Below are 53661 nucleotides of genomic sequence, written 5' to 3' on the forward strand. Positions count from 1 at the left end.
GTATTTATATTTAATTAATCAGTATTTACATCGATATAATAAATGACATATCTTTGTGGTATATAAGAATAGTTCTCTGCGACAGGAAGCAGATTCCTACAACTGTAAGACTAAAAGCGGCTTTGCGATAATAACTACAGTTGTAAGATAACCCTTTCAAAATGACCGTTGCTCTCTGATTTCTCATTTCATGCTCACCCAATATGATGGCGGCGTTTTCTAAAACTGTTAAAGAATGAGGTAAGTATGAAACGTTTAATTATGGCTACGATGGTCACAGCAATTCTGGCATCTTCAACTGTATGGGCTGCTGATAATGCACCGGTAGCGGCACAACAGCAAACTCAGCAAGTTAAGCAAACCCAGAAAACGGCAGCAGCAGAGCGTATCTCTGAACAAGGTTTATATGCGATGCGTGACGTGCAGGTAGCGCGCCTGGCTCTGTTTCATGGCGATCCAGAAAAGGCAAAAGAACTGACCAATGAAGCTTCCGCTTTGCTGTCAGATGATAGTACCGAATGGGCAAAGTTCGCTAAGCCAGGTAAAAAGACCAACGTCAATGATGACCAATATATTGTCATTAATGCATCTGTCGGAATTTCTGAGAGTTATGTAGCGACACCCGAAAAAGAAGCCGCGATAAAAATTGCCAACGAAAAAATGGCGAAAGGGGATAAAAAGGGCGCAATGGAAGAGCTGCGCCTGGCCGGTGTTGGCGTAATGGAAAACCAATATCTGATGCCGCTCAAACAGACTCGTAATGCACTTGCTGATGCGCAGAAACTGCTTGATAAAAAGCAATACTACGAGGCAAACCTGGCGCTTAAAGGTGCGGAAGATGGAATCATCGTTGATAGCGAAGCACTGTTTGTGAACTAAACCTGACAGGCAATATATTGAGGTAAAGGATTTAACTCCCTCCAGCCGACAATTTTTTATGACCACAATACGACAGGTTGTGGTCATAAAATTATTTGGCGCTCGCGGTTCTATATACTCGCATTTTATCTTCCTCAAAGTAAACCGCAATAATCCCATATTATCACAAATCATTTATTATGTTATATTTTATGGTACGCTTTAAATAGTGTAATCATAACCTTACTTGTAAATCACTGACACTTCTTACAGTTGTAAGAATAACATCACAAATGTCGCGGCTCTCTCTGATTACCGCGAACCAATATTTATTATATTCTTCTTTTCGTCCTCACTACTTACCATGCAGAAAGGAATTGGAAGTAGCGATGAAATGATTTTCAGCACTTGATACAGGAATTTAAAAATATCGAGTGCAGCTACGACGATATTTTGCAGATTATTTATAGAGGCGTTATGCCTTAAATAAACGCTAAATTAACACATATTTAATTAACTAATAGGTATTGCTATGTCAACTCCACTTCAAGGAATTAAAGTTCTCGATTTCACCGGTGTGCAATCTGGCCCATCTTGTACTCAAATGCTGGCCTGGTTTGGCGCTGACGTCATTAAAATTGAACGTCCCGGCGTTGGTGACGTAACGCGCCACCAGCTGCGAGATATTCCTGATATCGATGCGCTTTACTTCACCATGCTTAACAGTAACAAACGTTCTATTGAATTAAATACCAAAACAGCGGAAGGCAAAGAGGTAATGGAAAAGCTGATCCGCGAAGCTGATATCTTAGTCGAGAACTTTCATCCAGGGGCCATTGATCATATGGGCTTCACCTGGGAGCATATTCAAGAAATCAATCCACGTCTGATTTTTGGTTCGATCAAAGGGTTTGATGAGTGTTCGCCTTATGTGAATGTAAAAGCCTATGAAAACGTTGCTCAGGCAGCGGGTGGCGCGGCATCTACTACAGGTTTTTGGGACGGTCCGCCGCTGGTAAGCGCTGCAGCGTTGGGTGACAGCAACACCGGAATGCATTTGCTGATCGGTTTACTTGCTGCTTTGCTGCATCGCGAAAAAACGGGGCGTGGGCAACGAGTGACCATGTCAATGCAGGATGCCGTGTTGAACCTTTGCCGCGTGAAATTACGCGACCAGCAGCGTCTCGATAAATTGGGTTATCTGGAAGAATACCCGCAGTATCCGAATGGCACATTTGGTGATGCAGTTCCCCGCGGTGGTAATGCGGGTGGTGGTGGTCAGCCTGGCTGGATCCTGAAATGTAAAGGCTGGGAAACCGATCCTAACGCCTATATTTATTTCACTATTCAGGAGCAAAACTGGGAAAACACCTGTAAAGCCATCGGCAAACCAGAATGGATTACCGATCCGGCATACAGTACAGCCCATGCCCGACAGCCACATATTTTCGATATTTTTGCTGAAATCGAAAAATACACTGTCACTATTGATAAACATGAAGCTGTGGCCTATTTGACTCAGTTTGATATTCCTTGCGCACCGGTTTTAAGTATGAAAGAAATTTCACTTGATCCCTCTTTGCGCCAAAGTGGCAGTGTTGTCGAAGTGGAACAACCGTTGCGTGGAAAATATCTGACAGTTGGTTGTCCAATGAAATTCTCTGCCTTTACGCCGGATATTAAAGCTGCGCCGCTATTAGGTGAACATACCGCTGCTGTATTGCAGGAGCTGGGTTATAGCGACGATGAAATTGCTGCAATGAAGCAAAACCACGCCATCTGATATTAACGGGGGCTTCTGGCTCCCAATTTATAAAAATTTCGAGGTTATTAATCATGTCAGATCAACTTCAAATGACAGATGGTATGCATATCATCGTTGAAGCATTAAAACAGAATAATATTGACACTATTTATGGTGTTGTAGGTATTCCTGTGACGGATATGGCGCGCCATGCCCAGGCGGAAGGCATTCGTTATATTGGTTTTCGTCATGAGCAGTCGGCAGGTTATGCCGCTGCAGCAAGCGGTTTTCTTACCCAAAAACCAGGGATCTGCCTGACAGTGTCTGCGCCAGGATTCCTCAACGGTTTGACCGCATTGGCCAATGCAACGGTAAATGGTTTTCCGATGATCATGATTAGCGGCTCCAGCGACCGCGCGATCGTCGATCTCCAGCAAGGTGATTATGAAGAGCTGGACCAAATGAATGCGGCAAAACCGTATGCCAAAGCAGCATTTCGCGTTAATCAGCCGCAGGATCTTGGCATTGCATTGGCACGCGCTATCCGGGTCTCAGTATCGGGTCGTCCTGGCGGTGTTTATCTTGATTTGCCAGCAAATGTCCTGGCCGCGACGATGGAAAAAGACGAAGCGTTAACCACGATTGTTAAAGTTGAAAATCCGTCGCCAGCATTATTGCCATGCCCGAAGTCAGTCACTAGCGCAATTTCGCTTTTAGCAAAAGCTGAACGACCATTAATTATTCTTGGCAAAGGCGCGGCGTATTCACAATCTGATGAACAGCTTCGTGAATTTATTGAAAGTGCCCAGATTCCATTCCTGCCAATGTCTATGGCGAAAGGGATCCTCGAAGATACGCATCCACTCTCTGCGGCAGCTGCGCGTTCGTTTGCCCTGGCAAATGCTGACGTTGTCATGCTTGTTGGTGCACGACTGAATTGGTTACTGGCACACGGTAAAAAAGGATGGGCGGCAGATACACAGTTTATTCAACTGGATATTGAACCGCAGGAAATTGACAGCAACCGCCCCATTGCTGTGCCAGTCGTTGGCGATATTGCATCCAGTATGCAAGGTATGCTGGCAGAATTGAAACAAAACACATTTACGACTCCACTGGTGTGGCGTGATATTTTAAATATCCACAAGCAGCAAAATGCACAAAAAATGCATGAAAAGTTAAGTACAGATACCCAACCATTAAATTACTTTAATGCATTGAGTGCCGTGCGCGATGTTTTGCGCGAGAACCAGGATATTTATTTAGTTAATGAAGGGGCAAATACCCTGGATAATGCACGAAATATTATTGATATGTATAAACCACGTCGTCGTCTGGATTGTGGCACCTGGGGTGTCATGGGCATCGGTATGGGCTATGCCATCGGTGCTAGCGTGACCTCTGGTTCTCCGGTTGTCGCTATTGAAGGTGATAGTGCTTTTGGTTTCAGTGGGATGGAGATTGAAACGATTTGTCGATATAACCTGCCGGTGACGATCGTTATTTTTAATAATGGCGGCATCTACAGAGGAGACGGTGTTGACCTCAGCGGCGCTGGTGCACCATCGCCAACGGATCTGTTGCACCATGCAAGGTATGACAAATTAATGGATGCGTTTCGTGGCGTTGGCTATAACGTCACCACGACAGATGAACTTCGTCATGCTTTAACCACCGGAATTCAGTCGCGCAAACCGACCATTATTAATGTGGTCATCGACCCAGCAGCAGGAACTGAAAGTGGCCATATTACCAAACTTAACCCAAAACAAGTCGCTGGTAATTAAATACTGACATCGTCTCCTCTTGCCAACTTATTATGCGATGGTGAGGGGACCCTTATCGGAAATACTATTATGCTAACATTTTTTATTGGCGATTTATTGCCTATTATCGTAATCATGCTGTTGGGTTATTTTAGCGGCAGACGAGAAACTTTTTCAGAAGATCAAGCCCGGGCATTTAATAAACTGGTATTAAACTACGCTCTTCCTGCGGCTCTATTTGTTTCTATTACCAGGGCAAACAGGGAAATGATTTTTGCGGACACTCGCCTGACCCTTGTATCACTTGTGGTTATTGTCGGATGTTTCTTTTTCTCCTGGTTCGGTTGCTACAAATTTTTTAAACGTACCCATGCAGAAGCAGCAGTATGTGCATTAATTGCAGGTTCACCTACCATTGGATTCCTGGGGTTTGCAGTTCTCGATCCTATTTATGGTGATTCCGTATCAACAGGTTTAGTGGTAGCAATTATTTCTATTATTGTTAACGCAATTACTATTCCTATTGGTCTGTATTTGCTGAATCCTTCCTCAGGAGCGGATGGTAAGAAGAATAGTAATCTGAGCGCATTAATTTCTGCGGCAAAGGAGCCAGTAGTATGGGCACCTGTTCTGGCAACGATCCTGGTGCTGGTTGGGGTAAAAATTCCGGCAGCATGGGACCCAACCTTTAATCTGATTGCGAAGGCTAACTCAGGGGTAGCGGTATTCGCTGCGGGGTTGACTCTGGCTGCACATAAATTCGAGTTCAGTGCCGAAATTGCTTATAACACTTTCCTGAAGCTGATTCTGATGCCACTGGCGCTGCTTCTCGTCGGTATGGCATGTCATTTGAATAGCGAACATTTGCAGATGATGGTACTGGCAGGCGCATTACCGCCGGCATTCTCCGGAATCATTATTGCCAGCCGGTTTAATGTCTACACCCGTACTGGTACAGCGTCATTGGCTGTGAGCGTACTGGGTTTTGTCGTCACGGCTCCTTTGTGGATTTATGTCAGTCGACTGGTTTCATAATTTATCATGTTATTGATTTTACATAAATGCCGAAGTGTCTTTTCACCTTCGGCTTTTTTCAAGGCATAAGCAAATGACAAATAATGAATGCAAAGGGCCGTTTGAAGGCTTATTAGTTATCGATATGACGCATGTCCTTAATGGGCCTTTCGGAACTCAACTTCTTTGTAATATGGGCGCAAGGGTAATTAAAGTTGAGCCACCGGGTCATGGTGATGATACCCGCACATTTGGTCCCTATGTGGATGGACAGTCACTCTATTACAGTTTTATTAATCATGGCAAAGAGAGTGTGGTTCTTGATTTAAAGAATGATCACGATAAAAGTATATTTATAAATATGCTTAAACAAGCTGATGTATTAGCTGAGAATTTTCGCCCAGGTACAATGGAAAAACTCGGGTTTTCATGGGAAAGGTTACAAGAAATCAACCCGCGCCTTATATATGCTTCATCGTCAGGTTTCGGACATACCGGTCCGCTAAAAGATGCTCCTGCCTACGATACCATCATTCAGGCAATGAGCGGGATAATGATGGAAACAGGATACCCTGATGCTCCGCCAGTGCGCGTTGGTACCTCTCTTGCGGATCTCTGTGGCGGTGTTTATTTATTCAGTGGAATAGTGAGTGCACTTTATGGCCGCGAAAAGAGCCAGAGAGGGGCGCATGTCGATATAGCGATGTTTGATGCCACTCTGAGTTTTCTGGAGCATGGACTGATGGCATATATCGCGACTGGGAAGTCACCACAACGCCTGGGAAATCGCCATCCCTACATGGCACCTTTTGATGTTTTCGATACTCAGGATAAGCCGATTACGATTTGTTGTGGTAATGACAAGCTTTTTTCTGCGTTATGCCAGGCACTGGAGCTTACGGAACTGGTTAATGATCCCCGATTTAGCAGCAATATTTTACGCGTACATAACCAGGCTATTCTTAAAGAATATATTGAGCGGACGTTAAAAACGCAGGTAGCTGAAGTTTGGTTAGCCAGAATACATGAAGTTGGTGTGCCCGTCGCGCCGTTATTAAGTGTGGCTGAGGCCATTAATTTACCACAAACTCAGGCGAGAAATATGTTGATTGAAGCCGGGGGAATAATGATGCCGGGTAATCCGATAAAAATCAGCGGCTGCGCGGACCCGCATGTTATGCCGGGAGCGGCAACGCTCGACCAGCATGGGGAACAAATTCGCCAGGAGTTCTCATCATAAATGTAAGATGTGCTGGTAAATAGCTCCCACATTTGAACATTGTGGGAGCCGCTATTTAGTCATTTTGCTGACAGAAAACAGTAATCTCCTGGTCCAGCTCTGCAATGTGTTCTTTTACAGAGTTCAGCAACTGAAGAATTTCAGGCTTACTGTCATCTGAAACAGGTGTTATTTCTAACTGGTGGCTAATATTAATCAACTTTTGCAAATTCAGGATGTTAGCCGCACCGTGGATGCGATGAATACACTGATGGAAAGTTCTGTTATCGCCAGCTTCTAGTGCATGAAACGCAGCGGGTAGATCTTTATGCGTTTCATGCTGGAAAGTCATGAGAATCTCCTGCATCAGTTGTAGATCATTCGCCGTATTATTCTTCAGGGCCTCGATATCAAGGTGGCGATACTGAGGTGCAATATGCGCAACCTGGTGTAACTGACTTAAATGTGTTTTCAGTACATCCAGAGTCAACGGTTTGAACAAACATAAGTTCATGCCGCAATTTAACCCTTTTTCACGTTCGTTAGCCTGTGCGTTGGCTGTAAGCCCCCAGATGGGTAAGGAAGAATTTTGCTCACGGAGTTTGCGAGTCAACTCAAAACCATCCATATTCGGCATATTAACGTCAGTAATAAGCAGATCATAATGTTGCATACTGATTTTGTGTAGCGCTTGCACACCATCAGTGGCTTCATCAACATCATATCCTAATAGATTTAGCTGGCGTTTGAGTAATAGCCTGTTGGTCGGATGATCATCCGCGATTAATATGCTCAACTTTTCAGGTAGTGTTATAGGTTGTTCTGCTTTTGCCTCGACAGCCGCCACTTGTTGGGTAATTTCTACCGGGATTGTGATCGTAAATATCGTTCCTATGCCTGGATGACTTTCTAATGACAAATCGCCCTGCATGTTTTTAATTAATTCTTTGCAGATCATTAAGCCTAAACCAGAACCTGTTTGCTGACGACCTGCACTTGTTTGGCTATAGCGTTTAAACAGTTGTTGTTGTTCTTCCTGCGATAATCCACTTCCAGAATCCATAATCGTCATTTTGATAACAGCGTGGTTGTCATCAATGTGACCCAGGGAGGTCGTAATTTTTACTGCCCCCTCGGTAGTAAATTTGAGAGCATTACTCAGTAAATTAGATAAGACCTGCTTAAACGCCTGAGGGTCGATCTTAACCAGGTAGCGTTCAGGAAGCGTACTGCTGCAACTTAATGCGATCGATTTGCTTGCAGCAATCGCAGCGAAAGAGTGACAAGTGTTCTGGACTAAAGTAGGGATATCGACCCATTGTGGTTGAAGTTGATAGTTACCCGATTCAATTTTGTCGACATCAAGGATTTCACCAATTAAGCCGAGGAGTGATTGTCCGGTGGCGTAGGCAAGTGAAATCGCCTCCACCCGTTGTTCCTTGCTAAGACCAGAACCCGACAGAAGTTCCAGGAAGCCCATAATGGAGCTTATTGGTGTTCTTATTTCGTGACTCATTGTTGCCAGAAACTGGCTTTTTGCGACAGTTGCATTGATCGCTTTATTTCTCTCTACTTCGAGTGCATGAATTAAATCACGCGTCTCGGTAATATCTTGCCAACCACAAATATAAACAGCATGTTCGCTTGCTGGCAGATTACATAAGGTATGCCAGTGATTAATGCATCTTTTCTCGATGCCATTATCAATTTCAAATACCTGTGTGTATATTTTTCGGTTTTCTTTCGTTTCTGCTGTGACTTCATGCGTATTAGAAAAAACATCTTTAAAGGGGGATTCACTGTTTTCTAATGGTAACATTGCATTTTTATAGTAATCAGCAGTGAAATAATGTTCAAATGCACTATTGTGACTAATGACATTACCTTGCCAGTTTACAACATAAGTTGGATTAGGTAAGGAATCCGAGAGCGCTTTCCGGAATGATATTTGGTTTTCTAAATCACCCTGAATAACTTTACGACGACGAACTGAGCGTAACAGGTAGAATCCCCATAAAAGGCTACTGCCAACTAATAAAACGGATAATGTCGTAACAATATAAAATTGCTCGCTATAGAGGTCCCATGTGTCAATGGTCACATTGGGCATTTTAATCCATTTTTCGGTCAGGCGCAGAACTTCGCTTGGGGGAATTGCATTCAGTGCTTTATTAATAATATCCTTAAGTTCCGGTTCTCCGCGAGGAAAAGCGAACGAAAGTGATGCATTCTGAACGCCGGGAATAAGAAAATGATAAAGTTCATTAGGATAGTAATGGTCGATCATGTAACGCGAATTTAACTGTGTCGCGACCAGAGCATCAAGTTCACCTTCCTTGACCTTGTGAAATGCAGCGCTGGCGTTATCGACTTTTATCCACTCTACCTCCGGATACATCTCTTTTAATTGCGAATGAAGCTCATAATAATATGGAATGGCAACTTTCATTCCTTTTTTTAATGTTTGTTCACTGTCAGGCGCTTTTTGCATGACAAAAACGTAAGGCGTTGTTATGAAGACTTCAGCAAATGAAACATTATTTTCTCGATCTTCACTATAAATAGCGGCGGGCAATATATCCCATCCACCGGGGTTAAGCTGTGTCCCAGCATGAATATTGTGTGAAACGGTGATCGGAGAAAAATTTAAACCTGTTTGCAAGGTAATAATATTAAGAATATCACCCATCACGCCCCGAACTGAGCCAGTTTCATCTGTCATAGAATAGGGTGGCGAGTAAGGATTTTCCAGCACCTTTAAATCGGGATGCTGCTTAATCCACTGTTTTTCATGTTCAGTGAGTTCTAATGGTTTGTTCAGAAAGGCCAGGTTTCCTGTATCAAGCCAATTTTGTGATACTTCATAGCGAACTTCATTTGTTAAAGCATCAACAAATCGATTGAGTACTTCATTAAGAACGATTGAATCTTTTCTGGTTAATAAAAAGTTATATTGACGCGGTGAGTTATAATACTTCACTACATTTAAGGAGTGAGTAAAATAACGGGAAATCATACTGCTGGTAATGATGTTACTACCAATAAAGTAATCATTCTGTCCGGCTGAGACGGATGCTAATGCCTGATATAAATTTGTAAAAGAGATAATTGTTGCTTTTGGAAATGATTGATGAATTACCTCGTCTGGGGGATAATTTGCTACTCGAGCAATATTTACTGGTTTTGATGAGGTAAGCGGTCGCATTGAATCGTGAAGGGTAGTGACCAGCGCCGGAAAGGTAATTATCAGAGGATTAGTTGCAGCAATGTCATCATTAAGAGGCGGCGAAGCAACTAAATGTGATAACACTATATCAACTTCACCGTCTTCCAGCGCGTCCATTGCTTTTTGATGATCTGCGTATTCCCGGAGTGTTAATTTGATATTTAACGCTCTTTTTAAAAGATTTAAATAATCAGCATTAATACCACGAATCCGTTGCTGCGAATCGGTATGCAACAACGTAGCTGTTTGGGACTTGTGTACTGCAATCACAAGATTTTTTTTGCTCGCTAGCCAACGTAATTCCTTGTTGCTCAGACGTAGTGGATCAAGTGTGACACGGTTGTTACTACTGATGCCACGATATTCGATGTAATCTCCGTCTGCGAAACTTATGGTCGACCAAAGACCACAACAGAGAAGAAAAATATAGGGTAAAAACTTCATGTGGTTAGCCGATTTTGTTACGTTGTGCGAATGTGTAAAGATCCATCAGTGATTTGCATTCTAATTTTTCCATCAAGCGACTTTTATAAGTGCTGACAGTTTTGTTGCTGATGAACATTTTTTCAGCAATGTCATTATTATCCTTGCCATCAAGAATATACCGCATGACACTAATTTCTTGTTTCGATAAGGAGTCGAGTTTTTGCTGGTCGGACGTTAAACTTCCAACAAACCGGTTGAGAGAGAAGGGGAAATAGCAGTAGCCATTTTTTGCAGCTTCAATAGCTGCAATGATATTGTTCATGCCTTCTTTTTTACTCACGAAACCATTAGCGCCAGCATCAGCACAATGTTTCCCGTAAAAATGGTCATTTTTAGCGGAGACAATAATAATAATTCCGCTATATTGGCGCTTTCTCAGCGTTTCTAACACCTGGATACCGTTAACTCCGGGGATATCGACATCAATGATGACGATATCAGGCTTAAGTGTTTCCACCCGCTGAACGGCGCTTCCGCCTTCAGTCAACTCTGCTAAGATTTCAATATCGTTTTTGATCAATAAATTACGAATTGCTGCGATAGCAAGAGGATGGTCATCAATAATTATTGCGTTCATAGATTATTCCCTTTGCAATGAAGCATTTCCCTTCTCCCTGTAGTAATACAGACATAAGGTATCATCTCATTTTCTCAATAAAAATAAGAAAATTTGAGCTTCCTTTAAGATAATTCGACAAGTATACCATATAAATAGTCGGCATAAATAAAATGTCAACAATAAAATCAGGGATGATACCGATGATTTATAGTTTCAAATGAGCACTATAAGTTTTCTCACTAATCCTACAGGCGTAAGAATTGTATTGCAAAAGCCGCGGTTTAGTCCTCTGTTGTTTTTTTTGCACCTCATTTAAATTAGCCCTCCAACGTTCCTGGGATAATGTGCAAAACATGCACTGTGTTTGATATGAGGAATGAATACTCTTTTCATTCAATTCATAAATTTCATCTATGCGAAATGAGAGATAATAGTGGAACAGATTAATTCAAATAAAAAACATTCTGACAGAAGAAAATATTTTGCTTTGTTAGCGGTAGTTTTATTTATTGCGCTTTCAGGTGCCTATGCCTATTGGTCAATGGAATTAAAAGACATGATTAGTACAGATGACGCCTATGTCACGGGAAATGCAGATCCAATTTCTGCACAAGTCTCAGGCAGTGTCACTGTCGTTAATCATAAAGATACGAACTACGTTCGACAAGGTGACATTTTAGTTTCACTGGATAAAACTGATGCCACTATCGCACTCAATAAAGCTAAAAATAATCTGGCAAATATTGTTCGGCAAACGAATAAACTATACTTACAGGATAAACAATACAGTGCCGAAGTCGCTTCAGCACGTATTCAGTATCAACAATCTTTAGAAGATTATAACCGTCGTGTGCCTTTAGCGAAGCAAGGGGTTATTTCAAAAGAAGCGCTGGAGCATACCAAAGATACGTTAATAAGTAGCAAAGCGGCATTGAATGCTGCTATCCAGGCTTATAAAGCGAATAAAGCTTTAGTAATGAACACACCATTAAACCGTCAGCCACAAGTCATTGAAGCTGCAGATGCAACCAAAGAAGCCTGGTTGGCGCTTAAACGTACGGATATTAAGAGTCCGGTTACCGGTTATATTGCCCAGAGAAGTGTTCAGGTCGGCGAAACAGTGAGTCCCGGACAATCGTTAATGGCTGTCGTACCGGCGCGTCAAATGTGGGTTAATGCCAACTTTAAAGAAACACAACTCACGGATGTACGGATTGGTCAATCGGTCAATATTATCAGCGATCTTTATGGTGAAAATGTTGTGTTTCATGGTCGGGTGACAGGGATCAATATGGGAACCGGCAATGCGTTCTCCTTATTACCTGCACAAAATGCGACAGGGAACTGGATCAAAATCGTTCAGCGTGTACCGGTTGAAGTTTCTCTGGATCCAAAAGAACTCATGGAACACCCTTTGCGCATTGGTTTATCGATGACTGCAACTATTGATACGAAGAATGAAGACATTGCCGAGATGCCCGATCTGGCTTCAACCGTGACGTCCATGCCTGCTTATACCAGTAAGGCTTTAGTTATCGATACCAGTCCGATAGAAAAAGAAATTAGCAACATTATTTCGCATAATGGACAACTTTAATGGCAATCACTAAATCAACTCCTGCACCATTAACCGGTGGGACGTTATGGTGCGTCACTATTGCATTGTCATTAGCGACGTTTATGCAAATGTTGGATTCCACTATTTCTAACGTCGCAATACCGACAATATCTGGCTTTCTGGGAGCATCAACAGACGAAGGTACCTGGGTTATCACCTCGTTTGGCGTAGCAAATGCCATTGCGATCCCTGTTACCAGCAGGCTGGCACAAAGAATAGGCGAATTAAGGTTATTTTTACTTTCAGTAACCTTTTTTTCGCTGTCTTCATTAATGTGTAGTTTATCGACCAATCTTGATGTGCTGATATTTTTTAGAGTCGTTCAGGGGTTAATGGCGGGGCCGTTAATTCCACTGTCACAGAGTTTATTATTAAGGAATTATCCACCAGAAAAAAGAACATTTGCTCTGGCATTATGGTCAATGACCGTGATTATCGCTCCGATATGTGGGCCGATATTGGGCGGCTATATTTGCGATAACTTTAGCTGGGGTTGGATATTTTTAATCAATGTCCCTATGGGGATTATCGTCCTGACATTATGCTTAACCTTACTTAAAGGACGAGAAACTGAGACTTCACCGGTCAAAATGAATCTACCAGGACTGACCCTGTTAGTGCTCGGTGTTGGTGGCTTGCAAATTATGCTTGATAAAGGGCGCGATCTGGATTGGTTCAACTCGAGTACAATAATACTACTAACAGTAGTATCAGTTATTTCTCTGATCTCTTTAGTCATTTGGGAGTCGACCTCAGAGAATCCGATTCTTGACCTCAGTTTGTTTAAGTCCCGTAATTTCACCATTGGTATTGTGAGTATCACATGCGCGTATTTATTTTACTCTGGAGCGATAGTTCTTATGCCGCAGTTACTCCAGGAAACGATGGGGTATAATGCGATATGGGCCGGACTTGCCTATGCGCCCATCGGTATCATGCCGCTATTAATATCACCTTTGATAGGACGTTATGGCAACAAAATTGATATGCGGTTGTTGGTGACATTTAGTTTTTTGATGTATGCGGTTTGCTATTACTGGCGTTCTGTGACATTTATGCCAACGATTGATTTTACAGGCATCATTTTGCCACAGTTTTTTCAGGGATTCGCCGTTGCCTGTTTCTTTTTACCCTTAACAACGATTTCGTTTTCAGGCTTGCCAGATAATAAATTTGCCAATGCCTCGAGTATGAGTAATTTTTTTCGCACCTTGTCAGGATCAGTTGGTACGTCGTTGACAATGACACTGTGGGGACGCCGCGAATCGTTACACCATAGTCAGTTGACAGCAACCATCGATCAATTTAACCCCGTGTTTAATTCATCGTCACAAATTATGGATAAATACTATGGTTCGCTTTCAGGAGTTCTTAATGAAATTAATAATGAAATAACTCAGCAGTCACTTTCTATTTCTGCAAATGAGATTTTCCGTATGGCGGCTATTGCTTTTATCTTACTTACGGTTTTGGTTTGGTTTGCGAAACCGCCGTTTACAGCGAAAGGCGTTGGGTGATGGAAAAAGAGGAGGCTATAGCAGGTAAAACGGCAGAATCTTAAGTCTGCGTCATCGGCAGCATCGCTCACCCAGGGAAAGGATGGTGATGCTGCGTTGAAACGTTATTAACGGCCTTTTGCCAGATATTGATTCATCTCTTCTTCCGGCACCATTCCACCTCCCGTCGCCCACACCAGATGAGTGGCATTACGCAGTTGTTCTGCGCTGAAACCGTGCATCTGTTGGTAACTTACTGATGCGCACACGCGCTGAGGTCCGGCCATACCCGCCAGTGCCGAAGGTTCAAGACGAATACCTTCTTCCTGCGCCAGCCAGCCAAGCATGTCATACATGGTTTGATCGCTAAGGGTATAGAAGCCATCCAGCAGACGCTCCATCGCCCGCCCGACAAAGCCCGATGCGCGACCAACCGCAAGGCCATCGGCAGCGGTAAGGTTGTCGATGCCAATATCCTGAACAGAAATCTGATCGTGTAATCCGGTATGGACGCCTAATAACATACACGGGGAGTGTGTTGGTTCGGCAAAAAAGCAGTGAACATGATCGCCAAACGCCAGTTTAAGTCCGAATGCGACGCCACCAGGACCACCGCCAACACCACACGGCAGATAGACAAATAGAGGGTTATCAGCATCGACGATACGGCCTTGCTGGGCAAATTGCGCTTTAAGACGCTGGCCAGCGACGGAATACCCAAGGAACAACGTGCGGGAATTCTCGTCATCAATAAAGAAACAGTTCGGGTCAGACTGCGATGCTTTACGTCCTTCCTCGACAGCAACACCATAATCTTGCTCATATTCCACGACCGTAACGCCATGGCTGCGCAGTTTCGCTTTTTTCCATGCCCGGGCATCAGCAGACATATGCACTGTCACCTTAAAGCCAATGCGGGCGCTCATAATACCGATTGATAACCCCAGATTTCCGGTTGAGCCCACAGCAATGCTGTATTGGCTAAAGAACTGTTTAAACTCCGGAGAAAGCAGTTTGCTGTAGTCATCTTCAAGCGTCAGCAACCCTGCTTCCAGAGCCAGTTTTTCTGCATGTGCCAGGACTTCATAAATCCCGCCGCGTGCTTTTATGGAGCCGGAAATAGGCAAATGGCTATCTTTTTTCAGTAACAGTTGCCCGCTGATCGGTTGCTGATATTCCTTTTCCAGCCGTTTTTGCATAGCCGGAATGGCAACCAGTTCTGATTCAATAATCCCCCCAGTGGCAGCAGTTTCAGGAAATGCTTTTGCCAGATAGGGGGCAAAACGAGATAAGCGCGCATGGGCGTCCTGAACATCCTGTTCGGTCAGGCCAACATAAGGTAAACCTTCAGCCAATGAGGTCGTGCCAGGATTGAACCAAGTGGTTTCTTTAAGAGCAACCAGATCCTTTACCAACGGATACTGGGCGATGAGCGAATTCATTTTAGCGTTTTCCATAGTACGTCTCTTTGCGCTTAGATGATAAATGACAGCAGGAATGTGCCCGCCAGAGCGATGACCGAAGCGATAAATGTCGCTGTCGTATAGTATTTAAATGTTTCATTGAGCGTAGCGCCGCAATATTGCTTCACCAGCCAGAAAAGCGAGTCCGTAACGATCGTGCAGCCAATCGCACCGGAACCGATAGCAATCGCAATAATTTCCGGGCTGATGTCGGGATACAGCGGCAGCATGGGGGCAACAATTGCCGTTGCCCCCATCATTGCCACCGTAGCGGAGCCCACTGCAGCATGCAGAATAAGTGCCACCAACCAGGCCAGAAGAATCGGGTGCATATGCATATTGGAGAGAATAACTGCCAGCGTATCAGCGAGACTGCTGCTTTTTAAAATGGCGTTGAATGCGCCTCCGGCCCCGATAATCAGCAAAATATTAGCAATAGAACCGAAACCATTTTCCGTATGTGTGAGCATCGTCCCCATGCTCATATGCTGACGTATACCCAACACATAATAGGCGACAAACACGGCGATAAACATGGCAGTGATAGGGTTGCCAATAAACTCAAGCAAGGTATACAAACCACTCTCACGCGCCATATTCAATTCGGCAATCGTTTTAACCAACATCAGCGCAATGGGTAGCAGTATGGTGAATAACGTTGCGCCTAATGAAGGTAGTGTTTTTTCATCGCGAACTTTGAGATCGGCAAACTCTGTGGGTACAGGTTTAAAGGGCAGTCGTTGCCCCAGAAATTTAAGGAAAAGTGGGCCACCGATCAGTGATGCCATCAGCCCAACCAGCAAACCGTAGACGATCACCGAACCGATATCTGCGCCCAGCTTATTGGCAACATATAAAGCAGCCGGATGTGGGGGAACCACGCAGTGCACAGCCATCAATGCGGTACACAGCGGAATGGCCAGCTTTAACAATGAGGTATTGGTTTTTTTGGCAATTGAAAAAGCCAGAGGAATCAATAGCACGACGCCCACTTCAACAAACAGCGTGATGCCGCAAATCAGGCCAACCAGCACCATAATGACATCAGCCGAAAGCCACCGGCAGCGTTGAAGTGTCAGACCAATTCTTTCTGCGGCCCCGGATACTTCCATCATTTTTCCCAGTATCGTGCCAAGGCCGATAACCGCAGCGAGGAACCCCAGCGTTCCGCCAATTCCACTTTCAATAGCATTTACCATATCCAGTGGCCCCATACCCATCATCGTTCCCACGAAGAAGCTGGCCAGCAACAGCGCCAGAAACGGGTGGAATTTGAACTTCACGATGGTCAGTACAATTAACACGATGCTGATAAGCAGCGTGCTCACAACCCAGATTTGAGAGTGCATATCTCACCTTCCCCTGTGATTAACCTGATGATATTGGACAAAAAAACAACGCAGGCTGACAAACGATAAAATTTGCCTTTCACATGAGCTAAATTGCATCAAGGGAGTGATTTACATCTAAAAATGAAGGTGAATTGAGATATGGTTCACTTTAGCTCACCTTACAGCTGAAATTTTGCCGCTATTTTTTTACACTTAATAGAAAAATGAGGTGATTATGGAACCCCTTCGTGAAATAAGAAATCGACTGCTTAACGGCTGGCAACTATCAAAACTGCATACTTTTGAAGTGGCTGCCAGGCATCAGTCTTTCGCCCTGGCGGCAGAGGAATTGTCGCTGAGCCCCAGTGCGGTAAGTCACCGTATCAATCAGCTGGAAGAAGAATTAGGTATTCAGTTGTTTGTTCGTTCCCATCGCAAAGTGGAATTAACGCACGAGGGGAAACGCGTTTATTGGGCGCTAAAATCGTCGCTGGATACCCTGAATCAGGAAATTCTGGATATCAAAAATCAGGAGTTATCGGGAACGTTAACTCTGTATTCCCGGCCCTCTATCGCCCAATGCTGGTTGGTGCCCGCATTAGGTGACTTTACACGCCGATATCCGTCTATTTCGCTCACCGTGCTCACTGGTAATGACAATGTCAATTTGCAACGTGCCGGAATCGATTTGGCGATCTACTTTGATGATGCGCCGTCAGCGCAACTGACCCATAACTTTCTGATGGATGAAGAAATCTTGCCAGTTTGTAGCCCGGAGTACGCTCATAGACATGATTTAACCAACACGGTAATTAACCTGCGTCACTGTACGTTGCTCCATGACAGACAGGCATGGAGCAACGACTCCGGTACGGATGAATGGCATAGTTGGGCGCAACATTATGCGGTTAATTTGCCGACATCTTCTGGAATTGGCTTTGATCGTTCTGATTTAGCCGTTATCGCCGCGATGAATCATGTTGGGGTGGCGATGGGAAGGAAACGCCTGGTACAAAAAAGGCTTGCCAGTGGTGAGCTCGTCGCGCCGTTTGGCGATATGACGGTGAAATGCCATCAGCATTATTACATCACCACATTACCGGGCAGGCAGTGGCCAAAAATTGAGGCATTTATTACTTGGTTAAGAGAACAGGTAAAAACCACTTCATAATGAATAAGACCACGAGTTCCTGGTGTGCCTTATTCGGCACTGCTAGTGCGAATTTAATAATTTACGGTTTTTACGTGGTTTTAGGGATAAACACAAGAATGGTGTCCCCTGCAGACATCTACTTGAGGCGGCAGGGGATTGATTGGAATGGTGTTTTTTAGATGTGAAAAATATTTTACCCGCTATTTTACCCATTGGCGCGGCTTAAGAGCTTATTTTTGAATTCACAATGGTCACGATATAACCATCTTGCTCGTCCGTGGATAACTTTGGCTTTAGGCAGGTCGCCGGACTTAATCCGGTCATAGATGAAGGTCTTACCGAAGCCAGTATCAGCCATGATGAATTTCAAATCAACCAGTGAATCAGGTTGTAGTTCGTGTTGCATGAGTGCTATCTCCGAATATGGAATCGAACCTGCAAATCAGGCAATAAAAAGCCGCATTGATGCAGCAATGGTAGGTCTGGATATCTTGAGAAATGAACAGGCCTCATCGAGTGTGAGGCGGGTTAGTCCTTGCGTAGCTCGCTGATTCTTCTGTAAGTCTCTGGTGCTTTGTTCCCGTACGTCTTCATTTCAGACTTCAACAGAGCAACGAGTGAATCCCATTCGTTGAGGATTCCTTTGAATGCCGGAACGCGCTTTGCAACCTTGTCGAATGAATCCCTGATTTCTGGAATCTGCTCGACAAGCGCAACGCATCGTCGGAAATCGGCTGCATCATGTGGAGCGCCGAAGTGATGACCATAGATATTCTTTTTCAGTCCACATGCGATTGAGGCAAGAGTTGCGCTACTGATGCCAACATCGCCAGTCGATTGCCATTTCAAAACCTTCATAGCCAAATCTGACATTTCTTGTCTCCAATAAAAAACCGCCATCAGGCGGCTTGGTGTTCTTTCAGTTCTTCAATTCGAATATTGGTTACATTGTTTTCATATATGAATAAATAAATTAGCTTTTTTCGTTGCCTTCGCGTTCTTTATTAATTTTAACAAACTCGTTTTTACCACGCTCTCCAAATGCGTCTTTAGAGTCGTTGTATCCGCAATCGCAGCACACATAATCTCCAGACCATCCACGCATTGTTTTTTCTTTTGCAATATTTCCAGAACCGCATTTTGGACAAGACATATCACTACCTCCAAAGCATGAGAGAGATGACAACGTAACATTGATTGGAGATTAACAATAGATTGCTGATGTAAAAGATATGTATAAGCTTCGCTTTCAAAGTGGAGGCTCTGGTGGCGGCATCCAGTGGGTTACGTCATCCAAGATATTTCCTGATAAATATGTGAAAGCTCTATATTTTTTGTAATCAATTGGACTCATTACCCAGTTCCAATATGCTGCCACGATTTCACCTTGACTAAATGCCAGTAACATTTTGGTGTCTTCCGGCATTCGATCACTACAGCTTATCCAACCATCCGGAATTACCGGAGAGTTGCCGGGTTCTTTAATGTGCAAGCGAGGCTCACCATCTTTTGGTTCAGGCCACTGGCGTTCCATGTTGATCTTCAATTTATTTTCCATAGCAGCGGTAATTTCAGCATCACTGATACCAGCACGGCGCTGTGCATCCCACAACAGGAACTGCATATCAGCCCACTCGCTGAGATCGTCAGGTTTGGCTGCGGCTTCCAGAGCCTCTTTTGAGAGGTGTTTCAGTGGACCAATGGGGCCAACGCAGCCAAATGTGGAGTCAGACCATTTGGCATGCTCGTGGCGAATCTGTTCGCGTTCCAGTGATGCCAGTGCAATCCGTGCCAGTTCCATTTGTTCGCCACGGGTAAGTCCGTTTTCAAGCGGATTTTTAATGAACAATTCAATACGTTCTTTGGTAATAGTGGTCATTTGTTAGTCCTTAAACTGCTAGTTGCAATTGCATTTCAAAGCGGTCGCGTTGTTCACAATACGCAAGAGAACCAGGGCTATTGTGTGCCTCAATCCGTTCTACCATTAATGCTGCGCGTGTCTCTTTACTTGCAGGTGCATAAGCCCCAGACCAGGCTTTATCAATACCGATGTTTCGAGCGACGTTCGTACTATCTGCGCTGGCTAAGGGTAATTTTGTGAATATCAGCGGATTTAACATGCGCAACCCATGTAGTTTCGTAACCGGCTGACCATGCCCATCAACAATGTGACGAATCAGGTCTTTCATTCTGGCTACCGCAAGAGTTGGGCGCTTTACGTCATAGTCGCCACAACTACCGATAGCCACTCGCGGAAACTCATTGCACAAATGAATAAATCGCTCGTCACTTTCATTCATGTGCCACACTGGAACGCCAGCTAGTTTTCCGTGAGGCCACTCATTCAGAAGCGCATCATTTTCCTCCTCTCCGCCATCAATAACATCCGGGATAATGGCAAAATCGAATCCTGGGTGATTCTTCCAGCGAGCAACAAACTCGTAGTAATCGCTCCAGTCGATTTTGTTTTTGCCAGCTGCTTTCCAGGCGGTGAATGCACCGTTGTCCAGCGCGAACGACTGACAGTATTCAGCCGCGAGATTGATCTGGCCTGAATGCGCAAAACTGATAAACGCATGTCGCCCTTTCCATGCTCTCATTGCGCACGTATCAGGAGTAATAGGCCCACCGTGGTAGTGAATCATATCACTCTCCTTTGATGCGAATGCCAGCGGCGCGCTCGGCTTCACTTTGTTCCCAAAACCACTTGTGAAGCGCCATAAGCTTTTCGTCAATTGGTGCATATTTGCGATTAAAGTAGGCCTGAGCATCTTTCTCAGATTCGTCCGGTAATTCGCCAGGGCCAAACAGTGTGTTATAAATCCATGCTAGTCCGCTCTTAGCGTCGCCAGTTGCCTGCCATTCGATAATGGCAGCCTGCATGACCAGAATGTTTTTCCCGATTAATAGGTCCAGTTCTTTGTACCGGTTGCGGATGTATGCATTCTCGCTTTGTAATTTTGCGTTGCGCTTTCTGAGGCTTCAAGTAACGCCTGCTTATCGCGTAGAGCTTCTTCCAGTTCAGCAACATGGCATTCACTATCAATAAGGTTGTTCTCTGCTGCTTCAAGCTCAACGCGCAGCCTCCCAACCGTTAGCGCAATATCCTCGTTCTCCTGGTCGCGGCGTTTGATGTATTGCAGGTTTCTTTCCCGTTCATCCAGCAGTGCCAGCACGGTTTCTGGTCCGGTCAGAAATTTGAAGGCGTTGAGCGCATCAATATCCACACCGTAATCTTTAAGTTCTTGTTCACTTAACAAATCATCATCAGCTGGCAACATTAACAGGCGTTCCATTGCTGGAATTGCACGTTCCGCCGCCTCACGCAGTGCCTGGTAATTAATTTTGCTCACTGGTTGCCTCCTTTGCGAAGCTGTTCAGCAATACTTACGCATATCTCTGCGCCTCTAATCAGCCCCGGAACGTTCTTGTTTGGCCCAACTTCACCATCAACAAAATCAATCATCGCGTTACGAGCCATATCCGCCCCCTGCGCCCGCACTTCCGCCAGGAAAGCGTCGGTGGCTGGGGTTTCCGTGAAGTTGTCCTCCCAACCGTAGTACTCCTGACGACAGAAGTTATTAAATTCCTTCTCCGACTGTTTAAGCGCCGCATTCTCCGCCGCCAGCGCCGCGCACTTGGCTTCAAGGTTATCAATCGTGATTCCGGAAGAACGACACTCCCGCAACGCCGTTTCTAGTTTTGATTCAAGTTCACCGAACTTACGGACAAGATATTCAGCGTTTGTTTCGTTAACCTTTAAATCACTTGGGATGCATTTACCTTTCAGAAAACCATCCATCTCAATTAGTGACATTTGTTTCATTTCTTCCCACTCCGCCACATTGCATTCAGATATTTGTTGTCATTAACAGAACCGAAACTATTTCTTTTAAGCAATTCCTCTCTCGATGGCATTGGCTTTACGCGTTGGCGAATAATCATTTCTGCCGGAAGAATGCCGGGATTGTATGCAAGTCCTCTCATTATTTACTCTCCACGAACTGGTCAATAGCCATGCTAAGTGACTCACCTAAAGTCCAGATATGCTGCTGAATATCCTGTAGCGTCTGCGCCTGAGATAACAGGATTTCACGGTTGCATAACTCTTTAACCAGATGCTCAAACTTGCTGTAATAACCGATACGACTTAGTGTTTCTTTCCCTGCATTCTCGCCTTCTTTGATAATTCCTCTTTCGCTAAGAATCAGATCGTGCTTGGTTCCGGTAATAACGTATTTTCCGAGGTCGATGTTTAGCTTCATTGTTAATTACTCCATGTTAATTTATTCGTATGCCTGCTCTTTCTTCATCGAGTTTTTTTAGCTTGTATCGCATAGCTCTTACTGAATAAATTGAGCGGCAGGTTGCAATTGCTATTTCTTCTGCGGAGAACTTACCGAAAAGTGATACTTCGGCTCTTGTCCAGCGTCTTCCACGAAGTCGGCTAACAATGTCAGCGCCAATCCTTGTTGCTTTCGCCATAACTGCTTTTTCAGTCCTTTCCAGTTTTTCAGCGATAACTTCAACTGGCATTGTCGCCGCTACTTCGCGCAAGAAATCGACTTCCCATTTCTCCCATGGAGTCTTTTTCATAGGCGATACCGTTATTTGATAAGAAGTGAAGGTTTCCCAACTTTGAGTTGAGCGCCGGGGATATTTATTCCTGCTTTTAGTTGGTGTTTGATTGCCAACTTGTCGGCTTTAATTGTCGTTTCAAACTCAACGTATTCAGGAGGAATGGCGCTTGAGTCGATGATTTCTACAGTTTCTGACGGTTTGCGGATTGTTACCTGGTGAATACCTGCTCGAATCTTTTTCTTGCCAACCATTTCAAGCGATGACGCTATATATGCCATAATGCTATCAATCTTATTTTGAATTACTGCTGCTCGTTCATTCAGTGACTTTGCCTCGTCCTTGAGGCGTTCAGCATAACCAGATTCATTTTTAATAATGGCAAGAAGTTGCTCTATTTTATCGGTAAATTCTCCTTCCATGCCTTCTATTGTGTCAGCAATCATCTCTGGCTCTAAATCTGAATCCATCAGCTTTGCGTATTCATTGGCTATTTCATACAGTTTGCTCACTGGCAACCTCCAGTTTCGCTTTGCATTCTATGTAAATGGCTTGTACGTTCTGCTGCAATTTCATTCCAGATGTCAGGCGATATGCTTCTGCAAAATATCGCTTCAAATCATCCATGTTTTCTGCCTGAGCCATTTCATCGCAAAGAAGTTGTGCTTTATCCATTATTTCCTGCTGGCGTTTCCGTTCATCTTCGCGGATATCTTCCTCTGATTTGTGCGGCATAACTGGTTCCTGATGCATACCTTCATCTTCGTTAAGCAGGTGAATGGCATTATCCAGTCGCTGGGCTTTAGGCCAGTATTTGCTGGCGCGTTTAACTATTGTTTTACGCGCCATCTCTTCCCAGAATGTCTTCCACGGTCCATTCTTTGCCTTGCTCGTTGCTTCCACAGCTTTAATTTCTGCCAGACTCATTTCTTCAGTGAGGTAGTCACCATCTGCTGTTTTAACCGTACAATAACCACCAACAATAGAGCCTCGCTCACCAAATGCGTTGTATTTGTGGGTTGGTGCTGAATCAAGGCCGTTTGATTCATAGGTGTCGTTTGAGTACACCAGTTTGCATTGCCCCCACTTAATTGATCCTGTCGACTGTGCAAGGTGAAGTAATCCCATATAGCTGATATCAAGGCAAACCATGCCGTCGCGCGGAACTAGATAAGCAAGTTTGCTGGCCGGGTTTAAGGTGATGCCGATCGCCGCAACATTGATGATGGCGTTCTGTGCGCTGGTTGGATTTGCCAGTGCCGTTTTAGCCAGGTAATCGTTTTTCTGGAAATACTGAATTGCAAACTGGCTTTCCTTAGCCCATGTCACCGTCTGTTCAGTCAATGCTCCGCAGAATAACTGCTCCTGCTGTTTAACGAATTCAACGATATTGCTCATGCTGCTTCTCCAAAAATGTGTCTGCGCTTGAATATTGCGAAGGCATATTCAGCCTTAACTCTTTCGGTTATTGCATCACAGAACCATTCAGCGGCTTTTTCCTGATAGTTACAGTCATCATCTTCCAGCCAGTCGATAGCGTCCTTAGTGTGTTCATCTGGTTTATATGAGCGAAGCATTTCGCTTATTGGGTCGCAACGTTTGCAGAGGCGATCAACTTCACTGTTGATTCGTTCGTAATCATCATCGGTAAAACTTGCGATGATTTGCGATATTTCACGCTTATCATTCAGAGTCAGAATCATCATCTTTCTCCTGTTCTTTGTGCTGATTGAGCATTTTGTTCATCTGACGAATGAATTCTTCGTCTGACCAGTTATCTGTAAAACTCATTTCCTGCGATACCACGGAATGTTGATCGCTGATTTCATCGCTTTATTTGCTTCAAGCCACATTTTGGAATCACCAATAAATCTGGCTATTACTGCTTTGTTTTGTGCTGCACGAAGCATCTGGTGATTGATGGCTATTTCATTGCGCATAACGCCTCCAGTTGTTTCTTTGCTGCTCTGATTAATTGTTTAACTCGGCGTGATAATTCAGATTCGTGCGGGTAGAAAGCGGACATGACGCCGCTACCCGCTAACTGAAAGTGCATCATGGGTAACTCCTTCTGTTTGATTGCATAACGAAAACGCCTCGAGTGAAGCGTTATTGGTATGCATATAAAAAGGCCCTCACATTGGAGGGCGAAGAAGATTTCCAATAATCAGAACAAGTCGGCTCCTGTTTAGTTACGAGCGACATTGCTCACATAGCAGACTCGTAAATCTGCTATAGGCGCTTATTCGCATCGCATGACAACATCAAATTTTTCGATATTACTTTGTCGCAACAATCCTTCTTCTACGCGGTCAGCTTTTCTATAATTATCAAATTCGAAATGTTTAATTACTTCTTTTGTTTCTCGCTCTATAACTTCAACAATGTATTTCCTATTCATCATTCTTCCCCAAGAGCTTTTCTTATTGCTGCGAGACCTTTATTAACAGCTCCATACCATTCTGGATATGTTGTCGTTGTTCTATTTTTGGTTTGCTTAAGTAATAACTGAAGTGCTTCGAGAAGGTCAGGTGCTGCCGCTATTAGATTGGCATCTTCAATGCATTGAACTTCCTCACAGATTGCAATATACGAACGCCAGCCTGCGCCATTTTCAAGTGAGTCTGCCTGGATGATTTTAATCTCATCGCCATCCATCATTATTTCCCACTTACCTTTAGTACCTTTGAATTCCATATTCACCTCTATGCTTGCTGCCAAAACAATGAACCATCCGGAAATTCCAGATAGTTCATAATTCACTCTTCAATACTTCCAACTTACTAATCGCCGATAGATATCCGCGCTGATAGGGCATCATCATTCCTTCGAGCTTGCCACTTCTTAACTCCTCCCTGAGCAATTGTATTGCTTGATCAATAACCTCTGCCTTAGCGTCCTTTATGGCTTGCTTGCGGGGCTTTGCTTTCTGCTTTGGCAGATTTCTCAAGCATGATGGAATGTATGTCTGATTCACCACTTACCTCGCTGTCAGTTGTTTTGATTTCCGGTAGCCTGCCGCGTAAATGGCTACGTTTGGCAGGCAAATACTTCCACTGCATTCATCTGCCTTCTTGCAGCGAAGGCTTCCGAGTGATGCTGCTTTATCTGCTCTGACGCAACCAGAGAGCTTTAGCGCAATTTTTCGTGCCAGTCGCTGCTCTTGCATTGCCTGTTCACGTTGAGCCTGTCTGCGTGCTCTGCGGCGATTTCTGGCGTTATCGTCAGCCAGATATGTAATGACTACTGCCATGTTGACCTCCGATGGTTGACTTTGGCGGTGACGCGCCGAGTGCTTATCTTCCGGTTGCTGTCGTGCAGCTGCACTTCACGGCACCCCAAAGCCAACTACTCCTTGGTTCCCGCATTTCGGCGGGACAATCCCATCAATGTTAAAGAGCCTGCCAATCTGTTCCGTTTGGCTTCCAGCGTCCTGCTGATGGCTAAAGAATACTGTAGGTATTTTATTGTGTAAATACCCAAGGTATTTATTTTTGATGAAATAATGATAAACAAATGAATACAAAGGATATTTATTTGTTTCGGTGTCTGCTTGTTCAGTGCTTTTTATGCGGGATATGTGAAGTGGATCCCGATAGCTATTGCTGCCGGGATTATGGGTTAGTCAGCGAAGGTTAAGACGAGAATTACCTTAATGATGTCTGCTACAACAGACACGGCCATAGATAAACCAAAGACGATCCAAGCCATAGAGATGTCTTCACTACCATCGTATAGGGTTCCGTAATCACTGGTGTAAGGCGTAAATGTCGCGCCTTGATACAATAGGTATAAGCTTGATCCATAGAGGATAAATGCAGATATCCCTTGTATTGCTATGATCACTAGAATCATGAAACGAGCTGATCTATGCGCCCAAGCCTGGCTTATTTTTTCTGATAGAGATTTCGCAATAAAAGCATGCGCTAAGCCGTAAATTGTTGAGATTGCCAACATCCCCAAAAAGCTTGCTATAGCGGTTCCAACCATAAGCGCCCCCTTGCGTGATCAAACCAGTCTGAGTTTTGTCTCAATTGCAACGCCTATAATCTTGCAGTTTCCATTGATTGGCACGAGAGGCCATGCAGGATTAAGTCCCTTGAGGTATTTATTTCCGCCGTCGATTATCAGCTTCTTGAATGTTGCTTCGTTAGAGTCAGAAAGTTTTGCTATGACCAAGCTGCCGTTGATCGCCTCCCTTCCGGTATCGAAAAGAACGAATGTTCCCTCTGGAATGCTTAACCCAACCGGTGCCGTCATTGAATCACCTTCCACTTTAAGCCAGAACGCATTACCTTGAATATGCGCGTCAGACTCAAGCCAAACATCTATGTCTTTAATGGTGTATGGTTCGCATGCTTCACACCACGAGCCAGCCTGGATACTGCTTAACACCGGATACCTCTTTCCTGCTCTGTATTCCCCTGCATACCTTACGTTGGCATCGCTCTTAAGGCTTTCTGCCTGTTCTGCAACCTTGGCAGCAATTGACTGGCTAAAATCAGCAATTGAGACTTGCAACAGTCGTGCAAAACCAGATGCAACCTCAACGTTTAGCGCGTTTCTGCCATTAAGATAATGCCCTACCGCTCCTTGGGTGATACCCAGTTCATCAGCGATTGAGTATTGGGTTATTCCCAACTCTTTCTTTTTTGACTCATACAAAGCCTTAAGCCGCTTAGCGTCTTCGAGCTGTTCTGTCGTCAGTGATTTTTTATTTTCCATAGCTTAATTCTAATAGCTAAGGTACTTAAACTAAAAATACCCTGAGTATTGATTGCTTTGAATACCTGTAGTATTCTTTGTTCATGGTTAATAACGGAGAGTGCATATGATTCGAATGACACTTGCCGATTACGCCAAAATCCATGGACAGGCTAAAGCAGCCAGTGACTTTGGTGTAATCCAGTGCGCTATCAGCAAGGCCATTCTGGCAGGCCGTAACATCATGGTTACGGTAAAGCCTGATGGCAGTGTGATTGGAGAGGAAGTTCGTCCTTTCCCAAGCAACAAGAAAAACAAATAGTAACACCGCTCTTTAACAGTCATGGTCCTCATTCCCGCCGAAATGCGGGAATACAACGCGCATAAGTTGATGCGCATAACTTCTTATTTGTTAAGGAAATACTTACATATGCAACTTACAAGTACTCGCAAGAAAGCGAATGCAATTACAAGCAACATCCTAAATCGAATTGCTGTACGTGGTCAGCGAAAGGTTGCTGATGCATTAGGGATCAATGAATCGCAAATTTCGCGATGGAAAGACATCTTTATCCCAAAGATGGCCATGCTTCTGGCTGTGCTGGAGTGGGGTGTTGAAGACGAGGAGTTGGCGGAACTGGCTAAGAAAGTAGCCATGGTGCTGACAAAAGAAAAGCCTCAAGACTGCGGCAACAGTTTTGAGGCCTGATGTAGAAAGACTGGATCAATCCACAGGAGTAATTATGACAAAACAACTCAGTCCTTACCAGGACAAAATTCACAAACACATACTACGTGATCGCTTCCTGTCCAGCTTCAAGCAGCCTGGTCGATTCCGGGCTGAGTTGGAAAAAGTGAAGCTGATGCAGAAGGAGAAAGGTCATGAGTAATCTTGCAACCGTAACACATTTAAGGCCTTCACAACGGCCTGTGGAGCGTCGTGTGGCAGAAGTTGAAGATGGTTATACCCGTCTTGCAAATGCCCTGTATGAAGAGCTTATCGGCGCAGATTTAACGAAAAATCAGAGCAAGGTTGCCCACGCCATATGCCGTAAAACATACGGCTACGGTAAAAAGATGGATCGCATCTCTGATAGTCAGTTAGCTCAAATTACCAGGCTGCCAAGACAGAAGGTAAACAAGGCCAAGAATGAGCTTATCGCGATGAAGGTTATCCTTCGCGAAGGCCAGCAAATCGGGCCTAACAAGAACATCGAGGAATGGCAAATCGAAGGGTGTCACTACTCTGGTGATAATGTCACTGCATTGGTGACAAAAAGTGTCACCAAAACGGTGACAGCGCTGTCACCAAAACAGGGACACACAAAAGAAACTATTACAAAAGAAAAAAGAAATAATAAAAACACTATGTCCGAAAGTGTTCGGACGGAGTGTGAAAAATCACCTGACCGTCACGAAGAAACCGACAAGGCATTCGAGGAAATATTCTGGTGTGCAGGCATGCGGAAAGCCGGGAAGAAAAACGCAGCTTCGGCATTCAGAACACAGTTCAGGGAATGGCGTAAAACTACCAGGGGTACGGCAAGCGAGTTTGCCACGATGCTGGCAGAAGACATCGCATGCAGGAATGGTAAGCAGTTCGGATTCGACAGGTTGTTACCATCGAGCTACCTGAACGGTCAGCGCTGGAACGACGAAAAGCCAGAAACCATTCAACCACAATCCAAACCATCATCCGCAATCACCGTATCGAAAACTGGCTACGTGTTTTTCGACAGGTGAACCATGAAATCAAAAATCAAATCGCTACTGGTCGCTGGTTATAACCACGGCTGGTTAAGTATTTCGTTTGTCGATTTCTGGTTTAAAAATCTCAATCTGAGGGAATCATGACGCCAAGTGAACTTAGCGACCTGCTTTGGGCGCAGGTTGACAGGGTGGCTCCGCACCTGTTGCCAAACGGCAAGAAAGAGGGGCATGAGTGGGTTGCCGGTAACGTCAATGGTGACAAGGGAAACAGCCTTAAGGTCAACCTTAGCGGCAAGAAAAAATGGGCTGATTTCGCTGAGGGAGACGGCGGTGACATGCTTGATTTGTGGATGGCATGTCGTGGAATTAACCTGCATCAGGCTATGCAGGAAGCGAAAGCATTTCTCGGTATCAAGGATGACGATCACCATTTCGATGCCAAACGTGAGAAGAAATTCTCCAGACCTGATCGCAAGAAAATCGCCCGCTACGTTACCAGAACAGAATCCCATCTTGAGTACCTGCAATCGCGTGGCATATCGCCAGAAGTCGTAAAGCGCTACGAGGTTGTCAGCGGCAAGGTGTGGAATGGAGAACGAGAACTTGATGCACTGGTGCTTCCGTACAAACGCGATGGTGAGTTGTTGCAGGTCAAGCGAATCAGCACTGAGCGCCCGGACGGGAAGAAAGTCATTATGGCAGAAGGTGATTGTGAACCTTGTCTGTTCGGATGGCAGGCTCTGGACGCTGGCGTGAGGGCGGTTGTGCTTTGCGAAGGCGAAATTGATTGTATGAGCTATGCGCAATACGGCATCTCGGCGTTATCCGTGCCGTTTGGTGGAGGAAAAGGCGCTAAGCAACAGTGGATTGAGTTTGAGTATCACAACCTCGACAGGTTTGAGGAAATATTCATCTCGATGGACGTTGATGATGTTGGTCGTGAAGCCGCAAGGGAAATCGCAAGCCGACTCGGTGAACATCGTTGCCGTCTTGTTACTCTGCCGTACAAAGACATCAACGAATGCCTGATGAACGGTGTTACCGAGGATGAAATCTGGCAGTACATCGGCACGGCATCCTACTTCGACCCTGAAGAACTCTACAGCGCGCGAGAGTTTTACCAGGACACTATCAACGCTTTCTACGGCAAGCAGCAGTATCTGTTTAATCCACCGTGGGAATCTCTGGCAGATAAATTCCAGTTCCGTGAGGCAGAGTTGACGCTGGTCAATGGTGTGAACGGTCACGGAAAAACGGAGGTTGTCGGGCATATGGCACTTGAGGCAATGCGTCAGGGTGTGAAGACATGCATCGCGTCACTTGAGCTGAAGCCTGGTATTCTCCTTAAGCGACTTACCCGTCAGGCAACGTGCTGCAAGATGCCGCCAGTGCTGGAAATTGACTCTGCATTTAAATTTTATGACGAAAGACTCTGGGTGTTTGGCCTGACCGGAACGGCGAAAGCCGACAGGCTGATCGAAATATTCGACTACGCTCGCCGCCGATACGGCATCCAGTTATTCATCATCGACAGCCTGATGAAATGCGGCATAGGTGACGATGACTATAACGGGCAGAAAGCATTTGTTGACTCGATTTGTGACTTCAAAAACAAAACAAACTCCCACGTCATTCTCGTTACTCACTCCAGAAAAGGAGATAGCGAAGAAAAACCAACCGGGAAAATGGACGTAAAAGGCTCTGGAGCGATAACAGACCTGACAGACAACCTTTTCATCATCTGGCGTAACAAGGCTCGCGAGAGAGCGTTACAGAGAGTTCAGAGTGGTGAAAAGATGTCAGAGAAGGACGAACAGCTACTGGCATCTCCGGCATCTGTTTTGATGCTTGAAAAACAACGTAACGGCGAAGGTTGGGAAGGTGGTGTCCCGTTGTTCCTTGACGAGCAATCGCACCAGTTCCTGCAACTTGAATCAGGATCGCCATATAGCTACATCGCCAATATGCCGAAATCGGAATATGACGAGGCGTGGAGACAGGAAAACGTGACGGAGTATTAAATGACCATCTACATCACCGAGCTAATAACAGGCCTGCTGGTAATCGCAGGTCTTTTTATTTGGGGGGGAGGGAAGTGTGGCTGACTGGCAAATTCCAATCATCATTCTTGCCGGAGCTTCGCTGGTTGCTGGCTTTATCCTGCTGAAAAAGCATAAAGACCGTGATCAAAAAGTCGAAGTTCTCTATGGGTATCCAGCGAACAGCACAACATGGCTGACCATTTACCACTACCGAAAATCAGGACGCTGGGTATTCGAATGGGATGATCTGTTCGCTGAAAAGCGATCAAAGTCATGGGGAGACATCAGCGAATGCATGATGTTTGAAGAAAGAAAATCCGGCGCAACTCGAGAAGAGTTTAACGAAGCGTGGAGGCGATTAAGTGAGAGAGGGTATCAATGAGCAGAATTAAATCTGGTTATCCAGGAAATGGGGAATACCCGAAGCCATATTTACCTGTAACAGTGACCACTCAATCTAAGCATCCACATCATTTCAAGCAAAGTGGTACATCTTATTGGAGTGGCAAGCGGTGGATAGGTATTGATGGGTTCAAAATTGGGTATGCAAGGGTAATTAAATGGGAATTTAACATCACACACTGGAGTTCATCCCATGAGGAAACTAACGTTTGAACTAAGAAGCCCCATCCATCAGCAGAACGCCATTCAAGCCATCCAGCAAATCCTTCCGGACCCAACCAAACCAATCGTAGTAACCATTCAGGAGCGCAACCGCAGCTTAGACCAAAATCGGAAGCTTTGGGCTTGCCTTGGTGACGTTTCGCGTCAGGTTGAATGGCATGGTCGCTGGCTGGATGCAGAAAGCTGGAAGTGTGTGTTTACCGCAGCATTAAAGCAGCAGGATGTTGTTCCTAACCTTGCCGGGAATGGCTTTGTGGTAATAGGCCAGTCAACCAGCAGGATGCGTGTAAACGAATTTGCGGAGCTATTAGAGCTTATACAGGCATTCGGTACAGAACGTGGCGTTAAGTGGTCAGACGAAGCGCGACTGGCTCTGGAGTGGAAAGCGAGATGGGGAGATAAGGCTGCATGAACAAATACCGACTTATTTACGCAGATCCGCCTTGGCAATATCGCGACAAAGCCAACGATGGCAATCGCGGTGCTGGACATAAATACGATGTTATGAATGTTCAGGACATTTGCCGACTGCCAGTATGGGATTTAGCGGATCCAGAATCTTGCTTGTTAGCGATGTGGTGGGTGCCGACACAGCCAGCCGAAGCGCTAAAGGTAATTGAGGCGTGGGGATTCAGGTTGATGACTATGAAAGGCTTTACTTGGCACAAAACCAATAAGCACAAAGGCAACAGTGCGATCGGAATGGGGCATATGACCCGGGCAAATAGCGAGGATTGCTTGTTTGCTGTTCGAGGGCGGTTGCCTGAGAGAATGGACGCTTCCATATGCCAGCACTTTACCGCACCGAGAATGGAGCACAGTGCAAAACCACCGATCGTAAGAGACATGTTAGCTAAGTTGCTTGGCGACGTGCCGCGCTGTGAGTTATTTAGCCGCGACAAAGTGACCGGGTGGGATATGTGGGGCAATCAGTGCGACTCCGATTTTGAACTGGCTACCGGCATGGCGATTAAACCATGCAAAATGGTGATCGCATGAAGCACTGTTATCGATGTGGAGAGCGAAAGGAAGACGATCGCTTTCGACCCGGGCAACCTTACTGGAATCGATGGTGTCTCCGGTGTGAAAGAACACCAACAGGGGTGTTACCACTACCGCAGGAAAAGGAGGACGTGTGGCGAGACAGCGACGAAGCATTACTCAAATAGCGTTAGACAACCTGATTTTTACTCCTACCAAACGCACCAGATCCCGCAAGAAACCAATCCCCACAGAAAGCCAGGTAAAGACATTCGATTATGTCTACGGGCTGTTACAGGCCAAATGGAACCGCATGAGGAAAACAAGGTGATTGACCCAAATCGAAGTTACGAACAAGAAAGCGTCGAGCGAGCTTTAACGTGCGCTAACTGCGGTCAGAAGCTGCATGTGCTTGAAGTTCACGTGTGTGAGCACTGCTGCGCAGAACTGATGAGCGATCCGAATAGCTCAATGTACGAGGAAGAAGACGATGGCTAAACCAGCGCGAAGACGATGTAAAAACGATGAATGTCGGGAATGGTTTCACCCTGCATTCGCTAATCAGTGGTGGTGCTCTCCAGAGTGTGGAACCAAGATAGCACTCGAACGACGAAGCAAAGAACGCGAAAAAGCGGAAAAAGCAGCAGAGAAGAAACGACGACGAGAGGAGCAGAAACAGAAAGATAAACTTAAGATTCGAAAACTCGCCTTAAAGCCCCGCAGTTACTGGATTAAACAAGCCCAACAAGCCGTAAACGCCTTCATCAGAGAAAGAGACCGCGACTTACCATGTATCTCGTGCGGAACGCTCACGTCTGCTCAGTGGGATGCCGGACATTACCGGACAACTGCTGCGGCACCTCAACTCCGATTTGATGAACGCAATATTCACAAGCAATGCGTGGTGTGCAACCAGCACAAAAGCGGAAATCTCGTTCCGTATCGCGTCGAACTGATTAATCGCATCGGGCAGGAAGCAGTAGACGAAATCGAATCAAACCATAACCGCCATCGCTGGACTGTCGAAGAGTGCAGGGCCATCAAGGCGGAGTATCAGCAGAAACTCAAAGACCTGCGAAATAGCAGAAGTGAGGCCGCATGACGTTCTCAGTAAAAACCATTCCAGACATGCTCGTTGAAGCATACGGAAACCAGACAGAAGTAGCACGCAGACTGAAATGTAGTCGCGTTACGGTCAGAAAATACGTTGATGATAAAGACGGGAAAATGCACGCCATCGTCAACGACGTTCTCATGGTTCATCGCGGATGGAGTGAAAGAGATGCGCTATTACGAAAAAATTGATGGCAGCAAATACCGAAATATTTGGGTAGTTGGCGATCTGCACGGATGCTACACGAACCTGATGAAAAAACTGGAGACGATAGGATTCGACACCAAAAAAGACCTGCTTATCTCGGTTGGCGATTTGGTCGATCGCGGTACAGAGAACGTCGAATGTCTGGAATTAATCACATTCCCCTGGTTCCGAGCTGTACGTGGAAACCATGAGCAAATGATGATTGATGGCTTATCAGAGCGCGGAAACGTCAATCACTGGATGCTTAATGGCGGTGGCTGGTTCTTTAATCTCGATTACGACAAAGAAATTCTGGCTAAAGCTCTTGCCCATAAAGCAGATGAACTTCCGTTAATCATCGAACTGGTGAGCGAAGGTAAAAAATATGTCATCTGCCACGCCGATTATCCTTGTGACGAATACGAGTTTGGAAAGCCAGTTGATCATCAGCAGGTAATCTGGAACCGCGAACGAATCAGCAACTCACAAGACGGGATCGTGAAAGAAATCAAAGGCGCGGACACGTTCATCTTTGGTCATACGCCAGCAGTGAAACCACTTAAATTTGCCAACCAAATGTATATCGATACCGGAGCAGTGTTCTGCGGAAACCTCACATTGATTCAGGTACAGGGAGAAGGCGCATGGGCATAAGAGAACTAAACCTCACCAAAGAACAGCATGAGTGGCTGAATGGCTGGCTTGAACTGTGGGGCGCATGGGTTTATTCAGGTCGTCTGGAAAAGCGCATGAGCAGCGTAATAGCGAAGTTCATGGAGAGCGTAGAGCCGGGAAGAATTATGACAAGGCCAATGTGTAATGATGATGATGGAATGTTGATTTCTCAGGTCGTCGATTCCGTCATGTACATTGACAAGAAAGCCTTTGGCATCCTCCTCAGCTACTACGCTCATGGTTCATCTAAGCGAGCAATTGCATCCTACTATCACGCGACTGCAAAGCCACGCAAGATGTGTGGACGTGGTGGCGAGGGATGGAGAAAACCTTCACTGGCAACCTGTAGAAACGAAATTGACGACATCCTGAAAGCGTCGTTATTTGTTTTGTACCAGCCAATGCAAAATGCTTTCAAAATGCGTAAACGTGTTGAGAAAGTTAAGCATGTTGCTGTTAAAATCCTTGACATGCAATTAGCCATTTAGCCATAATTAGCAGGTAAGCTGCCGTTAGTGACTCTTAAGTTGCAACGGTGGCTTTTTTATTTGGGTCAGTCGTATAAAGGTCATTACGGAAGGCTGTTAACCTTCTTATCGTGGTTCGAGTCCACGCTGTCCCGCCAAACATGCTGGTTTAGCTCCAATGGTAGAGCAGTCGCCTTGTAAGCGAATGGGTAGCGGTTCAAGTCCGTTAACCAGCACCATAACTGAGCCGTAGCCACTGGCTATCCTGAATTCATCAGTGATAGTTACGCTGCGGCCTTCTAAACATGACCTTCGTGAAAGCGGGTGGCAAGAGGCTGCGCTAACAACCTCATGCCGTTTTGCTCGTGCATATCGGTCACGAACAAATCTGATTACTAAACACAGTAGCCTGGATTTGTTCTATCAGTAATCGACCTTATTCCTAATTAAATAGAGCAAATCCCCTTATTGGGGGTAAGACATGAAGATGCCAGAAAAACATGACCTGTTAGCCGCCATTCTCGCGGCAAAGGAACAAGGCATCGGGGCAATCCTTGCGTTTGCAATGGCGTACCTTCGCGGCAGATATAATGGCGGTGCGTTTACAAAAACAGTAATCGACGCAACGATGTGCGCCATTATCGCCTGGTTCATTCGTGACCTTCTCGACTTCGCCGGACTAAGTAGCAATCTCGCTTATATAACGAGCGTGTTCATCGGCTACATCGGTACTGACTCGATTGGTTCGCTTATCAAACGCTTCGCTGCTAAAAAAGCCGGAGTAGAAGATGGTGGAAATCAATAATCAACGTAAGGCGTTCCTCGATATGCTGGCGTGGTCAGAGGGGACTGATAACGGACGTCAGAAAACCAGAAATCATGGTTATGACGTCATTGTTGGCGGAGAGCTATTCACTGATTACTCCGATCACCCTCGCAAACTTGTCACGCTACACCCCAAACTCAAATCAACAGCCGCCGGACGTTACCAGCTTCTTTCCCGTTGGTGGGATGCCTATCGTAAGCAGCTTGGCCTGAAAGACTTCTCTCCGAAAAGCCAGGACGCCGTGGCACTGCAACAGATTAAAGAGCGTGGCGCTTTACCGATGATTGATCGCGGTGATATCCGTCAGGCTATCGACCGTTGCAGCAATATCTGGGCTTCACTGCCGGGCGCTGGTTATGGTCAGTTCGAGCATAAGGCTGACAACCTGATTGCAAAATTCAAAGAAGCAGGCGGAACGGTCAGAGAGATTGAGGTATGAGCAGAGTAACCGCGATTATCTCCGCTCTGGTTATCTGCATCATCGTCTGCCTGTCATGGGCTGTTAATCATTACCGTGATAACGCCATGACCTACAAAGAGCAGCGCGATAAAGCCACATCCACAATCGCTGACATGCAGAAGCGTCAACGTGATGTAGCTGAACTCGATGCCAGATACACAAAGGAGCTTGCTGATGCTAACGCGACTATCGAAAGTCTCCGTGCTGATGTTTCTGCTGGGCGTAAGCGCCTGCAAGTCGCCGCCACCTGTGCAAAGTCAACGACCGGAGCCAGCAGCATGGGCGATGGAGAAAGCCCAAGACTTACAGCAGATGCTGAACTCAATTATTACCGTCTCCGAAGTGGAATCGACAGGATAACCGCGCAGGTTAACTACCTGCAGGAATACATCAGGACGCAATGCCTTCGATGATAGCGATAATTTTACTCATCATCCTTCACATCTGGCTCTGTAGACAGGGTGGTGATCACTTCTGGAGTGAATCCAGATTAAACATCTCATTGCTGATGCTTGATATTGAGCATCTGGCGCGCGGTAAGGGGCTGCGTTGAGATAAGAGCCAGTTCATTACAAAGCCTATCTACTGGTGGGCTTGATAATGAAACCGGAATTTATTCTGGGTAACCAGTTACGGCAGTACAGCGAAACAACCCAAGCCAGTAAGTGGGGAAATAACACTGGCAGCCACTGAAAGATGAACCTCCAGCCTTATGGCAAAAAAGATTCTTTGTGGTGGCGGACTGATGGAAAGACATCGGTTATTGCAGAGGCCATTCAATGAGTGGTCTCGACAATGGCTTATACCCTACACGGGATAACTTAACTGATATCCCTTTTAACGGATAAATGGAGCCAACAATGGCAGAGATTATTCCCATGACTGAAGAACAGAAATTCCAGTTAGAGATTTACAAACTGGTCATGAACCAGAACGCAGCCGCAGAAGAAGCATTTCAATTCATTGGCACTGACGAGCTGAAGCTTGAGCTATTCAAAATTCACTTCCAGTCAGGTGGCGCTAATTCAGATATCACGACCCGCACTATCGAAGCGGTGCGTAAATCGAAGGAAGCGTTAGACCTGTTCACTACCGGAGCATAAACATGGCACGCCCAACAAAGTATCAAGAGGCGTATGCCGAACAGGCACGCAAACTGTGCTTGCTGGGCTACACCGATGCAGAACTTGCTGATTTCTTTGAAGTCAGTGAGTCAACTATTAACAAGTGGAAGCTTGATTATCCTGAGTTTTCGGAGTCCATAAAAAAGGGTAAGGCCGTCGCTGATGCAGAAGTTAGTGACCGTCTTTATCAACGCGCTATGGGCTTCGTGGCTCCAGACATCGATATTCGTGTTATTGAAAACAGAATTGTCGAAACTCCGCTTGAGAAGTATTACCCGCCTGATACAACCGCCGCCATCTTCTGGCTTAAGAACCGACAGAAGGATAAATGGCGCGACAAGGTTGATCACGAGCTAACAGGCAAAGACGGCGGCGCAATCCAGATTGAAACATCACCGATGAGCACTCTATTCGGAAAATGACCTCGATTAATCCTATCTTTGAACCGTTCATTGAGGCGCATCGCTACAAAGTCGCCAAAGGCGGTCGAGGTAGCGGTAAATCGTGGGCAATTGCGAGGCTGCTTGTTGAGGCGGCGCGTCGGCAGCCTGTGCGTATTCTCTGCGCTCGTGAACTGCAAAACAGTATCAGTGATTCGGTAATCCGGTTGCTTGAAGACACTATCGAGCGTGAAGGGTATTCGGCTGAGTTTGAAATTCAGCGTTCAATGATTCGTCATCTCGGAACGAATGCTGAATTCATGTTCTACGGCATCAAAAACAACCCTACGAAGATTAAATCGCTCGAAGGTATTGATATCTGCTGGGTGGAAGAAGCGGAGGCGGTAACGAAGGAATCGTGGGATATTCTGATACCAACCATTCGCAAGCCGTTTTCCGAAATATGGGTGAGCTTCAACCCGAAAAACATCCTCGACGATACCTATCAGCGATTCGTTGTAAATCCTCCCGATGATATTTGTCTGCTGACGGTGAACTACACCGACAACCCGCATTTTCCTGAAGTTCTCCGTCTGGAGATGGAAGAGTGTAAACGCAGAAATCCGACACTGTATCGTCACATCTGGCTTGGTGAGCCAGTAAGCGCAAGTGATATGGCAATCATCAAACGTGAATGGCTTGAAGCCGCAACCGATGCGCACAAGAAACTCGGATGGAAAGCGAAAGGCGCGGTTGTTTCTGCACATGACCCGTCAGATACAGGGCCAGATGCTAAAGGTTACGCATCGCGTCACGGTTCGGTGGTTAAGCGCATTGCCGAAGGTCTGCTGATGGACATCAACGAGGGTGCTGACTGGGCTACTTCGCTGGCGATTGAAGACGGCGCTGACCATTACCTGTGGGATGGTGATGGTGTTGGTGCCGGGCTACGCAGACAGACAACGGAAGCGTTCTCCGGCAAGAAAATCACCGCCACGATGTTCAAGGGCAGTGAATCGCCATTCGATGAAGATGCTCCGTATCAGGCCGGAGCATGGGCTGATGAAGTCGTACATGGCGACAACGTTCGCACTATTGGCGATGTGTTCCGCAATAAGCGAGCGCAATTCTATTACGCGCTGGCTGACAGGCTGTATCTGACATATCGGGCGGTTGTTCACGGTGAGTATGCAGACCCCGACGACATGCTGAGTTTCGACAAAGAAGCGATAGGCGAGAAGATGCTGGAGAAGCTGTTTGCAGAACTGACGCAGATTCAGCGCAAATTCAATAACAACGGGAAGCTGGAGCTAATGACTAAGGTCGAAATGAAGCAGAAGCTCGGTATTCCATCTCCTAACCTGGCTGATGCGCTGATGATGTGTATGCATTGCCCGGAGTCGGCTGCGCAACCCGACTATTCCAGTTACTCAATTCCTTGTGGTGTAGGTTGATATGGCAGAAAAAAAGATGACTGACTGGCATCGCAAGGTGCTGTGCAACTTTGATAATGCCTGGTCAGCAACGCAGGATATGCGAGAGCAGATTATTGAGGCTCAACGTTTCGTCCGGGTGTCCGGCGCACAGTGGGAAGGCAGCACAAACGCTGGTTACTCATTTGATGAAGGCAGGTTTGAGCATTATCCGCGCTTTGAACTGAATAAGATTGCCCGTGAATGTGATCGCATCATTGGCGAGTATCGACAGAATCGCATCAGCGTTAAATTCAGGCCGAAGGACGATAAGGCATCGGAAGCGTTAGCCGAAAAGATGAACGGCAAATTCCGCGCTGACTATCAGGAAACATCAGGTGGTGAAGCGTGTGATAACGCATTTGATGATGCTGTAACGGGCGGGTTCGGTTGTTTCCGCATGTGTGCTGATTACGAAGATGAAATGGATCCGAGTAACGAGCAGCGACGCATCAGTCTTCTTCCTGTTTACGACCCAGCGACATGCGTCTTCTTCGATCAGGACAGCAAGCAATATGACCGCTCTGATGCTATGTGGGCTATGGAAATGTTCTCCATGACGCCCAAGGCGTTCGAGGCTGAATACCCTGATTCCACCGCGGCAAGCCTTTCTCGTGATGACACTGGCACTCAATATGACTGGTCAACGCCCGATGCTATCTATGTTGGTCGCTACTACGAAGTTCGCATAGAGAAGGTGAAGCTCACAGCATGGCGTAACCCTGTTAGCGGAGAAACGGCAATCTATGATGAAGATCAAATCAAAGATATTGTCGACGAGCTGACCGATGGCGCATTCGAACTGATTGGCGAGCGGACAGTGAAGAAACGCCGCGTTTATTGCGGCCTTCTGTCTGGCGCTGAATGGCTGGAAGAACCGAAGCGTATTCCGGGCGAACATATTCCTCTCATCCCGGTATATGGGCGTCGATCATTTGTTGATAATCAGGAGCGAATCGAAGGTCACGCAGCAAAAGCGATGGATGCACAGCGTCTTGAGAACCTGATGGTTTCCATGATTGCAGATAACGCTACTCAGGCTGGCGGTGATGGCATTCCTGTAGTTGATGTTGACATGATTCCTGGTCCTCTTGCCACTCATTGGGCGGAGCGCAACAAAAAGCGCCCGGCGTTCCTGCCGATGGTCAGTCTGAAAAACAAAAACGGAGATATTACTGCGCAGGCTCAGGTCAGCAGTTATACACCTCCGACACAAATGCCGCCAGCTCTTGCCGGGCTATTGCAGTACACCGGAACGGCTATTCAGCAAATTACAGGTGCGTCGCAGCTTGAGAACATGCCGAGCAACGTCGCTACCGATACCGTTGATAGCATCTTTAACCGGATGGACACGCAGTCCTATATCTACATGGACAACATGGCTAAATCCATGCGCCGCGCTGGCGTCGTGTGGCTTTCTATGGCGCGTGAAGTCTATGGCAGCGATACGCCAATGCGCATCGTTAATGAGGACGGCAGCGATGACGTGGCGCTGATGACTGGTGAAGTGGTTGACCGTCAGACAGGGCAGGTTATCGCGCTTAACGACCTTTCGCAGGGTAACTATGAAGTGACTGTCGATGTCGGTCAGTCGTTCGCTACTCGCCGTGACGCAACGGTTAAGTCGTTACTTTCCATGCTGGCACTTATCCCGCCCGGAACGCCGAAACACGACCTTGTATCGTCGATGATCCTCGACAATATGGACGGCGAAGGGATGGACGATCTTAAAGAATACAACCGCAATCAGTTGCTTCTGTCTGGAGTTATCAAGCCGAGAACGCCTGAAGAACAGCAGATGGTTGAACAGGCGAAACAACAACAGGCCAGTCAGCCAGATCCGGCTATGGTTGCAGCGCAAGGTCAGCTTCTTGCTGGTCAGGCTGAATTGCAGAAAGCGCAGAACGAACAGGCAGCCATTCAGGTTAAAGCATTCCAGGCACAGACTGATGCTCAGGTTGCAGCGGCAAATGTTGTGAAAATACTCGCATCTGCCGATAGTCAGCAGAAATCTGATATCCGCGAGGCTCTGAAACTGCTCGGACAGTTCCAGCAACAGCAAGGAGACAATGCCCGTGCTGATGCAGAGCTTGTCCTGAAAAGTCAGGCACAGGGCCATGCGCAGCGCATGGACATCAGCAGCATCCTGCAAAAATCAACTCAGCAACAACCACAGCAGTAATTAACCCATAACGTGCAATGGCTGTCTTTATGAGGCCAGGCACCCTATTGCCTTCCGATGGGCTGAACATCGAGTAAACAGGGGTAACAAATGGACCAGATGGCAGAAAACACACCAGAAGTTGAAATCGAAACCGACGCGTCAGAGCAGATTCCTGATGATGTCGAACTGGCTGAAGAAGTCGAAACAGAAGATGGCAGTGAGTCCTCCGGCAATGATGCAGAGGAAGCTACTGAAACTGATGACGACGAATCAGAACAGGAATTCTACTTTGGTGACGAAAAGCTGGATTCGCCAACCAGTGAAGATAGCGCAGAGCATGGACTGGTAAAACACCTGCGCAAGACGATTAAAGAGAAAGACCGCGAGCTGAAAGAGCTGATGCGTCAGTCTCAGAAACCTGCCGAGCAGCAGCCGGTAATCACTCAACCACCGCGAATGCCAAAACTGGACGATGAGGACATCGGTTTCGATGAAGAAATCTATCAGCAACGCATGGCTAAGTGGGCAGAGGATAACGGCAAGTACCAGCAACAGGAGATGGCTCGCAAGCAGAAGGAGCAGGAGCTTCAGGCTGCTTATCAAGAGCGATTATCCAAATATCAGCAACGTGTTAAGGCTCTCAAGGTTCCTGGCTATCAGGAAGCAGAACAGGCCGTACTCGAGGAAATCCCCATCGAGACACAAAACGCGATCCTGTTTGAGTCAGAGAAGCCGGAAATCGTTGTTCTGGCGCTTGGTCGCAACGCTGAACTGCGCAAGCAACTGGCAGAAGCTACCAACCCCGTAGCAATTGGTCGTCTGCTGGAACGTATCGAATCTAAGGCCAGAATCATGCCAAAAGCAAAAACCACGGCAGCCACAACCCCGACAGTTAAGGGGAGCAACGGCGCAGTAATCAATAACCTCGACAAACTGAAAGCCAAGGCGCTGGAAACTGGTGACTGGACGCCGTATTTCGCCGCTAAAAAGGCAAAAAAATAACCTATCGGAGCATTAAGCATGGCTAACCAATTAGCAAAAGACCTTGAAATCATGTTCGAAAACTACGTTGAAGGATTTGAGGCCGCCTGCGTAGTTTCCCGTAACGCTAAAAAATTCCGTCCCGGTGATACAGCAATGCAGCGAGCAGGTGATGTTCTGTATCGTCCGCAGCATTACCACATGAATATTGAGGAAGGCCTCGACCTCAGCAGCAAAACGCCAACAGCACTGGTTCAGCGCCTTGTTCCTTCTGTGTTCAAGGAGCCGAAAAACATTCTGTACACTCTGGATGCGCGTGAAATGCGTGACCCGGAACATAAAACTGAAGCTGGTCGCGCCGCAGGTATGCGCCTTGCTGCACAGATTGACTCTGACCTGATTTCCATGGTCACGCAGCGTGCTACTAACGTGGTCGCAATTCCTGCCTCAGAAAATGGCTCACGGGGCCTTGCCTTGTGGAATGGTGCGGCAGATATTGATGCCACCATGACGGCGATTGGTGTACCTCAGGGTATCAACCGTCGCTCTTTCTGGAACCCCTTCAACTACAAAGACCTTGCTGGCGAGCTTGGTCACCGTGCCTACGCTCAGGGCGCAACCCTGACAGCATACGAAAAAGCGCAGATCCCTCCGGTTGCTTCCTTTGATAGCTACAAGACCGATATTTCCGGTCGATTACCGGCAGGAAGCACTGAAACCTTGACAGTATCAAATCAACCTGAACACAAGGTTGAAGCGAAAGATTCAAATGGCATGCCTGTTGATAACCGACAGGGGACCATTACGGTATCTGCTAAAGGCTTGCAGGTTGGCGATGCGTTTACCATCGCAGGTGTGAATTCCGTACACCAGATCACCAAAGATACCACCGGGCAGCCGCAGGTATTCCGCGTTCTGGCAGTAGACACAGCAGGAACCACCGTAACAATCTCTCCAAAGATTCTCCCTGTTGGAAATGCCGATGTTGCGAGTCGTCCATATGCAAACGTCGATGCCAAACCGGCAGCATCAGCAGCAATCACCATTCTCAACAAGAATGCCGCACCGGCTAACCTGTTCTGGGCTGATGGTTCTGTTGAACTGATGTACGGCAAACTGGCGTTCCCGACTGGTCAGGGTCCACAGGTAATGACAGCAACCACCGAGCAGGGAGCTACGCTGATCATGTCTTACGCCTTCGACCACATCAAAGGCGTAACCACTGCTCGTTTCACCACTCTGTACGGTTGCTCTGTACTTGTTCCTGAATATACGGGCATCGTTATTGCCGGGCAGTAATTTGGGTGGGGCTTCGGCCCCATTTTTATTGGGAGAAGACAATGGCACGAACAATGCTCTATAAGCCGGGCAACATGATCACCTGTGGTCAGTTTGCTGTCGATTACATCATTGTTGATGACGAAGAAGTTAAATCTCACCTGAAAAAAGGCTGGGTAAAAACTCCTGAAGAAACCGCAACGAAGCAAAAAGTGGCTAAGGCGGAAGAAGATGGCGAAAACGAAGGGTGATCTCGTTCTAAAGGCTTTACGAAAAGCCGGGCTGTATTCCAATGCCACGTTGACAGATGCCGACCCTCAGGCAATTGAAGATGCCATTAATGACCTCGAAGACATGATGGCAGCATGGCAGGCGAAAGGTATCGAGCTTGGATATCAGTTTGCTGATACAGAAAACGGCATCATGCCGTTACCTGACGATGATTCAGGTATCCCTGCATGGGCAAATGATGGCGTCGCTTTGAAGCTCGCTGTGCAGGTGTGCATGGATAACGTCATTCAGCCGTCGGATGCTCTCCTGACCGCTGCTGACAGTGCATATCAGACAATCTGTATCGCTTTAACAAAAATACCACCACTTGAGCGACGAAATGACATGCCTCGCGGTAGTGGTAACAAAAGCGCGTTTACGTGGAATCGGTTTTACATCGAGAAAGATGATCCGAGTACGTGAGGTGAATAAATGCCGATTCAGCAACTTCCGCTTATGAAAGGTGTCGGCAAAGATTTCAGAAACGCCGACTATATCGACTATCTGCCAGCGAATATGTTGGCTACACCCAAAGAAATCCTGAACAGCAGCGGATATCTTCGCTCATTCCCGGGCATTGCAAAACGTTCTGATGTGAACGGTGTATCTCGCGGCGTCGAGTACAACATGGCGCAGAGTGCTGTTTATCGCGTGTGTGGGGGCAAGCTGTATAAGGGCGAAAGCGAAGTCGGTGATGTTTCCGGAAGTGGTCGCGTATCAATGGCTCATGGTCGGACATCTCAGGCTGTAGGCGTTAATGGTCAACTGGTCGAGTATCGCTATGATGGCACGGTTAAAACCGTCTCAAACTGGCCTGCAGACAGCGGATTCACGCAGTATGAGTTAGGCTCAGTCCGCGACATTACGCGATTACGTGGGCGTTATGCGTGGTCAAAAGACGGCACCGATTCATGGTTTATCACTGACCTTGAAGACGAATCGCATCCTGACCGCTACAGCGCACAATATCGGGCAGAATCACAGCCTGACGGAATAATCGGTATCGGAACATGGCGAGACTTCATTGTCTGCTTTGGTTCATCGACGATTGAATATTTCTCCCTGACTGGTGCAACCACCGTTGGTGCCGCTTTGTATGTTGCACAACCATCGCTGATGGTGCAGAAAGGTATTGCCGGGACTTACTGCAAAACGCCATTCGCTGATTCTTATGCGTTCATCAGCAATCCGGCAACGGGTGCGCCGTCTGTATACATCATCGGCTCCGGTCAGGTATCACCAATCGCCAGCGCGAGCATTGAGAAAATCCTCCGCTCCTACACTGCTGATGAACTGGCTGATGGCGTGATGGAATCGCTGCGGTTTGATGCGCATGAGTTGCTGATTATCCACCTTCCGCGCCATGTTCTCGTGTACGACGCATCTTCAAGCGCCAATGGTCCGCAATGGTGTGTGCTGAAAACAGGCCTGTATGACGATGTGTACCGCGCTATTGACTTCATTTACGAAGGCAATCAGATAACGTGCGGCGATAAGCTGGAATCGGTTACCGGCAAATTGCAGTTCGATATCAGCAGCCAGTACGACAAGCAACAGGAACACCTGCTGTTTACTCCGTTGTTCAAAGCGGATAACGCAAGAGTGTTCGACCTTGAGGTTGAATCTTCAACTGGTGTTGCGCAGTACGCCGACCGCCTGTTCCTCTCTGCAACCACTGACGGCATCAATTACGGACGTGAGCAGATGATTGAGCAGAATGAACCGTTCGTTTACGACAAACGTGTTTTGTGGAAGCGAGTAGGGCGCATCAGGAAAAATGTCGGCTTCAAATTGCGCATTATCACGAAGTCACCTGTCACTCTGTCTGGCTGCCAGATAAGGATTGAGTAATGGCGGATTCGAATCTCAATGAGCCGGTAATCATTCAGGCTACACGGCTCGACACATCAATCCTTCCACGCAATATATTCAGCCAGTCTTACCTGCTGTATGTCATTAATCAGGGGGCTGATGTCGGCGCAATTGCCGGGAAGGCAAATCAGGCTGGTCAGGGCGCTTACGATGCTCAGGTGAAAAACGATGAACAGGATGTCGAACTGGCTGATCACGACGCAAGAATCACCGCAAACACAAAAGCGATAAATCTCCTTGAGGTCAGGTTAACAACTGCCGAAGGGAAGATAGTCGTACTGCGTAGCGATGTTGATTACTTGCTGGATGAGGTTATCGATATTCAGGCGCATCTGGTCACTGTTGACCAAAGACTGGATGACGTAGAAAACGATGTCTCTGGCATTAAGAGTGATTACGTATCGAAAACCGTAACCGAATTGCAGTCTCTTGCGTCACCGCTGGATGTAAAAACATCATATTCAGTTGATGGAATTCAGGTTGTTGGAGCAAGAAATACCGGATGGACTGCAGCCACAGGTACGCCACTTCTTGGCTCATTCAACGCTAACCAGTCATACACGGTCGGCACTACGTACACACAATCCGAAGTCGCAGCTCTCGCTACAGGTTTGCAGCAGGCGCGGCAGCGTACTCTGGCGCTTGAAACAGCACTTAGATTACATGGGCTGATTGACTGATGATTACATTCAAACCAACGCGAAACATCGACCTGATCGAAGCAGTAGGAAATCACCCTGACATCATCGCCGGGAGCAACAACGGTGATGGATACGACTACAAACCTGATTGCCGTTACTTTGAGGTGAACGTGCACGGTCAGTTTGGAGGCATTGTTTACTATCAGGAGGTTCAGCCGCTTACATTCGATTGCCACGCCATGTACCTGCCAGAGGTTCGTGGATTCAGCAAGGAAATCGGGCTGGCGTTCTGGCGATACATTCTGACTAACACCACCGTTCAGTGCGTCACATCGTTCGCTGCGCGCAAATTCCGCCACGGGCAGATGTACTGCGCAATGATTGGCCTTAAGCGTGTCGGAACCATCAAGAAATACTTTAAAGGCGTGGATGACGTGACTTTTTACAGCGCCACACGCGAAGAACTAATCGAATTCCTGAATCACGGGAGATAGCCATGTTATATGCATTTAAGCTGGGCAGAAAACTGCGCGGCGAGGAACCTTATTGCCCTGAAAAAGGCGGGAAAGGTGGCAGCTCTGATAAAAGCGCAAAGTATGCCGCAGAAGCTCAGAAGTATGCCGCAGACCTGCAAAATCAGCAGTTCAACACCATCATGAACAACCTGAAGCCGTTTACTCCTCTGGCTGATAAGTATGTCGGCAGCCTCGAGAACTTATCGTCTCTGGAAGGGCAAGGTCAGGCACTTAACCAGTATTACAACTCTCAGCAGTACAAAGATCTTGCTGGTCAGGCTCGCTATCAGAGTCTGGCGGCAGCGGAAGCAACAGGTGGATTGGGTTCCACTGCAACCGGTAATCAGTTAGCAACAATCGCACCAACGCTTGGTCAGCAATGGCTATCTGGTCAGATGAACAACTACCAGAATCTGGCAAATATTGGTCTTGGCGCGCTTCAGGGGCAGGCAAACGCCGGGCAAACATATGCCAACAACATGAGTCAGATTTCGCAGCAAAGTGCGGCTCTTGCAGCGGCAAATGCCAACAGACCATCAGCAATGCAATCTGCTATTGGCGGAGGTGCGTCTGGTGCTATTGCTGGGGCTGGACTTGCGAAATTAATTGGTTCATCAACTCCGTGGGGGGCTGCGATCGGCGGCGGTCTTGGTCTGCTTGGCTCGTTGTTTTAAGGGGTAATCATGGCTACGTGGCAACAGGGTATTAATTCTGGTGGTTTTCTGGCTGGCATCGGTACGCAAAATGAGAATGCGCCAAAGGCAAGCGACATTAACGCAACGCTTGGTCTGATCCGCGAAAACAATGAACTGACTCGCTCAGGTGCAAATAACGTTGGTCTGACCGCGTTACGTGGTCTGGCTGGAGTTGCTGATATTTACAATCAGGAACAGCAACAGAAAGCTATTAGTGCGTTCAATAAGGTTCACGCTGATGCATGGGCTTCTGGTGATCCATCGGGACTATTTAAGTTTGCCCAGGAAAATCCAGCGTTTGTTGCACAGGCACAACAGGCGTTTTCCGGTCTTAATGATCAGCAACGCAACGATATGGGCGATTTAGCCATGAGGGCTAACGTCGCTCTTTCTCAGGGACCGGAAGCCTACAGTAAATTCATTACTGACAACAAGGACAGGTTAAATCGCGTTGGTGCTAATGCTGACTGGATGATTCAGACAGGTATCCAGAATCCAGAGCAGCTATCACACATGCTGACTACTATGTCTCTCGGTGCGCTTGGACCAGAAAAGGCGTTTGCTGTTCAGGACAAGATGGCTGGTCGTGAAATTGACCGGGGCAGACTGGCAGAGACAATCCGAAGCAATCAGGCTGGAGAAGCACTTCAGGCGAGAGGGCAAAACCTTTCCTATCAGTCAGCAATGACTGGGCACAATATCGCAGCACAACGCTTGGCTCTGGATCAGCAAGAGTTCGGGTTTAAGATGCAGCAAGCGCAGGAAAAGGCTCAGCAGTTGATTAGCGAAGCACCTAAGCTGTCAGTAAACATGGAAAAAGGCATCGAGACGGCTGTAAACAATGCCACAGCATCATCAAACTCAGCCAATTCCATGAGTGCGCTTGCTCAACAGTTCAGAGCAGAAAAACCAACGACAGGTTTGTTCGGTAACGCACAGAACATGTTCGCAAAACTTACCGGAAGCGATACGACATTGCGTGATTTGCGCATTCGCCAAAATGCCCTTGTTAACAGTCAGGTTCTTAAATTCCTACCTCCCGGCCCCGCAACGGATAAAGACGTTGAGATCGTTCGGCAGGGTGCACCAACTGACATGGATAACCCTGAGACGGTCGCAAGATGGCTTGATGCGATGGCAAACCTTGAGCGACGAAACGCGCAGTTTAATGAGTTTAAAGCCGAGTGGATGAGCGCGAATGGCAATCCAGGACAATCGCGTAATGGCGGTCAGATATTGGGGTTGGATGTTAAAAAAGGTGAATCATTGGGGAGTGCCGTTAAGCGGTATATGTCAATGAATACTGACGCAGTGCCAGCACAAGATTCGACACCTTCAGGAGAACCACGGAATCAGGGTGGATCATATACCTCAAAATCGGGCATTCAATTTACGGTGGAATGATGAAAGTAACTGCAAACGGTAAGACATTTACCTTTCCTGATGGTACGAGCACCGAAGATATTGGCACCGCCATTGATGAGTATTTTGCTGGTCAGGCTGTTCAGCAACAAACAGTTAATCAGGCCAATAATGCACCAACACGGGAAGAACCATCATTAATGCAACAAGCTGGCGATTGGCTCACTGGTGGTCAAAGTGCAGGGCAAATTGCAGAACAGGCTGGTCGTGGTCTGGTAAACATACCATTTGACGTATTGCAGGGTGGCGCAAGTCTGATTAATGCAATCAGTCAGGGGCTTGGTGGGCCAAAAGTATTGGATGATGTCTATCGTCCAGTCGATCGACCGACAGACCCTTATGCGCAAGCTGGAGAAACAATTGGCGGGTATTTAGTTCCAGGAGTTGGAACGGCAGGAAGCATGGCTATTGGATCACTGGCAGAGGCCGCAAATCAGAAAGGCGATTTCGCACAAAATGCAGCTAAAAATGCCGGAGTTAACCTTGCCGCTCAGGGTGTTCTTTCCGCAGCAGCAAAGGGAATAGGGCGTGGAATAACGGCTATAAAGGGTGATATTGCGCCAGAAGTGGCGAAGAAAATTGCCACATCAGAATCGATGGGCGTGACACCAATGACATCTGATGTTATCCCGCCGAAAAATGCTTTCACTCGCGGACTTACTCAGGATGCTGAGGGGGCTTTGCTCGGGACAGGCTCAAAGCGAGCGGAGCAATATGCAACGCGTAGTAAGCTGGTAAGCAATTATTTTGACCGTTTTGGTGAGTACAACCCTGATGATGTGGTGAAATCTCTTACCACCACGTTAAGGGGGCGGAAGGATGCTGCTGGCGCTGTTATCAATGACGTCACCAATAAAATGGGTAATGCCGCAGTTGATACCACAAATACCATGAATGCTCTGAATACAGCGATCGCAAGACAGGAACGGCTTGGGACTTCAGCCAATCAAAGCCTGCTTACATCCTTGCGTAACCTACGTGAAGAATTAGCAAACCCTGCAACTGATTTGGATGTTACGTTTGATCTCTTGCGTCAGCACAGAACAGCATTTAGATCTAATGTTCAGGGAGATGCTATGGTCTTCCCCAACCAGGCAAAAGCAGCTACCAATATGGTAGAGAATGCAATGTCAAAAGACCTTCGTAACGCAGTTGCTAAAAACCTCGGTGCATCAGACGCAGCAAAATACCTTAAAGCAAATTCCGATTATGCAAACGTTTATAATAAGGTGCTTAATAAAAACATTGCCAACAAGCTCAACAAGGCAAGCAGTGAAGCCAGTCCTGAACTTATAAATACCGTTGTATTAAGCAGAAAACCATCTGACGTGAAACGAATCTGGAGCGCACTGGATGATAAGGGGAAAGATGCTATGCGTGCAGCTTACGTCAGCAAAATAGCGGAAAAGGCCGGGGACTCTCCAGCCAAGTTCATCACTGAAGTTAATAAGCTGAAATCTCAGTCAGGCGGTGAAATTTACAACACTATTTTTTCTGGAAAGCACATGAAAGAGCTTGATGCTCTTCATGAAGTTCTACAGCAAACAGCAAGGTCAGACACCGCAAATGTAGTAACTCAGACGGGGCAATCGCAAGCCAACAGGATAAGGACGATTGGCGCAACTGCGACCCTTGGCGTATCAATGGGGCTTGAGGCTGGTTTTGGTGCAATGATGCGCTTGTATGAGTCCAAAGCGGCAAGGAATATGCTTCTTCGTTTGGCAAACACCAAAGCAGGAACACCAGCCTATGAAAGAGCGATAAATAACGCTGCGAATGCCATCAGACCGCTGTTTGCTACTGAGGCAACACAGCAGTAACGTATGGGAAATTGGATTCAATCGCTAACATTTTCTTTTTACTTTTCCAACAAAAGCTTTGGTTGAATCCATATTTCCATAACCGGAAATGGTTTTTGACATTAAAACTGTTCCAGTAGGATGTATTACCCATGAGTCGATAACGCGTTGAGTTTCGCCATTCGCGCCGATTCCTATGATGGAGTTTTTAGACAATGCTTTGTAAGCCATGCCGCCCGCATCTGTCCCAGAATATGTGATGCTGGCATCTTCACCGTTTGTCTTAATGATGAATGTTCCACTAAAACCATCTTCTTCCGGATGGAAATTATTTCGTTCTGAATAGCTTATTCCGCGCATATCTCCAACGACCCAGCACTCTGCTGTAGCCCCAAAAGATATGAATAAGAACATAGCAGTAAGAAATTGCTTCACGACAACCTCCTTAGTTTTTAGCAGGATACCATGAAAAAAGTAAACATCCTTTGCCTACTTCACATTTGAATGGTTTGTCATTAGGATGTTTCCGGTTTTTTAAATATGGAAATTGATATGAAGAGGATTATTGGCGTCGTTGCTGGCGCTATATTGTTATCTGGGTGCGCAACTATTGTTGGTGACGAAACGCAGCTTGTGCAAGTGAACAGCAATCCTTCCGGTGCGAGCTTTAAGGTAAAAGACGAATCAGGCGTGATTGTTGCGCAAGGTAAGACCCCGCAAGGAGTAACTCTTGCCAAGTCAGATGGTAGTTATTTTGGCAAAAAGAGCTACCAGATCACTATGGAGAAGGATGGGTACGAACCAGTTACCCTGCCAATCAAAGCCAATGCTAATGGTTGGTATATTGGTGGAAATCTTGTGTTTGGTGGGTTAATTGGTTGGCTTGCTGTAGATCCATTTAATGGTGGGATGTATACCTTGAAGCCTAAAGAGGCAAATGCATCCCTTATACCGTCCACAAAGCAAGACTAATAAATGGAACCCACCATCAGGTGGGTTTTTTGTATAAATCCTTCAGCGTATCAAACACCATCTTCTTAACAAGTTCGGACTGCTCATCAGCGATGCGTTCCGCATCGTCTCGATAGCCTGAAATTTTGGATGGCTTTGATACAGCATCAGTCACTATCTGAACTAATTCTGAATTAAGAGAGCGGCCATTGGATTTGGCTCGCTGTTTTAGTTTTTCCTTTAATTCGTAAGGTAGCCGCAGATTAAATTGCGGGTCATCTCTTCCCATTCTTGATGCCTCGCTTTTGTGAGTGGATCGGCATCTTATTATCTGCTGGTTGCATCATCAATAAGACCACAGTGGTCGTATTTTTTTTGATTAATAATGCATCACTGTGGCAATGCTGCGGCGATTCCTTGTATCTGGAGCAAATTAAATGACAGACATTACAGCCAATGTTGTAGTGAGTATGCCTTCGCAACTCTTCACTATGGCGCGTTCTTTTAAAGCCGTAGCCAATGGCAAAATTTATATCGGTAAAATTGACACTGACCCGGTAAATCCTGAAAACCGGATTCAGGTTTATGTAGAGAACGAAGACGGTTCTCACGTTCCTGTTTCTCAACCAATCATCATTAACGCTGCTGGTTATCCTGTATATAACGGACAGATTGCCAAATTCGTTACCGTGCAAGGCCATTCTATGGCTGTTTATGATGCATATGGTGCGCAGCAGTTCTATTTTCCTAATGTGCTGAAGTATGACCCCGATCAGCTACGGCAGCAATTAGAAGATCCAGATGGCGCTAAAAAATATCCTGAGTTGCAGATGGCACGATGGAGAGATTGTGGAGATGTTAGAGGGTGGGGAGCAAAAATAGATGGGGAAACAGATGATTCAGATGCTTTTATTAAAGCTTTAAACTCTGGAAGGTCGGTTATAACAATTCCGGAAGGAATATGCATCATCAAGAAGAATATTAACATTCCTGAGGGGTGTTCACTGGTTGGATCTGGCATTGATTATTGGGATACATATAGACCAGCGCCTGAAAGATTATTAAAAAGTTGGAGTAAAGGAACCCATCTTGTATTTACTGGTGATGGAGAAAAAAACAAATATTTTTTTAACATCTCTAATGAAAAACCGGTTAAAATTGTTGAAGGGATATCTTGTAAGTTCACTGAGTTTACGAATGAAGATTCTGTAGGTGTTACTCCTGCTACACCAAAAGCCATGAGCGTAGCTGTTAGTATCAACAGGGCATCACAGTTACGCAATCTGAGAATAATGGTAAGTAAAAATGGTATTGAAGGATACAATAACCCTGATTCTTATTCATTGGGTGATAACTGGGATATAGGGTTGCATGTATACGATAGCTGTGATTCAGTTATTGATAACGTACAGATTGTCGGCTATTGGAGGGTAAAAGGACTACTACTGACAGAAAATGACGGGAGCCTTTCAATGAAGGGAAATCCTGAAAAAACGCACTTTAATAACGTTTATGTCCAGTCAGGAATCGCGATAAGGAATAGCCCTCAGATTGATCTTGTAAGTAATACTGAAAGCTCAGTGACATTTAAACATAAAAAGTCGATGAGAATAACTTCAGTTAAACAGTTTAAAATTGCTGGCAGTGAATCAGTATATACGTATTCAGATGTATCATTTGATGGAACTAACATCACACTATCTGGTATTTCTCCTGAAATACAAGGTACAATAAGTGTAATCAGGTTTCCGTCAATTGGTAATAATTTTAGCGGGACTGTTTTTGAGAATACAGTAG

The 53661-nt window shown here is 46.2% G+C and carries 67 protein-coding genes, 2 tRNA genes and 2 pseudogenes; 45 read left to right on the plus strand and 26 right to left on the minus strand.

Annotation, left to right across the window (positions count from 1 at the left end; all coding sequences use genetic code 11):
- Positions 1 to 246: 246 nt before the first annotated feature.
- From ACJHX4_RS18240 to yfdE, 5 genes are all read left to right on the plus strand, one after another.
- The gene (locus ACJHX4_RS18240; RefSeq protein WP_000825598.1) at positions 247 to 879 is read left to right on the plus strand and encodes a YfdX family protein; all 633 of its coding nucleotides are present in this window, start codon (positions 247 to 249) and stop codon (positions 877 to 879) included.
- A gap of 511 nt (positions 880 to 1390) precedes the next feature.
- Positions 1391 to 2641, plus strand: coding sequence for a formyl-CoA transferase (gene frc, locus ACJHX4_RS18245; protein WP_000106759.1), 1251 nt, complete (start codon positions 1391 to 1393; stop codon positions 2639 to 2641).
- A 53-nt stretch (positions 2642 to 2694) separates the two neighbouring features.
- A complete protein-coding gene (gene oxc, locus ACJHX4_RS18250) occupies positions 2695 to 4389 on the plus strand; it encodes an oxalyl-CoA decarboxylase (RefSeq protein ID WP_001283510.1) in 1695 nt (564 codons plus the stop codon).
- Positions 4390 to 4458: 69 nt separating this feature from the next.
- The gene (gene yfdV, locus ACJHX4_RS18255; RefSeq protein WP_000955028.1) at positions 4459 to 5403 is read left to right on the plus strand and encodes a transporter YfdV; all 945 of its coding nucleotides are present in this window, start codon (positions 4459 to 4461) and stop codon (positions 5401 to 5403) included.
- Positions 5404 to 5476: 73 nt separating this feature from the next.
- On the plus strand, positions 5477 to 6622 hold the full coding sequence (gene yfdE / locus ACJHX4_RS18260) for a CoA:oxalate CoA-transferase (protein WP_001296273.1): 1146 nt from the start codon (positions 5477 to 5479) through the stop codon (positions 6620 to 6622).
- 55 nt (positions 6623 to 6677) lie between these two features.
- Here the strand turns inward: yfdE and evgS are convergent, their stop codons facing one another.
- Both evgS and evgA read right to left on the minus strand, forming a co-directional pair.
- Positions 6678 to 10271 carry an acid-sensing system histidine kinase EvgS gene (evgS, locus tag ACJHX4_RS18265; RefSeq protein ID WP_001531852.1) on the minus strand — a complete coding sequence of 1198 codons (3594 nt, stop codon included), beginning with the start codon at positions 10269 to 10271 and terminating at the stop codon, positions 6678 to 6680.
- A 4-nt stretch (positions 10272 to 10275) separates the two neighbouring features.
- A complete protein-coding gene (evgA, locus tag ACJHX4_RS18270) occupies positions 10276 to 10890 on the minus strand; it encodes an acid-sensing system DNA-binding response regulator EvgA (protein WP_000991370.1) in 615 nt (204 codons plus the stop codon).
- A 415-nt stretch (positions 10891 to 11305) separates the two neighbouring features.
- Between evgA and emrK the strand changes: the two genes are divergently transcribed.
- Positions 11306 to 12469, plus strand: a complete 1164-nt coding sequence (gene emrK / locus ACJHX4_RS18275) for a multidrug efflux MFS transporter periplasmic adaptor subunit EmrK (RefSeq protein ID WP_000435158.1) — start codon at positions 11306 to 11308, stop codon at positions 12467 to 12469.
- A complete protein-coding gene (gene emrY / locus ACJHX4_RS18280; protein ID WP_410239917.1) occupies positions 12469 to 14007 on the plus strand; it encodes a multidrug efflux MFS transporter permease subunit EmrY in 1539 nt (512 codons plus the stop codon). The genes emrK and emrY overlap by 1 nt, the downstream gene beginning before the upstream one ends.
- A 107-nt stretch (positions 14008 to 14114) precedes the next feature.
- Here emrY and dsdA read toward each other — a convergent pair whose 3' ends face one another.
- A complete protein-coding gene (gene dsdA, locus ACJHX4_RS18285; RefSeq protein ID WP_000426446.1) occupies positions 14115 to 15443 on the minus strand; it encodes a D-serine ammonia-lyase in 1329 nt (442 codons plus the stop codon).
- 17 nt (positions 15444 to 15460) lie between these two features.
- Positions 15461 to 16798 (minus strand): D-serine transporter DsdX, encoded by a 1338-nt coding sequence (gene dsdX / locus ACJHX4_RS18290; protein ID WP_000556035.1) that lies wholly within the window; start codon positions 16796 to 16798, stop codon positions 15461 to 15463.
- Positions 16799 to 17015: 217 nt separating this feature from the next.
- Here dsdX and dsdC point away from each other — a divergent pair, with 217 nt between their 5' ends.
- On the plus strand, positions 17016 to 17951 hold the full coding sequence (gene dsdC, locus ACJHX4_RS18295; protein ID WP_001296270.1) for a DNA-binding transcriptional regulator DsdC: 936 nt from the start codon (positions 17016 to 17018) through the stop codon (positions 17949 to 17951).
- A 187-nt stretch (positions 17952 to 18138) separates the two neighbouring features.
- Here dsdC and torI read toward each other — a convergent pair whose 3' ends face one another.
- The 20 genes and pseudogenes from torI to ACJHX4_RS18395 form a co-directional block, all read right to left on the minus strand.
- Entirely contained in the window at positions 18139 to 18339 is a 201-nt protein-coding gene (torI, locus tag ACJHX4_RS18300) for a response regulator inhibitor TorI (RefSeq protein WP_001163428.1), read from the minus strand.
- Between the two features lie 122 nt (positions 18340 to 18461).
- Entirely contained in the window at positions 18462 to 18806 is a 345-nt protein-coding gene (locus ACJHX4_RS18305; protein ID WP_001281193.1) for a hypothetical protein, read from the minus strand.
- 100 nt (positions 18807 to 18906) lie between these two features.
- Positions 18907 to 19086: an Eag protein gene (locus ACJHX4_RS18310; protein ID WP_001277767.1), complete on the minus strand. Its 180-nt coding sequence runs from the start codon at positions 19084 to 19086 to the stop codon at positions 18907 to 18909.
- A 96-nt stretch (positions 19087 to 19182) separates the two neighbouring features.
- A complete protein-coding gene (locus ACJHX4_RS18315) occupies positions 19183 to 19713 on the minus strand; it encodes a dATP/dGTP pyrophosphohydrolase domain-containing protein (protein WP_332277802.1) in 531 nt (176 codons plus the stop codon).
- A pseudogene (locus ACJHX4_RS18320) lies at positions 19687 to 19812 on the minus strand (DUF550 domain-containing protein); the annotation flags it as partial. The pseudogene ACJHX4_RS18320 and the gene ACJHX4_RS18315, both read right to left, overlap by 27 nt.
- A 10-nt stretch (positions 19813 to 19822) precedes the next feature.
- A complete protein-coding gene (locus ACJHX4_RS18325; protein WP_000582234.1) occupies positions 19823 to 20578 on the minus strand; it encodes a hypothetical protein in 756 nt (251 codons plus the stop codon).
- A 1-nt stretch (position 20579) separates the two neighbouring features.
- Positions 20580 to 21286, minus strand: a pseudogene (locus ACJHX4_RS18330) (ead/Ea22-like family protein).
- The gene (locus ACJHX4_RS18335) at positions 21283 to 21759 is read right to left on the minus strand and encodes a hypothetical protein (protein WP_247773365.1); all 477 of its coding nucleotides are present in this window, start codon (positions 21757 to 21759) and stop codon (positions 21283 to 21285) included. The pseudogene ACJHX4_RS18330 and the gene ACJHX4_RS18335 overlap by 4 nt, the downstream one beginning before the upstream one ends.
- Positions 21756 to 21920 carry a DUF2737 family protein gene (locus ACJHX4_RS18340; RefSeq protein WP_001214446.1) on the minus strand — a complete coding sequence of 55 codons (165 nt, stop codon included), beginning with the start codon at positions 21918 to 21920 and terminating at the stop codon, positions 21756 to 21758. The genes ACJHX4_RS18335 and ACJHX4_RS18340 overlap by 4 nt, the downstream gene beginning before the upstream one ends.
- Positions 21920 to 22198: a DUF5405 family protein gene (locus ACJHX4_RS18345; RefSeq protein ID WP_247773363.1), complete on the minus strand. Its 279-nt coding sequence runs from the start codon at positions 22196 to 22198 to the stop codon at positions 21920 to 21922. Before ACJHX4_RS18345 ends, ACJHX4_RS18340 begins: the two co-directional genes overlap by 1 nt.
- 16 nt (positions 22199 to 22214) lie before the next feature.
- Positions 22215 to 22529, minus strand: a complete 315-nt coding sequence (locus ACJHX4_RS18350) for a hypothetical protein (protein ID WP_000753555.1) — start codon at positions 22527 to 22529, stop codon at positions 22215 to 22217.
- Between the two features lie 11 nt (positions 22530 to 22540).
- Entirely contained in the window at positions 22541 to 23023 is a 483-nt protein-coding gene (locus ACJHX4_RS18355; RefSeq protein ID WP_024215526.1) for a siphovirus Gp157 family protein, read from the minus strand.
- Positions 23007 to 23909 carry a RecT family recombinase gene (locus ACJHX4_RS18360; RefSeq protein ID WP_000065846.1) on the minus strand — a complete coding sequence of 301 codons (903 nt, stop codon included), beginning with the start codon at positions 23907 to 23909 and terminating at the stop codon, positions 23007 to 23009. The genes ACJHX4_RS18355 and ACJHX4_RS18360 overlap by 17 nt, the downstream gene beginning before the upstream one ends.
- A complete protein-coding gene (locus ACJHX4_RS18365) occupies positions 23906 to 24214 on the minus strand; it encodes a hypothetical protein (protein ID WP_332279021.1) in 309 nt (102 codons plus the stop codon). Before ACJHX4_RS18365 ends, ACJHX4_RS18360 begins: the two co-directional genes overlap by 4 nt.
- A gap of 84 nt (positions 24215 to 24298) precedes the next feature.
- Complete coding sequence (gene kil / locus ACJHX4_RS18370) at positions 24299 to 24451, minus strand: host cell division inhibitory peptide Kil (protein WP_001243353.1); 153 nt, start codon at positions 24449 to 24451, stop codon at positions 24299 to 24301.
- On the minus strand, positions 24436 to 24570 hold the full coding sequence (locus tag ACJHX4_RS18375; RefSeq protein ID WP_000972063.1) for a hypothetical protein: 135 nt from the start codon (positions 24568 to 24570) through the stop codon (positions 24436 to 24438). The genes kil and ACJHX4_RS18375 overlap by 16 nt, the downstream gene beginning before the upstream one ends.
- Before the next feature lie 341 nt (positions 24571 to 24911).
- Complete coding sequence (locus ACJHX4_RS18380; protein WP_052920491.1) at positions 24912 to 25208, minus strand: hypothetical protein; 297 nt, start codon at positions 25206 to 25208, stop codon at positions 24912 to 24914.
- A gap of 283 nt (positions 25209 to 25491) precedes the next feature.
- A complete protein-coding gene (locus ACJHX4_RS18385) occupies positions 25492 to 25764 on the minus strand; it encodes a hypothetical protein (protein WP_001358311.1) in 273 nt (90 codons plus the stop codon).
- Positions 25765 to 26132: 368 nt separating this feature from the next.
- The gene (locus tag ACJHX4_RS18390; RefSeq protein ID WP_000233129.1) at positions 26133 to 26501 is read right to left on the minus strand and encodes a hypothetical protein; all 369 of its coding nucleotides are present in this window, start codon (positions 26499 to 26501) and stop codon (positions 26133 to 26135) included.
- Between the two features lie 18 nt (positions 26502 to 26519).
- Positions 26520 to 27236 carry a LexA family protein gene (locus ACJHX4_RS18395; protein WP_000428318.1) on the minus strand — a complete coding sequence of 239 codons (717 nt, stop codon included), beginning with the start codon at positions 27234 to 27236 and terminating at the stop codon, positions 26520 to 26522.
- Positions 27237 to 27342: 106 nt separating this feature from the next.
- On the opposite strand from ACJHX4_RS18395, the gene ACJHX4_RS18400 reads away from it, so the two are divergent.
- The 35 genes from ACJHX4_RS18400 to ACJHX4_RS18570 all read left to right on the plus strand — a co-directional run bounded on the left by ACJHX4_RS18400 (position 27343) and on the right by ACJHX4_RS18570 (position 50934).
- Positions 27343 to 27537: a Cro/CI family transcriptional regulator gene (locus ACJHX4_RS18400; protein ID WP_000620665.1), complete on the plus strand. Its 195-nt coding sequence runs from the start codon at positions 27343 to 27345 to the stop codon at positions 27535 to 27537.
- Between the two features lie 108 nt (positions 27538 to 27645).
- Positions 27646 to 27924, plus strand: a complete 279-nt coding sequence (locus ACJHX4_RS18405; protein WP_247773361.1) for a lambda phage CII family protein — start codon at positions 27646 to 27648, stop codon at positions 27922 to 27924.
- 34 nt (positions 27925 to 27958) lie between these two features.
- A complete protein-coding gene (locus tag ACJHX4_RS18410; RefSeq protein ID WP_000166207.1) occupies positions 27959 to 28105 on the plus strand; it encodes a DUF2740 family protein in 147 nt (48 codons plus the stop codon).
- The gene (locus ACJHX4_RS18415; RefSeq protein ID WP_000067065.1) at positions 28098 to 28958 is read left to right on the plus strand and encodes a replication protein; all 861 of its coding nucleotides are present in this window, start codon (positions 28098 to 28100) and stop codon (positions 28956 to 28958) included. The genes ACJHX4_RS18410 and ACJHX4_RS18415 overlap by 8 nt, the downstream gene beginning before the upstream one ends.
- A 107-nt stretch (positions 28959 to 29065) precedes the next feature.
- Positions 29066 to 30946, plus strand: a complete 1881-nt coding sequence (locus tag ACJHX4_RS18420; RefSeq protein WP_001331794.1) for a toprim domain-containing protein — start codon at positions 29066 to 29068, stop codon at positions 30944 to 30946.
- Positions 30947 to 31022: 76 nt separating this feature from the next.
- Positions 31023 to 31349, plus strand: a complete 327-nt coding sequence (locus ACJHX4_RS18425; protein ID WP_063502233.1) for a hypothetical protein — start codon at positions 31023 to 31025, stop codon at positions 31347 to 31349.
- A 213-nt stretch (positions 31350 to 31562) separates the two neighbouring features.
- Positions 31563 to 32003: a recombination protein NinB gene (locus tag ACJHX4_RS18430; RefSeq protein WP_247773359.1), complete on the plus strand. Its 441-nt coding sequence runs from the start codon at positions 31563 to 31565 to the stop codon at positions 32001 to 32003.
- Positions 32000 to 32590, plus strand: a complete 591-nt coding sequence (locus ACJHX4_RS18435) for an MT-A70 family methyltransferase (protein ID WP_021560253.1) — start codon at positions 32000 to 32002, stop codon at positions 32588 to 32590. The genes ACJHX4_RS18430 and ACJHX4_RS18435 overlap by 4 nt, the downstream gene beginning before the upstream one ends.
- Entirely contained in the window at positions 32587 to 32760 is a 174-nt protein-coding gene (ninD, locus tag ACJHX4_RS18440; protein WP_024229868.1) for a protein NinD, read from the plus strand. Before ACJHX4_RS18435 ends, ninD begins: the two co-directional genes overlap by 4 nt.
- Complete coding sequence (locus tag ACJHX4_RS18445) at positions 32727 to 32903, plus strand: NinE family protein (RefSeq protein WP_071781225.1); 177 nt, start codon at positions 32727 to 32729, stop codon at positions 32901 to 32903. The genes ninD and ACJHX4_RS18445 overlap by 34 nt, the downstream gene beginning before the upstream one ends.
- A complete protein-coding gene (locus ACJHX4_RS18450; RefSeq protein WP_139148246.1) occupies positions 32876 to 33070 on the plus strand; it encodes a protein NinF in 195 nt (64 codons plus the stop codon). Before ACJHX4_RS18445 ends, ACJHX4_RS18450 begins: the two co-directional genes overlap by 28 nt.
- Entirely contained in the window at positions 33063 to 33674 is a 612-nt protein-coding gene (locus ACJHX4_RS18455; RefSeq protein ID WP_001108034.1) for a recombination protein NinG, read from the plus strand. Before ACJHX4_RS18450 ends, ACJHX4_RS18455 begins: the two co-directional genes overlap by 8 nt.
- Positions 33671 to 33877, plus strand: a complete 207-nt coding sequence (locus tag ACJHX4_RS18460; RefSeq protein ID WP_001404860.1) for a phage NinH family protein — start codon at positions 33671 to 33673, stop codon at positions 33875 to 33877. Before ACJHX4_RS18455 ends, ACJHX4_RS18460 begins: the two co-directional genes overlap by 4 nt.
- Positions 33855 to 34526: a serine/threonine protein phosphatase gene (locus ACJHX4_RS18465; protein ID WP_001271133.1), complete on the plus strand. Its 672-nt coding sequence runs from the start codon at positions 33855 to 33857 to the stop codon at positions 34524 to 34526. Before ACJHX4_RS18460 ends, ACJHX4_RS18465 begins: the two co-directional genes overlap by 23 nt.
- On the plus strand, positions 34517 to 35035 hold the full coding sequence (locus ACJHX4_RS18470; protein ID WP_247773357.1) for an antiterminator Q family protein: 519 nt from the start codon (positions 34517 to 34519) through the stop codon (positions 35033 to 35035). The genes ACJHX4_RS18465 and ACJHX4_RS18470 overlap by 10 nt, the downstream gene beginning before the upstream one ends.
- A 62-nt stretch (positions 35036 to 35097) precedes the next feature.
- Positions 35098 to 35172 (plus strand) — tRNA-Asn (locus ACJHX4_RS18475).
- 5 nt (positions 35173 to 35177) lie between these two features.
- Positions 35178 to 35253 (plus strand) — tRNA-Thr (locus ACJHX4_RS18480).
- Positions 35254 to 35495: 242 nt separating this feature from the next.
- A complete protein-coding gene (locus tag ACJHX4_RS18485; RefSeq protein ID WP_000783734.1) occupies positions 35496 to 35819 on the plus strand; it encodes a phage holin, lambda family in 324 nt (107 codons plus the stop codon).
- Positions 35803 to 36279: a glycoside hydrolase family protein gene (locus ACJHX4_RS18490; RefSeq protein ID WP_332279018.1), complete on the plus strand. Its 477-nt coding sequence runs from the start codon at positions 35803 to 35805 to the stop codon at positions 36277 to 36279. The genes ACJHX4_RS18485 and ACJHX4_RS18490 overlap by 17 nt, the downstream gene beginning before the upstream one ends.
- Positions 36276 to 36713: a lysis protein gene (locus ACJHX4_RS18495; RefSeq protein WP_021571391.1), complete on the plus strand. Its 438-nt coding sequence runs from the start codon at positions 36276 to 36278 to the stop codon at positions 36711 to 36713. The genes ACJHX4_RS18490 and ACJHX4_RS18495 overlap by 4 nt, the downstream gene beginning before the upstream one ends.
- Entirely contained in the window at positions 36701 to 36853 is a 153-nt protein-coding gene (locus tag ACJHX4_RS18500; protein WP_001139680.1) for a hypothetical protein, read from the plus strand. Before ACJHX4_RS18495 ends, ACJHX4_RS18500 begins: the two co-directional genes overlap by 13 nt.
- 307 nt (positions 36854 to 37160) lie before the next feature.
- Positions 37161 to 37403, plus strand: a complete 243-nt coding sequence (locus ACJHX4_RS18505) for a DUF2560 family protein (protein WP_000807788.1) — start codon at positions 37161 to 37163, stop codon at positions 37401 to 37403.
- Positions 37404 to 37405: 2 nt separating this feature from the next.
- The gene (locus ACJHX4_RS18510) at positions 37406 to 37846 is read left to right on the plus strand and encodes a hypothetical protein (protein WP_000113731.1); all 441 of its coding nucleotides are present in this window, start codon (positions 37406 to 37408) and stop codon (positions 37844 to 37846) included.
- Positions 37843 to 39258: a PBSX family phage terminase large subunit gene (locus tag ACJHX4_RS18515; RefSeq protein WP_004015023.1), complete on the plus strand. Its 1416-nt coding sequence runs from the start codon at positions 37843 to 37845 to the stop codon at positions 39256 to 39258. Before ACJHX4_RS18510 ends, ACJHX4_RS18515 begins: the two co-directional genes overlap by 4 nt.
- Before the next feature lies 1 nt (position 39259).
- Positions 39260 to 41458, plus strand: coding sequence for a portal protein (locus ACJHX4_RS18520; protein WP_247773355.1), 2199 nt, complete (start codon positions 39260 to 39262; stop codon positions 41456 to 41458).
- Between the two features lie 90 nt (positions 41459 to 41548).
- Positions 41549 to 42442 carry a scaffolding protein gene (locus ACJHX4_RS18525; RefSeq protein ID WP_247773353.1) on the plus strand — a complete coding sequence of 298 codons (894 nt, stop codon included), beginning with the start codon at positions 41549 to 41551 and terminating at the stop codon, positions 42440 to 42442.
- 18 nt (positions 42443 to 42460) lie between these two features.
- Positions 42461 to 43720, plus strand: a complete 1260-nt coding sequence (locus tag ACJHX4_RS18530; RefSeq protein ID WP_247773352.1) for a P22 phage major capsid protein family protein — start codon at positions 42461 to 42463, stop codon at positions 43718 to 43720.
- Positions 43721 to 43761: 41 nt separating this feature from the next.
- Positions 43762 to 43950: a hypothetical protein gene (locus tag ACJHX4_RS18535; protein ID WP_001389518.1), complete on the plus strand. Its 189-nt coding sequence runs from the start codon at positions 43762 to 43764 to the stop codon at positions 43948 to 43950.
- The gene (locus tag ACJHX4_RS18540) at positions 43931 to 44392 is read left to right on the plus strand and encodes a packaged DNA stabilization gp4 family protein (protein ID WP_001140510.1); all 462 of its coding nucleotides are present in this window, start codon (positions 43931 to 43933) and stop codon (positions 44390 to 44392) included. The genes ACJHX4_RS18535 and ACJHX4_RS18540 overlap by 20 nt, the downstream gene beginning before the upstream one ends.
- Before the next feature lie 9 nt (positions 44393 to 44401).
- Positions 44402 to 45820, plus strand: a complete 1419-nt coding sequence (locus ACJHX4_RS18545) for a packaged DNA stabilization protein gp10 (RefSeq protein WP_097512561.1) — start codon at positions 44402 to 44404, stop codon at positions 45818 to 45820.
- A complete protein-coding gene (locus ACJHX4_RS18550; RefSeq protein ID WP_047662491.1) occupies positions 45820 to 46521 on the plus strand; it encodes a hypothetical protein in 702 nt (233 codons plus the stop codon). The genes ACJHX4_RS18545 and ACJHX4_RS18550 overlap by 1 nt, the downstream gene beginning before the upstream one ends.
- Positions 46521 to 46976: a DUF2824 family protein gene (locus ACJHX4_RS18555; protein ID WP_247773350.1), complete on the plus strand. Its 456-nt coding sequence runs from the start codon at positions 46521 to 46523 to the stop codon at positions 46974 to 46976. The genes ACJHX4_RS18550 and ACJHX4_RS18555 overlap by 1 nt, the downstream gene beginning before the upstream one ends.
- 2 nt (positions 46977 to 46978) lie before the next feature.
- Positions 46979 to 47671 carry a hypothetical protein gene (locus ACJHX4_RS18560; RefSeq protein ID WP_000964864.1) on the plus strand — a complete coding sequence of 231 codons (693 nt, stop codon included), beginning with the start codon at positions 46979 to 46981 and terminating at the stop codon, positions 47669 to 47671.
- A 9-nt stretch (positions 47672 to 47680) separates the two neighbouring features.
- Positions 47681 to 49096: a DNA transfer protein gene (locus tag ACJHX4_RS18565; protein WP_247773348.1), complete on the plus strand. Its 1416-nt coding sequence runs from the start codon at positions 47681 to 47683 to the stop codon at positions 49094 to 49096.
- Positions 49096 to 50934 carry a hypothetical protein gene (locus ACJHX4_RS18570; RefSeq protein ID WP_032275668.1) on the plus strand — a complete coding sequence of 613 codons (1839 nt, stop codon included), beginning with the start codon at positions 49096 to 49098 and terminating at the stop codon, positions 50932 to 50934. Before ACJHX4_RS18565 ends, ACJHX4_RS18570 begins: the two co-directional genes overlap by 1 nt.
- Before the next feature lie 24 nt (positions 50935 to 50958).
- Here the strand turns inward: ACJHX4_RS18570 and ACJHX4_RS18575 are convergent, their stop codons facing one another.
- Positions 50959 to 51327: a hypothetical protein gene (locus tag ACJHX4_RS18575; RefSeq protein ID WP_001334102.1), complete on the minus strand. Its 369-nt coding sequence runs from the start codon at positions 51325 to 51327 to the stop codon at positions 50959 to 50961.
- 138 nt (positions 51328 to 51465) lie between these two features.
- Here ACJHX4_RS18575 and ACJHX4_RS18580 point away from each other — a divergent pair, with 138 nt between their 5' ends.
- The gene (locus tag ACJHX4_RS18580; protein WP_000821222.1) at positions 51466 to 51885 is read left to right on the plus strand and encodes a hypothetical protein; all 420 of its coding nucleotides are present in this window, start codon (positions 51466 to 51468) and stop codon (positions 51883 to 51885) included.
- Positions 51886 to 51901: 16 nt separating this feature from the next.
- Here ACJHX4_RS18580 and ACJHX4_RS18585 read toward each other — a convergent pair whose 3' ends face one another.
- The gene (locus ACJHX4_RS18585) at positions 51902 to 52153 is read right to left on the minus strand and encodes an Arc family DNA-binding protein (protein WP_000532176.1); all 252 of its coding nucleotides are present in this window, start codon (positions 52151 to 52153) and stop codon (positions 51902 to 51904) included.
- Between the two features lie 148 nt (positions 52154 to 52301).
- Between ACJHX4_RS18585 and ACJHX4_RS18590 the strand changes: the two genes are divergently transcribed.
- On the plus strand, positions 52302 to 53661 hold a 1360-nt coding region (locus ACJHX4_RS18590), incomplete at its 3' end, for a phage head-binding domain-containing protein (RefSeq protein WP_410239918.1).

It is taken from the genome of Escherichia sp. WS2035, from assembly GCF_046487065.1.
GTDB lineage: Bacteria > Pseudomonadota > Gammaproteobacteria > Enterobacterales > Enterobacteriaceae > Escherichia > Escherichia coli.

Excerpts from the sequence above, each read along its gene's own strand:
- ACJHX4_RS18505 (WP_000807788.1), top strand. The coding sequence starts at position 37,161 with ATGGCAGAGATTATTCCCATGACTGAAGAACAGAAATTCCAGTTAGAG.
- ACJHX4_RS18520 (WP_247773355.1), top strand. The coding sequence starts at position 39,260 with ATGGCAGAAAAAAAGATGACTGACTGGCATCGCAAGGTGCTGTGCAAC.
- ACJHX4_RS18325 (WP_000582234.1), bottom strand. The coding sequence starts at position 20,578 with ATGATTCACTACCACGGTGGGCCTATTACTCCTGATACGTGCGCAATG.
- ACJHX4_RS18365 (WP_332279021.1), bottom strand. The coding sequence starts at position 24,214 with ATGATTCTGACTCTGAATGATAAGCGTGAAATATCGCAAATCATCGCA.
- ACJHX4_RS18420 (WP_001331794.1), top strand. The coding sequence starts at position 29,066 with ATGACGCCAAGTGAACTTAGCGACCTGCTTTGGGCGCAGGTTGACAGG.
- dsdX (WP_000556035.1), bottom strand. The coding sequence starts at position 16,798 with ATGCACTCTCAAATCTGGGTTGTGAGCACGCTGCTTATCAGCATCGTG.
- ACJHX4_RS18380 (WP_052920491.1), bottom strand. The coding sequence starts at position 25,208 with ATGGAATTCAAAGGTACTAAAGGTAAGTGGGAAATAATGATGGATGGC.
- ACJHX4_RS18455 (WP_001108034.1), top strand. The coding sequence starts at position 33,063 with ATGGCTAAACCAGCGCGAAGACGATGTAAAAACGATGAATGTCGGGAA.
- ACJHX4_RS18305 (WP_001281193.1), bottom strand. The coding sequence starts at position 18,806 with ATGTCAGATTTGGCTATGAAGGTTTTGAAATGGCAATCGACTGGCGAT.
- ACJHX4_RS18395 (WP_000428318.1), bottom strand. The coding sequence starts at position 27,236 with ATGGAAAATAAAAAATCACTGACGACAGAACAGCTCGAAGACGCTAAG.
- ACJHX4_RS18540 (WP_001140510.1), top strand. The coding sequence starts at position 43,931 with ATGGCGAAAACGAAGGGTGATCTCGTTCTAAAGGCTTTACGAAAAGCC.
- ACJHX4_RS18550 (WP_047662491.1), top strand. The coding sequence starts at position 45,820 with ATGGCGGATTCGAATCTCAATGAGCCGGTAATCATTCAGGCTACACGG.
- ACJHX4_RS18485 (WP_000783734.1), top strand. The coding sequence starts at position 35,496 with ATGAAGATGCCAGAAAAACATGACCTGTTAGCCGCCATTCTCGCGGCA.
- kil (WP_001243353.1), bottom strand. The coding sequence starts at position 24,451 with ATGCGCAATGAAATAGCCATCAATCACCAGATGCTTCGTGCAGCACAA.
- ACJHX4_RS18400 (WP_000620665.1), top strand. The coding sequence starts at position 27,343 with ATGATTCGAATGACACTTGCCGATTACGCCAAAATCCATGGACAGGCT.
- ACJHX4_RS18545 (WP_097512561.1), top strand. The coding sequence starts at position 44,402 with ATGCCGATTCAGCAACTTCCGCTTATGAAAGGTGTCGGCAAAGATTTC.
- emrY (WP_410239917.1), top strand. The coding sequence starts at position 12,469 with ATGGCAATCACTAAATCAACTCCTGCACCATTAACCGGTGGGACGTTA.
- evgA (WP_000991370.1), bottom strand. The coding sequence starts at position 10,890 with ATGAACGCAATAATTATTGATGACCATCCTCTTGCTATCGCAGCAATT.
- ACJHX4_RS18375 (WP_000972063.1), bottom strand. The coding sequence starts at position 24,570 with ATGATGCACTTTCAGTTAGCGGGTAGCGGCGTCATGTCCGCTTTCTAC.
- ACJHX4_RS18500 (WP_001139680.1), top strand. The coding sequence starts at position 36,701 with ATGCCTTCGATGATAGCGATAATTTTACTCATCATCCTTCACATCTGG.
- yfdE (WP_001296273.1), top strand. The coding sequence starts at position 5,477 with ATGACAAATAATGAATGCAAAGGGCCGTTTGAAGGCTTATTAGTTATC.
- ACJHX4_RS18435 (WP_021560253.1), top strand. The coding sequence starts at position 32,000 with ATGAACAAATACCGACTTATTTACGCAGATCCGCCTTGGCAATATCGC.
- ACJHX4_RS18575 (WP_001334102.1), bottom strand. The coding sequence starts at position 51,327 with ATGTTCTTATTCATATCTTTTGGGGCTACAGCAGAGTGCTGGGTCGTT.
- torI (WP_001163428.1), bottom strand. The coding sequence starts at position 18,339 with ATGCAACACGAACTACAACCTGATTCACTGGTTGATTTGAAATTCATC.
- ACJHX4_RS18450 (WP_139148246.1), top strand. The coding sequence starts at position 32,876 with ATGGAACCGCATGAGGAAAACAAGGTGATTGACCCAAATCGAAGTTAC.
- ACJHX4_RS18555 (WP_247773350.1), top strand. The coding sequence starts at position 46,521 with ATGATTACATTCAAACCAACGCGAAACATCGACCTGATCGAAGCAGTA.
- ACJHX4_RS18335 (WP_247773365.1), bottom strand. The coding sequence starts at position 21,759 with ATGAAACAAATGTCACTAATTGAGATGGATGGTTTTCTGAAAGGTAAA.
- ACJHX4_RS18415 (WP_000067065.1), top strand. The coding sequence starts at position 28,098 with ATGAGTAATCTTGCAACCGTAACACATTTAAGGCCTTCACAACGGCCT.
- frc (WP_000106759.1), top strand. The coding sequence starts at position 1,391 with ATGTCAACTCCACTTCAAGGAATTAAAGTTCTCGATTTCACCGGTGTG.
- ACJHX4_RS18530 (WP_247773352.1), top strand. The coding sequence starts at position 42,461 with ATGGCTAACCAATTAGCAAAAGACCTTGAAATCATGTTCGAAAACTAC.
- ACJHX4_RS18510 (WP_000113731.1), top strand. The coding sequence starts at position 37,406 with ATGGCACGCCCAACAAAGTATCAAGAGGCGTATGCCGAACAGGCACGC.
- ACJHX4_RS18345 (WP_247773363.1), bottom strand. The coding sequence starts at position 22,198 with ATGAAGCTAAACATCGACCTCGGAAAATACGTTATTACCGGAACCAAG.
- ACJHX4_RS18350 (WP_000753555.1), bottom strand. The coding sequence starts at position 22,529 with ATGAAAAAGACTCCATGGGAGAAATGGGAAGTCGATTTCTTGCGCGAA.
- dsdC (WP_001296270.1), top strand. The coding sequence starts at position 17,016 with ATGGAACCCCTTCGTGAAATAAGAAATCGACTGCTTAACGGCTGGCAA.
- ACJHX4_RS18430 (WP_247773359.1), top strand. The coding sequence starts at position 31,563 with ATGAGGAAACTAACGTTTGAACTAAGAAGCCCCATCCATCAGCAGAAC.
- ACJHX4_RS18490 (WP_332279018.1), top strand. The coding sequence starts at position 35,803 with ATGGTGGAAATCAATAATCAACGTAAGGCGTTCCTCGATATGCTGGCG.
- ACJHX4_RS18405 (WP_247773361.1), top strand. The coding sequence starts at position 27,646 with ATGCAACTTACAAGTACTCGCAAGAAAGCGAATGCAATTACAAGCAAC.
- ACJHX4_RS18360 (WP_000065846.1), bottom strand. The coding sequence starts at position 23,909 with ATGAGCAATATCGTTGAATTCGTTAAACAGCAGGAGCAGTTATTCTGC.
- ACJHX4_RS18580 (WP_000821222.1), top strand. The coding sequence starts at position 51,466 with ATGAAGAGGATTATTGGCGTCGTTGCTGGCGCTATATTGTTATCTGGG.
- ACJHX4_RS18385 (WP_001358311.1), bottom strand. The coding sequence starts at position 25,764 with ATGGCAGTAGTCATTACATATCTGGCTGACGATAACGCCAGAAATCGC.
- dsdA (WP_000426446.1), bottom strand. The coding sequence starts at position 15,443 with ATGGAAAACGCTAAAATGAATTCGCTCATCGCCCAGTATCCGTTGGTA.
- ACJHX4_RS18565 (WP_247773348.1), top strand. The coding sequence starts at position 47,681 with ATGGCTACGTGGCAACAGGGTATTAATTCTGGTGGTTTTCTGGCTGGC.
- ACJHX4_RS18535 (WP_001389518.1), top strand. The coding sequence starts at position 43,762 with ATGGCACGAACAATGCTCTATAAGCCGGGCAACATGATCACCTGTGGT.
- ACJHX4_RS18465 (WP_001271133.1), top strand. The coding sequence starts at position 33,855 with ATGCGCTATTACGAAAAAATTGATGGCAGCAAATACCGAAATATTTGG.
- yfdV (WP_000955028.1), top strand. The coding sequence starts at position 4,459 with ATGCTAACATTTTTTATTGGCGATTTATTGCCTATTATCGTAATCATG.
- ACJHX4_RS18310 (WP_001277767.1), bottom strand. The coding sequence starts at position 19,086 with ATGTCTTGTCCAAAATGCGGTTCTGGAAATATTGCAAAAGAAAAAACA.
- ACJHX4_RS18410 (WP_000166207.1), top strand. The coding sequence starts at position 27,959 with ATGACAAAACAACTCAGTCCTTACCAGGACAAAATTCACAAACACATA.
- ACJHX4_RS18570 (WP_032275668.1), top strand. The coding sequence starts at position 49,096 with ATGAAAGTAACTGCAAACGGTAAGACATTTACCTTTCCTGATGGTACG.
- ACJHX4_RS18470 (WP_247773357.1), top strand. The coding sequence starts at position 34,517 with ATGGGCATAAGAGAACTAAACCTCACCAAAGAACAGCATGAGTGGCTG.
- ninD (WP_024229868.1), top strand. The coding sequence starts at position 32,587 with ATGAAGCACTGTTATCGATGTGGAGAGCGAAAGGAAGACGATCGCTTT.
- ACJHX4_RS18515 (WP_004015023.1), top strand. The coding sequence starts at position 37,843 with ATGACCTCGATTAATCCTATCTTTGAACCGTTCATTGAGGCGCATCGC.
- ACJHX4_RS18495 (WP_021571391.1), top strand. The coding sequence starts at position 36,276 with ATGAGCAGAGTAACCGCGATTATCTCCGCTCTGGTTATCTGCATCATC.
- ACJHX4_RS18585 (WP_000532176.1), bottom strand. The coding sequence starts at position 52,153 with ATGGGAAGAGATGACCCGCAATTTAATCTGCGGCTACCTTACGAATTA.
- ACJHX4_RS18525 (WP_247773353.1), top strand. The coding sequence starts at position 41,549 with ATGGACCAGATGGCAGAAAACACACCAGAAGTTGAAATCGAAACCGAC.
- oxc (WP_001283510.1), top strand. The coding sequence starts at position 2,695 with ATGTCAGATCAACTTCAAATGACAGATGGTATGCATATCATCGTTGAA.
- ACJHX4_RS18560 (WP_000964864.1), top strand. The coding sequence starts at position 46,979 with ATGTTATATGCATTTAAGCTGGGCAGAAAACTGCGCGGCGAGGAACCT.
- evgS (WP_001531852.1), bottom strand. The coding sequence starts at position 10,271 with ATGAAGTTTTTACCCTATATTTTTCTTCTCTGTTGTGGTCTTTGGTCG.
- ACJHX4_RS18240 (WP_000825598.1), top strand. The coding sequence starts at position 247 with ATGAAACGTTTAATTATGGCTACGATGGTCACAGCAATTCTGGCATCT.
- ACJHX4_RS18390 (WP_000233129.1), bottom strand. The coding sequence starts at position 26,501 with ATGGTTGGAACCGCTATAGCAAGCTTTTTGGGGATGTTGGCAATCTCA.
- ACJHX4_RS18340 (WP_001214446.1), bottom strand. The coding sequence starts at position 21,920 with ATGAGAGGACTTGCATACAATCCCGGCATTCTTCCGGCAGAAATGATT.
- ACJHX4_RS18460 (WP_001404860.1), top strand. The coding sequence starts at position 33,671 with ATGACGTTCTCAGTAAAAACCATTCCAGACATGCTCGTTGAAGCATAC.